Annotated in this window: 52 protein-coding genes and 1 pseudogene (1 of these 53 running past the window's edge); 27 read left to right on the top strand and 26 right to left on the bottom strand. The window is 50.6% G+C overall.

All coding sequences use genetic code 11. From position 1 onward, the window contains the following. Positions 1 to 8: 8 nt before the first annotated feature. Complete coding sequence (locus IPN95_11670; GenBank protein ID MBK9450040.1) at positions 9 to 1,406, bottom strand: hypothetical protein; 1,398 nt, start codon at positions 1,404 to 1,406, stop codon at positions 9 to 11. A 136-nt stretch (positions 1,407 to 1,542) separates the two neighbouring features. On the opposite strand from IPN95_11670, the gene IPN95_11675 reads away from it, so the two are divergent. After that, entirely contained in the window at positions 1,543 to 3,021 is a 1,479-nt protein-coding gene (locus IPN95_11675) for a proline--tRNA ligase (GenBank protein MBK9450041.1), read from the top strand. A gap of 72 nt (positions 3,022 to 3,093) precedes the next feature. Here the strand turns inward: IPN95_11675 and IPN95_11680 are convergent, their stop codons facing one another. Beyond that, the gene (locus tag IPN95_11680) at positions 3,094 to 4,317 is read right to left on the bottom strand and encodes a T9SS type A sorting domain-containing protein (GenBank protein ID MBK9450042.1); all 1,224 of its coding nucleotides are present in this window, start codon (positions 4,315 to 4,317) and stop codon (positions 3,094 to 3,096) included. Then, on the bottom strand, positions 4,277 to 5,371 hold the full coding sequence (locus IPN95_11685; protein MBK9450043.1) for a DUF5060 domain-containing protein: 1,095 nt from the start codon (positions 5,369 to 5,371) through the stop codon (positions 4,277 to 4,279). Before IPN95_11685 ends, IPN95_11680 begins: the two co-directional genes overlap by 41 nt. Before the next feature lie 409 nt (positions 5,372 to 5,780). On the opposite strand from IPN95_11685, the gene IPN95_11690 reads away from it, so the two are divergent. The 6 genes from IPN95_11690 (at position 5,781) to purB (ending at position 12,276) form a co-directional block, all read left to right on the top strand. Further along, entirely contained in the window at positions 5,781 to 6,707 is a 927-nt protein-coding gene (locus tag IPN95_11690) for a hypothetical protein (protein MBK9450044.1), read from the top strand. A 16-nt stretch (positions 6,708 to 6,723) separates the two neighbouring features. Next, the gene (locus IPN95_11695; protein MBK9450045.1) at positions 6,724 to 7,731 is read left to right on the top strand and encodes a Nif3-like dinuclear metal center hexameric protein; all 1,008 of its coding nucleotides are present in this window, start codon (positions 6,724 to 6,726) and stop codon (positions 7,729 to 7,731) included. A 4-nt stretch (positions 7,732 to 7,735) separates the two neighbouring features. After that, positions 7,736 to 8,494 (top strand): hypothetical protein, encoded by a 759-nt coding sequence (locus IPN95_11700; GenBank protein MBK9450046.1) that lies wholly within the window; start codon positions 7,736 to 7,738, stop codon positions 8,492 to 8,494. A 100-nt stretch (positions 8,495 to 8,594) separates the two neighbouring features. After that, the gene (locus IPN95_11705) at positions 8,595 to 10,079 is read left to right on the top strand and encodes a DUF3808 domain-containing protein (GenBank protein ID MBK9450047.1); all 1,485 of its coding nucleotides are present in this window, start codon (positions 8,595 to 8,597) and stop codon (positions 10,077 to 10,079) included. A gap of 143 nt (positions 10,080 to 10,222) precedes the next feature. After that, entirely contained in the window at positions 10,223 to 10,810 is a 588-nt protein-coding gene (locus IPN95_11710) for a hypothetical protein (GenBank protein ID MBK9450048.1), read from the top strand. Between the two features lie 104 nt (positions 10,811 to 10,914). Then, on the top strand, positions 10,915 to 12,276 hold the full coding sequence (purB, locus tag IPN95_11715) for an adenylosuccinate lyase (protein MBK9450049.1): 1,362 nt from the start codon (positions 10,915 to 10,917) through the stop codon (positions 12,274 to 12,276). Between the two features lie 39 nt (positions 12,277 to 12,315). Here purB and IPN95_11720 read toward each other — a convergent pair whose 3' ends face one another. Continuing rightward, entirely contained in the window at positions 12,316 to 13,803 is a 1,488-nt protein-coding gene (locus IPN95_11720; GenBank protein MBK9450050.1) for an O-antigen ligase family protein, read from the bottom strand. A 130-nt stretch (positions 13,804 to 13,933) separates the two neighbouring features. On the opposite strand from IPN95_11720, the gene IPN95_11725 reads away from it, so the two are divergent. From IPN95_11725 to IPN95_11735, 3 genes are read left to right on the top strand one after another with little or no spacing between them, the layout of a single operon-like run. Continuing rightward, positions 13,934 to 15,319 (top strand): polysaccharide biosynthesis C-terminal domain-containing protein, encoded by a 1,386-nt coding sequence (locus IPN95_11725; protein ID MBK9450051.1) that lies wholly within the window; start codon positions 13,934 to 13,936, stop codon positions 15,317 to 15,319. Continuing rightward, the gene (locus tag IPN95_11730; protein ID MBK9450052.1) at positions 15,303 to 16,436 is read left to right on the top strand and encodes a glycosyltransferase family 4 protein; all 1,134 of its coding nucleotides are present in this window, start codon (positions 15,303 to 15,305) and stop codon (positions 16,434 to 16,436) included. Before IPN95_11725 ends, IPN95_11730 begins: the two co-directional genes overlap by 17 nt. A gap of 41 nt (positions 16,437 to 16,477) precedes the next feature. Next, positions 16,478 to 16,936: a hypothetical protein gene (locus IPN95_11735; protein MBK9450053.1), complete on the top strand. Its 459-nt coding sequence runs from the start codon at positions 16,478 to 16,480 to the stop codon at positions 16,934 to 16,936. Positions 16,937 to 16,959: 23 nt separating this feature from the next. On the opposite strand, the gene IPN95_11740 is transcribed toward IPN95_11735, so the two are convergent. Next, the gene (locus IPN95_11740; GenBank protein MBK9450054.1) at positions 16,960 to 17,514 is read right to left on the bottom strand and encodes an NUDIX hydrolase; all 555 of its coding nucleotides are present in this window, start codon (positions 17,512 to 17,514) and stop codon (positions 16,960 to 16,962) included. A 110-nt stretch (positions 17,515 to 17,624) separates the two neighbouring features. Here IPN95_11740 and IPN95_11745 point away from each other — a divergent pair, with 110 nt between their 5' ends. From IPN95_11745 to IPN95_11755, 3 genes are read left to right on the top strand one after another with little or no spacing between them, the layout of a single operon-like run. Beyond that, positions 17,625 to 18,218 (top strand): ribonuclease HII, encoded by a 594-nt coding sequence (locus tag IPN95_11745; GenBank protein MBK9450055.1) that lies wholly within the window; start codon positions 17,625 to 17,627, stop codon positions 18,216 to 18,218. Between the two features lie 9 nt (positions 18,219 to 18,227). Next, positions 18,228 to 19,094 (top strand): hypothetical protein, encoded by an 867-nt coding sequence (locus IPN95_11750; GenBank protein ID MBK9450056.1) that lies wholly within the window; start codon positions 18,228 to 18,230, stop codon positions 19,092 to 19,094. Positions 19,095 to 19,097: 3 nt separating this feature from the next. After that, a complete protein-coding gene (locus IPN95_11755) occupies positions 19,098 to 19,841 on the top strand; it encodes a hypothetical protein (protein ID MBK9450057.1) in 744 nt (247 codons plus the stop codon). Between the two features lie 61 nt (positions 19,842 to 19,902). Here the strand turns inward: IPN95_11755 and IPN95_11760 are convergent, their stop codons facing one another. The 11 genes from IPN95_11760 to lpxK form a co-directional block, all read right to left on the bottom strand. After that, positions 19,903 to 20,697 (bottom strand): hypothetical protein, encoded by a 795-nt coding sequence (locus IPN95_11760; GenBank protein ID MBK9450058.1) that lies wholly within the window; start codon positions 20,695 to 20,697, stop codon positions 19,903 to 19,905. Between the two features lie 179 nt (positions 20,698 to 20,876). Then, positions 20,877 to 21,854 (bottom strand): hypothetical protein, encoded by a 978-nt coding sequence (locus IPN95_11765; GenBank protein ID MBK9450059.1) that lies wholly within the window; start codon positions 21,852 to 21,854, stop codon positions 20,877 to 20,879. 67 nt (positions 21,855 to 21,921) lie between these two features. Then, a complete protein-coding gene (locus IPN95_11770; GenBank protein ID MBK9450060.1) occupies positions 21,922 to 22,563 on the bottom strand; it encodes an acetyltransferase in 642 nt (213 codons plus the stop codon). Positions 22,564 to 22,576: 13 nt separating this feature from the next. After that, complete coding sequence (locus IPN95_11775; protein MBK9450061.1) at positions 22,577 to 24,010, bottom strand: hypothetical protein; 1,434 nt, start codon at positions 24,008 to 24,010, stop codon at positions 22,577 to 22,579. A gap of 9 nt (positions 24,011 to 24,019) precedes the next feature. After that, positions 24,020 to 24,328, bottom strand: a complete 309-nt coding sequence (locus tag IPN95_11780) for a hypothetical protein (GenBank protein ID MBK9450062.1) — start codon at positions 24,326 to 24,328, stop codon at positions 24,020 to 24,022. Between the two features lie 71 nt (positions 24,329 to 24,399). Further along, positions 24,400 to 24,963 (bottom strand): ribosome recycling factor, encoded by a 564-nt coding sequence (gene frr / locus IPN95_11785; GenBank protein MBK9450063.1) that lies wholly within the window; start codon positions 24,961 to 24,963, stop codon positions 24,400 to 24,402. A 13-nt stretch (positions 24,964 to 24,976) separates the two neighbouring features. Next, entirely contained in the window at positions 24,977 to 25,681 is a 705-nt protein-coding gene (locus tag IPN95_11790) for a UMP kinase (GenBank protein MBK9450064.1), read from the bottom strand. A 68-nt stretch (positions 25,682 to 25,749) separates the two neighbouring features. Continuing rightward, complete coding sequence (locus IPN95_11795) at positions 25,750 to 26,580, bottom strand: elongation factor Ts (protein ID MBK9450065.1); 831 nt, start codon at positions 26,578 to 26,580, stop codon at positions 25,750 to 25,752. Positions 26,581 to 26,758: 178 nt separating this feature from the next. Then, positions 26,759 to 28,762, bottom strand: a complete 2,004-nt coding sequence (locus tag IPN95_11800) for a hypothetical protein (protein MBK9450066.1) — start codon at positions 28,760 to 28,762, stop codon at positions 26,759 to 26,761. 180 nt (positions 28,763 to 28,942) lie between these two features. Then, complete coding sequence (locus IPN95_11805) at positions 28,943 to 29,758, bottom strand: purine-nucleoside phosphorylase (GenBank protein ID MBK9450067.1); 816 nt, start codon at positions 29,756 to 29,758, stop codon at positions 28,943 to 28,945. Position 29,759: 1 nt separating this feature from the next. Beyond that, a complete protein-coding gene (gene lpxK, locus IPN95_11810; protein ID MBK9450068.1) occupies positions 29,760 to 30,836 on the bottom strand; it encodes a tetraacyldisaccharide 4'-kinase in 1,077 nt (358 codons plus the stop codon). Positions 30,837 to 31,014: 178 nt separating this feature from the next. On the opposite strand from lpxK, the gene IPN95_11815 reads away from it, so the two are divergent. Next, on the top strand, positions 31,015 to 31,695 hold the full coding sequence (locus IPN95_11815) for a carboxypeptidase-like regulatory domain-containing protein (protein ID MBK9450069.1): 681 nt from the start codon (positions 31,015 to 31,017) through the stop codon (positions 31,693 to 31,695). 588 nt (positions 31,696 to 32,283) lie between these two features. On the opposite strand, the gene IPN95_11820 is transcribed toward IPN95_11815, so the two are convergent. Further along, positions 32,284 to 35,997 (bottom strand): PKD domain-containing protein, encoded by a 3,714-nt coding sequence (locus tag IPN95_11820; protein ID MBK9450070.1) that lies wholly within the window; start codon positions 35,995 to 35,997, stop codon positions 32,284 to 32,286. 454 nt (positions 35,998 to 36,451) lie between these two features. On the opposite strand from IPN95_11820, the gene IPN95_11825 reads away from it, so the two are divergent. Further along, a complete protein-coding gene (locus IPN95_11825; protein ID MBK9450071.1) occupies positions 36,452 to 41,299 on the top strand; it encodes a PKD domain-containing protein in 4,848 nt (1,615 codons plus the stop codon). Between the two features lie 96 nt (positions 41,300 to 41,395). Here the strand turns inward: IPN95_11825 and IPN95_11830 are convergent, their stop codons facing one another. Both IPN95_11830 and IPN95_11835 read right to left on the bottom strand, forming a co-directional pair. Further along, positions 41,396 to 41,701, bottom strand: coding sequence for a DUF2752 domain-containing protein (locus tag IPN95_11830; GenBank protein MBK9450072.1), 306 nt, complete (start codon positions 41,699 to 41,701; stop codon positions 41,396 to 41,398). Positions 41,702 to 41,759: 58 nt separating this feature from the next. Beyond that, positions 41,760 to 42,062 (bottom strand): hypothetical protein, encoded by a 303-nt coding sequence (locus tag IPN95_11835; GenBank protein MBK9450073.1) that lies wholly within the window; start codon positions 42,060 to 42,062, stop codon positions 41,760 to 41,762. Between the two features lie 322 nt (positions 42,063 to 42,384). Between IPN95_11835 and IPN95_11840 the strand changes: the two genes are divergently transcribed. The 4 genes and pseudogenes from IPN95_11840 (at position 42,385) to IPN95_11855 (ending at position 46,022) form a co-directional block, all read left to right on the top strand. Next, entirely contained in the window at positions 42,385 to 43,587 is a 1,203-nt protein-coding gene (locus tag IPN95_11840; protein ID MBK9450074.1) for a glycosyltransferase family 4 protein, read from the top strand. Further along, the gene (locus tag IPN95_11845) at positions 43,584 to 44,369 is read left to right on the top strand and encodes a hypothetical protein (GenBank protein MBK9450075.1); all 786 of its coding nucleotides are present in this window, start codon (positions 43,584 to 43,586) and stop codon (positions 44,367 to 44,369) included. The genes IPN95_11840 and IPN95_11845 overlap by 4 nt, the downstream gene beginning before the upstream one ends. A gap of 3 nt (positions 44,370 to 44,372) precedes the next feature. Then, entirely contained in the window at positions 44,373 to 45,089 is a 717-nt protein-coding gene (locus IPN95_11850; GenBank protein ID MBK9450076.1) for a class I SAM-dependent methyltransferase, read from the top strand. After that, positions 45,089 to 46,022: pseudogene (locus IPN95_11855) on the top strand (UDP-glucose 4-epimerase). The gene IPN95_11850 and the pseudogene IPN95_11855 overlap by 1 nt, the downstream one beginning before the upstream one ends. Positions 46,023 to 46,037: 15 nt before the next feature. Here IPN95_11855 and IPN95_11860 read toward each other — a convergent pair. Both IPN95_11860 and tmk read right to left on the bottom strand, forming a co-directional pair. Next, positions 46,038 to 46,223: a hypothetical protein gene (locus IPN95_11860; protein MBK9450077.1), complete on the bottom strand. Its 186-nt coding sequence runs from the start codon at positions 46,221 to 46,223 to the stop codon at positions 46,038 to 46,040. Between the two features lie 87 nt (positions 46,224 to 46,310). Further along, positions 46,311 to 47,009 (bottom strand): dTMP kinase, encoded by a 699-nt coding sequence (gene tmk, locus IPN95_11865; GenBank protein MBK9450078.1) that lies wholly within the window; start codon positions 47,007 to 47,009, stop codon positions 46,311 to 46,313. A gap of 139 nt (positions 47,010 to 47,148) precedes the next feature. Between tmk and IPN95_11870 the strand changes: the two genes are divergently transcribed. The 7 genes from IPN95_11870 to IPN95_11900 all read left to right on the top strand — a co-directional run bounded on the left by IPN95_11870 (position 47,149) and on the right by IPN95_11900 (position 51,658). Further along, on the top strand, positions 47,149 to 47,613 hold the full coding sequence (locus IPN95_11870; GenBank protein MBK9450079.1) for a hypothetical protein: 465 nt from the start codon (positions 47,149 to 47,151) through the stop codon (positions 47,611 to 47,613). A gap of 177 nt (positions 47,614 to 47,790) precedes the next feature. After that, positions 47,791 to 48,048, top strand: a complete 258-nt coding sequence (locus IPN95_11875) for a hypothetical protein (protein MBK9450080.1) — start codon at positions 47,791 to 47,793, stop codon at positions 48,046 to 48,048. Positions 48,049 to 48,091: 43 nt separating this feature from the next. Continuing rightward, positions 48,092 to 48,451 (top strand): hypothetical protein, encoded by a 360-nt coding sequence (locus tag IPN95_11880; GenBank protein MBK9450081.1) that lies wholly within the window; start codon positions 48,092 to 48,094, stop codon positions 48,449 to 48,451. A 390-nt stretch (positions 48,452 to 48,841) separates the two neighbouring features. Further along, positions 48,842 to 49,204, top strand: a complete 363-nt coding sequence (locus IPN95_11885; protein MBK9450082.1) for a hypothetical protein — start codon at positions 48,842 to 48,844, stop codon at positions 49,202 to 49,204. Positions 49,205 to 49,478: 274 nt separating this feature from the next. Then, on the top strand, positions 49,479 to 50,099 hold the full coding sequence (locus tag IPN95_11890; protein ID MBK9450083.1) for a histidine kinase: 621 nt from the start codon (positions 49,479 to 49,481) through the stop codon (positions 50,097 to 50,099). Beyond that, positions 50,089 to 50,850, top strand: a complete 762-nt coding sequence (locus tag IPN95_11895; protein MBK9450084.1) for a response regulator — start codon at positions 50,089 to 50,091, stop codon at positions 50,848 to 50,850. Before IPN95_11890 ends, IPN95_11895 begins: the two co-directional genes overlap by 11 nt. Positions 50,851 to 50,971: 121 nt before the next feature. After that, a complete protein-coding gene (locus tag IPN95_11900; protein MBK9450085.1) occupies positions 50,972 to 51,658 on the top strand; it encodes a GNAT family N-acetyltransferase in 687 nt (228 codons plus the stop codon). Between the two features lie 32 nt (positions 51,659 to 51,690). Here the strand turns inward: IPN95_11900 and IPN95_11905 are convergent, their stop codons facing one another. The 3 genes from IPN95_11905 to IPN95_11915 all read right to left on the bottom strand — a co-directional run bounded on the left by IPN95_11905 (position 51,691) and on the right by IPN95_11915 (position 55,194). Beyond that, positions 51,691 to 52,305 (bottom strand): hypothetical protein, encoded by a 615-nt coding sequence (locus tag IPN95_11905; GenBank protein MBK9450086.1) that lies wholly within the window; start codon positions 52,303 to 52,305, stop codon positions 51,691 to 51,693. A gap of 483 nt (positions 52,306 to 52,788) precedes the next feature. Continuing rightward, the gene (locus IPN95_11910; protein ID MBK9450087.1) at positions 52,789 to 53,886 is read right to left on the bottom strand and encodes an acyl-CoA desaturase; all 1,098 of its coding nucleotides are present in this window, start codon (positions 53,884 to 53,886) and stop codon (positions 52,789 to 52,791) included. Between the two features lie 213 nt (positions 53,887 to 54,099). Beyond that, the gene (locus tag IPN95_11915) at positions 54,100 to 55,194 is read right to left on the bottom strand and encodes an acyl-CoA desaturase (protein ID MBK9450088.1); all 1,095 of its coding nucleotides are present in this window, start codon (positions 55,192 to 55,194) and stop codon (positions 54,100 to 54,102) included. 321 nt (positions 55,195 to 55,515) lie between these two features. Here IPN95_11915 and IPN95_11920 point away from each other — a divergent pair, with 321 nt between their 5' ends. Then, complete coding sequence (locus IPN95_11920) at positions 55,516 to 56,406, top strand: YihY/virulence factor BrkB family protein (protein MBK9450089.1); 891 nt, start codon at positions 55,516 to 55,518, stop codon at positions 56,404 to 56,406. Between the two features lie 4 nt (positions 56,407 to 56,410). Here the strand turns inward: IPN95_11920 and IPN95_11925 are convergent, their stop codons facing one another. Further along, positions 56,411 to 56,617, bottom strand: a complete 207-nt coding sequence (locus tag IPN95_11925; protein MBK9450090.1) for a PLDc_N domain-containing protein — start codon at positions 56,615 to 56,617, stop codon at positions 56,411 to 56,413. 38 nt (positions 56,618 to 56,655) lie between these two features. Next, positions 56,656 to 57,671 carry the 3' portion of a tetratricopeptide repeat protein gene (locus IPN95_11930; GenBank protein ID MBK9450091.1) on the bottom strand. Its footprint extends 391 nt past the window's final position, so 1,016 of the gene's 1,407 nt are visible here — the last part of the coding sequence; the start codon falls outside the window, past its right edge; its stop codon occupies positions 56,656 to 56,658.

Below are 57,671 nucleotides of genomic sequence, written 5' to 3' on the forward strand. Positions count from 1 at the left end.
ATAGTCGGTTATCTAGGCCTTGAGCTGCCGCCACCACTGTTGCTGGGTCGGCTACTTCCACCATTGGATGGGCTTGGAGCCGAGAATGTTGGTGTTGGCCTTGAAGGTGCTGATTCATAGCTCCTTGAAGGAGTGGAGTACGTGTCATTCCGCGGACGGCTATAGCTGTCATTTGCTGGACGGGAATTGCCGTTGTCGTTGCGAGGCGCACTGTAATTGCCCTCATTTGCAGGACGGGAATTGCCGTTGTCGTTGCGGGGAGTGCTGTAATTGCCATTCGTCGTCGGCCTTGAATTGCCGTTGATGTAACGCGGCGTACTGTTGTTTTCGTTGACTGCCGGACGGGTGGAGCCGTTGTCACGTGGACTGCTGTATTCCTCCGTATTGGTAGGACGGGTCACATTGCCAGTGTTGGGCTGGGAATAGGTTGGGCGATCCACACCCTGCGAATTGCGTCCAGTTTCCGCGTTGCCTGCATTGGCTTTGATGGCTGCCTTGTTGTTCAAATCCCCTACCGGACGGCTAGGGGTGGTGACCACAGGATAATTGCCTTGATAGGGGCGTACCGATCTTGGATTCAAAACCGGCTGATTGCCAGGACGGCCAGAAGTATTCAGGCTGCTTGGATTGTTGCGCGGGCCTACGGAAGTGCTAGCAGTACTCGTTCCGTTGCCAAAATTGGTGCCGCCACCATAGTAACCGGGCGCACCACACCAACCGTTTCCGTAGGCATTGCCTCCGAATCCACCATAACCACCGCCATAATAGTTGCTGTAGCCACCGTAGCCACCGCCATATCCATAGCCGCTATAGCCAAAGTTGGAGTAGGAGCCGTAGCCGATAGACCAACCGTTTCCATACCAAGGTTGGTTGAAATAGTATTGCGAAGGATAAAAGGCATAACCGGGTTGGCCCCAGCCTGATGTCCATGCATAACTTGGACCATTATAATAGTAGGGATCGTACCACCATGGGCTGTTGTTGTAATACGACCAAGTGGGGGTTCCAATGGCGTAGTAGGGGTCATAGGAATAATAGGGATCGTAGTAATTCCAGCTATTGCTGTTGAAGCGACGTACCTGACGTGAGTAATAATAGTCGTCGTCGGCATACGGGTCCCTGTCATAGGCGCCTTCGGTTTCGCCATTTTTGGCAGCGAGACCTTGGTCGTAACTGCCGGATGCGGAACGCGTATTGTCGTTTTCCTCGGCTGATGCGGGCTCATCTGGAATGGCAGCCTCCGCGAGGGCACGCGACCTTTCAGATGCAGCTTGATCTGCACGGCGGTCGTCACGGTTGTAATAAACGTCATCCACCTCGCCACCTGCTGTTGCAATCCTCGTTCCGGTGCAACCTGTAAGTGCCATGAATGCAACGGCAACTGCTGTCAAAATGCGCGTTTTCATAACCCTTCCCTCATTTAATATTTTCACGATTCTACGATTCTCTCTAAATTTGGCGCTCTTCACGCTCCTGTGCCCAAAAATACACAATCGGCACTTAAGAGTAAAAGTAAGCAAAAATTATACCATATATCCTTTTATGTCCCAGAAGCTTCCTACCCGCGCCGAAGACTATTCACAGTGGTACATTGAAATCGTAAAACGTGCCGAATTGGCACAAAATTCGCCCACGAGGGGTTGTATGGTCATCCGGCCGTATGGATACAGCATCTGGGAAAAAATGCAGGCGCAGTTGGACGGAATGTTCAAGGAAACAGGACACGTCAATGCCTACTTTCCTTTGTTGATCCCGAAATCGTTCCTCAGCAAGGAGGCACAGCATGTCGAGGGATTTGCCATGGAATGCGCCGTCGTGACCCACCACCGCCTCCGCCGCAACGCGGCTGGCACGGGTGTCGAAGTCGATCCTGAAGCCAAGCTCGAAGAAGAATACATCATCCGCCCAACCTCGGAAACGATCATTTGGGATACCTACCGCGACTGGATTCAATCCTACCGCGACCTGCCGTTGCTCATCAACCAATGGGCCAACGTCATGCGCTGGGAAATGAAACCACGTCTGTTCCTCCGCACCGCCGAATTTCTCTGGCAAGAAGGCCATACCGCCCATGCCACCGCCGAAGAAGCCGTCGAGGAAACCATGAAGATGCTGGACGTCTATACCAAGTTTGCCGAGGAATTCCTCGCCATTCCGGTCATCCGTGGCCTCAAGCCTGAGCACGAGAAGTTTCCAGGCGCCGTCGACACCTACTGTATCGAGGCGATGATGCAGGATGGCAAGGCTTTGCAAGCCGGTACAAGCCACTTCCTCGGGCAAAACTTTGCCAAGGCATTCGACGTCACCTTCCTCGACCAAGCCAACCAACGCGACCACGTTTGGGCGACCTCTTGGGGCGTTTCCACCCGTTTGGTCGGCGCGTTGATCATGGCGCACAGCGATGACGACGGCCTCGTGCTGCCTCCGACCGTGGCACCTTACCAAGTTGTGATCGTTCCATTGGCCAACAAGCCCGAGGAAAAAGAATTGGTCGCCAAAGCCGTCAAAAATCTGGAGGCACACCTCAAGGATCACGGCATCCGCGTCAAGGTCGACGACGATGACAGCAAACGTCCAGGCTGGAAATTTGCCGAATGGGAGCTCAAGGGCGTGCCCGTGCGCATCGTCTTGGGTGCACGTGACCTCCAAAACAAAGTATTGGAAGTCGCCCGCCGCGACACCAAAACCAAGGAAAGCGTCCCGATGGAAGGTTCGCTCACCTATATCCAGAATCTGCTCGCAGACATCCAAAAGAGCCTTTTCGAACGTGCCAAGGCACATCGCGCAGCCAATATGCACCGCGTCGATGACTTCGCACGTTTCAAGGAGATCATCGACAGTGAGGCTGGCGGATTTGCTTTTGCGCACTGGGATGGCACCCGCGAGACAGCCGAGGCGATCAAAGAGGAAACGAAAGCGACGATTCGCTGCATTCCTTTGGACGGCGACAAGGAGGAAGGGGTTTGTGTCTACTCCGGCAAGCCCTCCACGCAGCGGGTCATTTTTGCAAAGGCGTATTGATTGTATTCTTTCCTAGGTTTGGGCTTGTCGTTTCTTCTGCGGAAGCGATAAGCCCAAGTTTTTTATTGAGAATCAAAGTTTTACGATCAGTTTGGAGTGCTGTTCTTTTCCGGATGCGAGTGTCAGCAGGTAAATGCCCGCAGCAAAGTCTTCAAGATCGATTGAAAAGGTCGGGTTTTCCGGGACCACTTCGATTTCGTTTTCCATGACCTTGCTGCCCAAAATGGAGTAAACCGAATACTTCCAACGGGATTTTGAATCATGCTTGATCGTGACATTGAAGTTGCCATTGCTTGGATTGGGGTGAACGAAGAGGGAGGGCTCGCCGGAAATGAAGGTCGCGGTGAATGCCGCATCTGCCCAAGTTGAGGTTCGGAGCTCGACAGGCATGGTGATTTTAAGTCCATCTTCCCCTGATGCGATCTCAGTCGAAAGATACATTGCCCCCGTCTGCGTGTCATACCAATTGACCCGATAAAGGCCTCTACGTGTGACCGGAAACGTCCCGAAATGTTCATTTGAACTGATTGGCGGGCGATCTTGGCTGGCCCAGGTATTGAGGTAGTTGTGTTGGTAGCCTCTCCACAACCTAAAAAAAGTGAAACTTGTATCCTGAACCCAGCCGTAGATTTGATCATGGACGTTGTCCATCAGGTATTCCCATTTCAGGCCGTTTTCAAACGAACGATGGGGTGCATTGAGGGCGGATAACGGAGGCAATATTTTCGAGTAGGCACTTACGCCAATGTATTGATTCAGCGCATTGTTGCCCAATACCTCGACTTCATGCGCCCAAACCGAATGAAGCCCCATCGAGCCATTGAACAACCCTGCCCAAACTAGATTGTGCATCTCGTAGTAATTTGAGTCGAATGATACATGCGCCGCAGTCCATCCCATCTCCATAATTGCAACCGGTTTGTTGTGCTTCAAGTTTAATTGATAGACAACATCAGCAAATGAGTACTCACCCGGCTGCATCCATTCCGTCGAATTGGGAGGCCCGTAGTCGAAATACCAATGGATATTGACAAAATCCATCTTGTCATTGATCAAATCACCCAGGATCGTGTCTCCCGGATTCCCAAGTCCAACGCTAATGAGATGTTGGTTTGGATCCACACTTTTGAGGTAATCGTACATCGTGGATGCCCAGTTGCTGTAAATCTCTGGAACATTGGAAGGCCGAGGGGCATAATGCGGATGCAAATCGTTCATGTACCGTTCGGGATCGGAAGCCATTTCATCGATCAGCTCAAATGCCATCAAATTCGTGCAGTATCCCCAACGACTCACGATGTACCGGAATAGCTTTTTTTGCTGGCTGATCGACTCTGGATGCGAGAAAAATTCGTATTTGCTCTTGCATGGACCAACCTTGTCGGGGGAAGTTGGCCGATACCTCGCATCCTCGTAGAAATAGTAGGGGTTGTAGAGCGAGAAACATCCATAACCGGTTCCTGAAACTGGAATTCCTTGCGAATTCGTATCTGGAATGTACACCATTGCTTGGGTAACAGGGTCCACATAGTAGTAACTTCCGGGGATCCACGAAGTCAGCTGCAGCCCATAAAGCGAGGTTGATATTCACTCCCTTTTCCTTGGCATAGTCCATCACCTCGTCAAGCTGCCATGCATCGTGCTGATTGTAATAGCTGTAAAAAGTCTTTTGAAGCACAAAATCCCTGCCGGTGAGGCTGAGTCCTTCATAAAAGTTCAATTCGAATCGATTGTAGGTCACGCCATTGGCCGCCATGCCGTCCATGTAGTGTTTGGCAATGTTGGTTCCTTTTTCTGTGCCATTGCTACTGGCGCGCCAGGGTGCGACTAACCACCAAGGGTAGGAATCCCCGATCGGGAAATAGGGATCTCCTGAATCGTATTTCAGATACCGATTGTTCGCAGCAGAAATGAATCCCTTCTCGTCGGTAGGCGTGACCTCAAAGGTGAAGTGGTTGGTCATTGGCTCAGTCGTGGTTCCACTCGAATCCCGAGCAGTCATTGAAAACGTCCAATGACCAGTTTCATGAGGTGAAAAGCGGAATTTCCAATGGTTCCCACCCGTCGGGACCAAGATTTCGTTGGAAGTCGCAGCACCATCGTCGGTTTTCAAGTAGCCTTCGTAGTAGAAACCAAAGACTTTGGACACTTTTCCCGACGGGGAGACAAATTCGGCCCAACAATCAATTTCATCATAGTCATAGGGGTTGTTGTAGGTCCCAAGGTCAAAGCTGATTTCGAATTTCTGGTACTTTCCAATCGTGTTGGGAAAGACGATATTGCTGATACTTGGAGCAGCACAAACGACACTCCAGTTCAGTAGGACGCAAAAAGGCAGTAAGTATCTCATTCTCATGATCTGTGGCGAAGATGTTGTAAATCAAAAATAGGCTATTTCCCGTTGCGCTCGTAGGGGTCCTCGGGAATTGGATCGATTTCGACTTCTCCCGTTTGAAGTTCATGATTAACTTTGCAGCCTGAAATCCAATTGGAAAAGTTTAGTGAGAGGGGGGGGGGGGAGAGGAGGGGGGGCTAAGGGAGCAGGGGGGCAGAGGGGGGGGGGGGGCGCAGTTCCGAGAGAACGAAGCCGCCGGCAAGGCGGAAGGCTTGACGGCGCCGAAGAACAGAGACGAAGAAAGGGAGAAATCCAATTGGAAATTCATGATTTGTTGGCATTTGCAAAGCAGAGCGAATTTATTTCTGGCTTTCCGTCGGATTTTGGGTGTCAATCATTCGTAAAACTGAAGTTAAAGTATAAGATGAAACTTACATTTCTTTGTAGCTCGGCCCTGTTGATGTTGCTGCTATTCTCTTGTGAATCCGGGAAGTCTGGCAACACAAACGATGGAACAGATTCAGTCAAAACCGACACCGTGGTGGTTGCACCTGAGCCGGTAGCACCCATCTACAACTCCCCGGAAGGTGCCGTGAGCGATGGCGAATTCCTCTACGTCTCCAACCTCGGTGTCGAACGCGCACCCTCCGTCAAAGACGGTGACGGCCGCATCATGAAACTGAACATGGAGGCCAATGACTGGCTCGACAAAGACAAGTGGGCAGCCCTTAAACTCGATGCACCCAAAGGAATGGGCGTGATCGGTCGCACACTGTATGTGACGGATATTGATCGCGTTGTAGCGATTGATCTGGACAAGGTCGAGCAAAAAGGCGTTGTCGATTTTTCGAGCGTCAAGACCTCCTTCCTCAATGACATTGCCGTCATGAACGACAGCACGCTGTTGGTCAGCGGCACGGACGTGAATGCGATCTTCAAGGTGAATGTGAACACCATGGCATTCGAAAAGATGAAAACCGGCAAGCTCAATGGCCCCAATGGTCTGGTCTATTCCAGCGAAGACGGCAAGATCTACTGTGTCGAATACGGTTCCAAGGCCAATGCAGCAGGACGCATCCTCGCCATTGATGCCAACTCGGGTGCGATCAAGCAAATCGGCGAACATACCGGCGGGCTCGACGGTCTCGCCATGAATTCCGACGGCGGGTTGCTGTTCACCGACTGGAACATCGCCCACCTTGCCAAAGTCGGCATGGACAATGGCAGCAAAGTGACCGAGCTGAGTGACAGCATCCAAGGACCTGCCGATTTTTACTTCGACCTGAAAACGAAGCGCAAGTATGTTCCCGCCATGCTCGAGGATACCTTGCACATCGTCACCGTCGAATAATCCGATTCGTAGGCAAATGAAAATCAAAGACATCGCGCGGGCTATCGAGGAATTCGCCCCGGCATCGTTGGCGGAATCTTACGACAATGTGGGCCTGCTTGTCGGCGATCCAAATGCCGAGGCGACCGGCGTGCTCATCAACCTTGATGTCACGGAGGAGCTGATCGACGAGGCTGTCGAAGCGGGTATCAATATCATCGTCACGCACCATCCGATTTGGTTCACGGGAATCAAGCGGCTGATCGGAGACAATTATGTGAGCCGGATCATCCTCAAAGCCATTCGTGAAAACGTGGCCTTGTATGCTTGCCATACCAATCTTGACAATGTGCAAGACGGCGTCAACCGCATGATCGGTGAGCGAATGGGCATTGAAAACATGCGCATTCTCAGCACCAAACGCGAGCAATTGCTCAAATTGGTGTTTTATGGCCATGCCGAGGAACTTGCGATCCTCTCCGATGCGGTGTTTGCAGCAGGTGCACGCGACCTTCGCACCACGGATGTGGGTCGGCAAGGACGTGTCGAATGCATCATGCCAAGCTATCGGAAAGGGGCAATTTTGAACGCCTTGCGCGCTGCACATCTTGGCCAAGAGCTTGTTTATCACGTCTTGCCCACCTTGGATACTGACAGTGAAACGGGTTCCGGAATGATCGGAATGCTCCCTGAGCCCATCTCCAAGCCGGATTTTCTGGCAATGGTCAAGGAGCGGTTTGGCTGCGGCGCGATCCGATACGCAGATGCAGGCATCGAAAAGGTACAACGTGTTGCTTGGTGCGGCGGCGCGGGCAGTTTCTTGATTTCGAATGCGATTTCAGCTGGCGCGGACGCTTTTATCACCGGCGACATTACTTATCACAAGTTTTTTGACAGTGAGGGCCGGATTTTGCTGCTCGACATCGGGCATTTCGAATCCGAACAGTTTACTTCAAATCTTTTGCATAGCTATTTGTCAGAAACTTTTCCTACTTTTGCGGTTCGTTTGTCTAGAATAGTCACCAATCCAGTTAAGTACTGCTGAGCCTATGGACGGTATTGTTGAAAAATTGAGAGCATTGGCAAAGCTCCAATGGGTGGATTCCCAGCTTGATAAGATCATCGTTTTGCGTGGCTCCTTGCCAGAGGAAGTCGATGACTTGGAATTTGAAATCCAAGGTTTGGAAGGCAAAAAGGGCAAAATTGAAGAAGACATTGCCGAGTTGCAGGTAGAAATCCTGAAGCGCAATGGCAACATCAAAGATTTTGGTGCCCAGATTCGCAAGTATGAGGAGCAACTCAACACGGTCAAAAACAGCCGTGAGTACGAGGCGCTTACCAAAGAGGTGGAATACGCCAATTTGGAGATCTTGACTTCTGAAAAGAAGATCAACCAACTCAAGGATCAAATCGAGCAGAAGAATACGTTGTTGTCTGACACACAGGCGCAAGTAGATGAGCGCAGCAACGACCTTCGTGAGAAGCAAAAGGAGCTGGAAATCATCATCAAGGAAACTGAGATGGAAGAAGCCCGTCTCCGTGACGAAAGTGATGAAGCGAGCAAGCTCGTCGACAAGCGTATCCACGATGCCTACGGCAAAATTCGCCGCAACATGCGCAACGGTTTGGCGATCGTATCGACCGACCGCGACGCTTGCGGGGGTTGCTTTGCGATCATTCCTCCACAGACACAGTTGGAGATTCGCCAGAAAAAGAAATTGCTCTTCTGCGAAAACTGTGGCCGCATGTTGGTGGACCAGAGCTTTTTCTCAGAATTTGAAGAAGCACATACCGTTGAGCACGTTTAATGTGCTTGAGGCGTGATGCTGATCAAGAAAATACAAGGCGTTCCTTTTCGGGAACGTCTTTTTTTTCATCCATGGCAGGGTTTTTGAACGTGTGAGGGAAATGCGGAAATGCTTTTCATTGCTGCTGTTGTTGCTGTCGACTTCGCTTTCCTTGTGGTCGCAGTCCGCGCGTAGCCTTGAAATTGAAACCGCCATCGGAAATTTGGAGCTTGACAAAGCGACCGCGCTCACGTTTCAAGAACCAACCGACAAACTGCGGCTATATTATCAGACCCGCATCCTGTTTATCCGCTATTTGGTCAATGAGGATGCTGCCCGTTTGAATGCTTTTTTGGAGCAAAGCAAACGCGCCTTGGATGTTACCCAAAAGTTATCCAACACCGATCCGGAGCGGGATATGATCGCTGCCGAATTGTTTTTCCTACGTGGTGCGGTCAAGGCCATGGACAAGAAAAACGTTGGTGCCGCCTTGGAACTCAAGAATGCTTGCACACTGATTTATCGCAACAGTCAGCGATTTCCTGAAAACCGCGAACAACTCAAGCTTTTGGGCATTTTTAATGTCGCCATGAGCGCCATTCCCAAGAAACTCAAGTGGCTGGGCAGCGTACTTTGCTTTTCCGGGAATCTGAATTTGGGGATTCGCCAACTGGAAATTGCCGCCAAGGAAAGCAAATTGTTACCGCAGGAGGCCGTGGTGATGCTCTTCTATTTCGAAAAGAACATGCTCGGCAAGTCAGTGGAGGCAGTCGCCCGCGCCAAAAGAATGGTGGAATCAAGCCCCAATAGTATGATTGCCAACTACTTGTTGCTTTCCGGTTACCTCGAAACCCGGCAAAGTGATGCAGCTGTGAATTTGATCCAGACCAAGGAGCCCGTTTTGATGGGAAATCCGGAGGTGGAAAAACTCCCGATTTGGTACTATTCGCGCGCTAAAGTCCATTTTTTCAGGCTGGAATATGACGAATGCATCCGTCAGATGGACAAGTTTCTGGGCATATACCACGGAAAAACGCTTTATGCCGACGCCCTGTATAAAAAAGCCATGTCGCTCGCATTGAGTGGAAGGTACGAGGCTGCACGCCCGGTTTTTCACAAGCTCACGCAAGCCGAAGGTTCAAGCTTCGATGTCGATGAATATGCACTTTCCCAGGCGGCGATTTATTTGTTGCGACAGCCCACCGATACCGAGAAACAGTTGTATTCCGCAAGAAATCTCTTTGACGGCGGTTATTATTTGCGTTCGATAAAATTGTTGATGCCCATCGAGGAACGTGAGGAGACCTGTTCAGAAAACGACCGTTGCGAACTTTGGTACCGTCTTGGCCGAAATTGGCAGGAATTGGATTCTACACGCCTTGCCCGTGGGTGTTACCTCACATGTTGCGCAACAAATCCAGGACGCAGCCTTTGGATGAAAGCTTACGCCCATTACTACCTTGGCAAGCTCGAGGAGGAAGCCAAAGACTTTGCTGGAGCAAGACGGGAATATCAAATCGCGCTGAGTTATGACAACTATGACTATCAGGCGGGGCTCGAACAAAAGTGCAAGGCTGCACTCGAACAGCTCAAAGGGAAAAAGTAGACCTTGGTCATTTCCCCTATATCACTGATAGCCATCCATCTATAAAATAACGAAACGTCTTGGATTAACCATTTACCCATTTGGCTAATTCAAAACTACCTGCCTTGGTGGTGTTTCCGTAAATTTGCATTCGGAATTAGTGTATGAGAAAAGTTGTTTACCTATTTGCGCTCGCGTTGCTTGTACTGTTAAGTGCTTGTTCCCGCGATCAAATGCTTCCGCCGCGCACAGTGGAAGTCGAAGGTAGCTATTCCATTTCCATTCCAGCGAATTTCAAACCTTGTAATGATCTCCATGACTTTGCAACCTTGCAATACGCCGACGAACGTGAAGGCTATTTTTTGATCGGCATTGAGGAACCCAAGTCCAGCATGGAGACGCTTAAAGTCGAATATTCACTGGCCGATTATTCCGATTTCGTGGAAACGACCGTTGGTGGAGTTTATGATTCGATGTTGGTGACGGCGCGTGATACCTTGATGGTCAATGGAATTCGTTGCCAAACGGCTGATTTGCTCACATACATCCAATCAGACGAGGCCCCATTGGAGGTATATTACCGCCTTGCCGTTTTTGAGTCCGAAAATCGATTTTATCAACTCATCGGTTGGACGCAAGCTGATCAGCGCCCCACCTTGATGGCAGCTTCGCAAGCCATCGAACAATCCTTTCAGGAGTGCTCCGATTCCAAGGTCGAATCCCAGACCGCTTCAGCAGCCAAGTTGCGCTGAGTTTTTTCCTGAATTCATGTTTCCATCCGCCAAAATGGCTTCTTAAATGATGCCGCTTTGCCCTCAATTGTTATCTTTGCCCTTTCCCTAAAATGGCGATTCCCATGCAATTGGAAGCACTCACAGCAATTTCCCCGATCGACGGCCGGTACCACCACAAGACCCGCGAACTCGCAGCTTATTTCTCCGAAATGGGCTTCATTCGATACAAGGTCAAAGTGGAGGTCGAATACTTCATTGCGCTCTGTGAGGCAGGTATTCCAGCGCTTGCTGCGATTACCGAAGACGATTATGATGCCATGCGGATCCTGTACAGGGAATTCAGCTTGGACGATGCGCGCCGTGTCAAAGAAATTGAAGTGGTGACCAACCACGACGTGAAGGCCGTCGAATACTTCTTGAAGGAAAAATTTGCGACGATTTCTCCCGTTTTGGATCAAGCCAAGGAATACCTTCATTTTGGCCTGACTTCGCAAGACATCAACAATACCGCGATTCCGATGATGTTGCGGGATGCGATGTACGACCAAATGTTGCCCGGATTTCGGGATGTGCTGAAGCGTTTGGAGGCCTTGGCGGAGGAATGGAAGGACATTCCGATGCTCGCGCGCACGCATGGACAGCCCGCATCGCCAACCTTGCTCGCCAAGGAAATCATGGTTTTCCATGCGCGCCTCAGCGACCACGTCAACGAACTCGCGCAGCAAAATTATCCTGGCAAATTCGGCGGGGCGACGGGCAACTTCAATGCGCACTTTGTCGCTTTTCCTGAAACCGATTGGCACGACTTTGCGGGCAAATTCCTAGCCAAGACCTTGGGATTGCGCCGGAGCCGCCCCACGACACAAATCGATCATTATGACGGCATCAGCCGCATCTTCGACAACCTGAAGCGCATCAATACCATCCTGATCGACCTTTCGCAGGATGCTTGGCTGTATGTGAGCCTCGATTATTTCAAGCAGAAGGTCGTCGCGACCGAGGTTGGCAGCAGCGCCATGCCCCACAAGGTCAATCCGATTGATTTTGAAAATGCCGAAGGCAATCTCGGCGTTTCCTCGACCTTGCTCGAATTCATGAGCCGCAAATTGCCCGTTTCACGCCTGCAACGCGACCTCACGGACAGCACGGTGTTGCGCAATGCCGGCACCGCCTTGGCGCATACTTGGCTGGCCCTGCAATCCCTGCTCAAGGGGCTGAGCAAGCTCGAGGTGAACCGCGCCATGATCGCTTCAGACCTGGAGGCTAATTGGGCTGTGGTCGCTGAAGCCATCCAAACCATTCTTCGTCGCGAAAATTATCCCAATCCCTACGAAGCCCTCAAAGCCCTCACCCGCGGCAAAGGCAAGCTCGATGAATCCGCTATAGCTGCGTTTATCGAAGGCTTGGAAGTCAGCGATGCGATCAAAGCCGAGTTGCGGGCAATCAGGCCGGAGAATTATTTTGGTCGGGGGGATTGGCGGTAAGGGATTCGCGCCAAGCATTGTCTTGAGAAATGCCGCGGATCAGGCGCTCTTGAAACCAACACCTTCCTGAATCATTCCCTTTTCCTTGGGAAGATAATGGACATCCAAGGCGGTGATCATGGCCATCAGCGCCAAAAAGGTGCCGCCGACTTTGTCTTGATCCATGAAGTTGTTCACGAAGGCATGAATGATGTACGTGAGTAGCCCGAAGGTGCAGGCGAGGTAAAGCAATCGTGTATTGCGCTTCGCGGCAAGGTTATAGCCTCTCAGGCCACGGAAAAAGGGAATTGCAAAGAAGAATGTGAGAATGACGGCACTTGGCCATCCGTTTTCGGAGAGGGCAAGGAGGAATTCATTGTGGGCCGTACCATTGTCGCCGCGGTTGGTGCTCACCATCGTGCGGGAGCGTGCCTTTTGAAAGTTTCCGTACTGAAACGAGTAGGTTCCAGGGCCAAATCCGAAATTGGGGCGTTCCAGAAACATTTGCCAAGCACAGTACCAACGGTTGATGCGCTCGCGGTTGCTGTCGTCCGTGCGGAAGTTGGTGACCGAGGCAATGTGTTCGGTGAAATTTTTGCGGGAAACTGCCTTGTTCCGCCCGCTGCTTGTGCCTTGATTGGCGTACCAGACAAAAGTGCCGACCAACATGCCGAGCATCATGACGGGCAAGAGGAAACGACGCGCCCATTTTCCAAGAAGTACGACGCCCAGCATCAGCAAGGCCGCGACACAACTTGCCCAAGCTCCGCGGGAGTAGGAAAAAAACAAGGCAAGCGCGAATACAAGCAATCCTGCACGTGCCACCCAACGTTCACGGTTTTTAAATTCGCCGCCAAACGCCAGCAACACCAAGATCGGAACCCACATCGCGGTAAACGCTCCAAATACCGTATGGTCCACAAAAAATGGCCCCGGATTGAAGCGAAGGCCGAAAGGATTGCGTCCGGTGGACAAAAACAGCATCATGATCGTGCCAAATGCCAGCGTAAAGGCCACAACAATCAATTGCAGAAAACGAAAAATCGTCTTCGAATCCTTGAAAAGCAGCAACGGCATCATGAAAAAGCAGCCGATCATCCACACACTCGCTACCACATATTTCCAGGAAACAACAGGCATTGACGAGGGAACCGCCGCAAAGACAAGCCAAAGCAATTGAAGGCCCACCACGATCGGGATCGGATGTCCGCGGTAGGCAGCGAAAATTCCAGGCTCCGAAATCATTTTGATCAACAGCAAACCGAGCAGGATGATGGCCAAAAAGTCAGTCGGAAAGGTGACACCGGCGATTTTTCCAAAAAACTCCGCATCCGTGATGGAAAGCGGCATCAGGAAGATCGTCAAGTACCAGAGCCATTTGTAGTTGACAAATGAAAAGTAGGCGAATATGACGGCGAGGGGAACCCCAAAAAGGAGGAAGTTGTAGGTCTTGGTCGCATACCAGATCACGAACATGAAAAGCACGGAAAACACGAAAAAGTAAATTCTCGCTTTGTGCTGTTGTACCAATTGAACCAGTGCTGCCATCTTCGGGGCGCTAAGTTATCAAAAAAACGCAGTAGATTTGGCCCTTTGGCGGTGTTAAAAATCTTACACCCCAACCTGCAAGGCCATTCGAAGTCTGTTTCAAAATATCAGCCTGGCTGTATTGCTCAACTTGCTGATCAAGACGGCTTGGATCTTGACCAACAATTTGGTCCAAGACCGCATCGGCCATGCCGAATTCGGCCTCTATTTGGCACTTTACTCCTTTGGATTCCTGTTTTTGGCGGTTGCCGACATGGGCATCAACCAATACACGACCAAAACACTCGCCGCACAACCCGACCTGCTCAAAAAGCTTTTTCCCAGCCTGATCAGCCTCAAAGTCGTGCTTTCCGCGGTCTATCCGTTTTTTATGATCGGTGCCGGATGGCTGATCGGTTACCGCGGTCACGAATTGTTCCTCCTTTTCGTGCTGTGTTTGGTACACGGCATGTTGCAGCTCAATTTCTTCTTCCGGGCCAATTTTCAAGCTTTCCAGAAGTTTAAATTCGATGCATTTGCCTCGGTTTTGGACCGAATCGTGATGTTGGGCATTGTGTTGGCCTTGTTGGCGACGAAAATCGACTTGCAAGGATACATTTACGCCTACTTGGCTTCGGCGGCGGTCACCATGGTCGTGCTGTTTGGCTTTATGGTGCGCATCTTCGGGTGGATGCGCCCGCGTTGGGAGGCAGCTTCCATCCGGGAATTGCTCAAACTGAGCTTTCCATTCGCTTTGATCACGATTCTGTATTCGATCAATGACAAAGTCGATCAGGTGCTCATCGAACGTTTGATCGGCGGCGATGCGGGCAAGCATGAAACGGGCCTTTACGGCGGTGCCTACCGCTGGGTGGATACGACGATGATGTACCTCTGGACGGTCTTGCCGATCTTCTTCGCGAAGTTTGCCCACCATGTCCACGACCAAAAGGCTTTGAGTCGATTGCTGGCTTTCGGGCAGCCGATTGCCGCGATTCCGATGCTGTTTGCAGGCGTTTTCGGGCTGATTTACGGCGAAAAGCTGCTTTTTCAGTTTACCCACAGCACACCTGAGGACATTGCCACGATGACCACCTGCTTGCGAATTCTCTTCGTGGCTGTCTTGGTCAATGGCATTTTCGCCATTTACAGCACCCTTCTCACGAGTACCAACCATGAGAAGTTTGTCAGCAGGATGATCGCCGTGAGCATCGTCTTCAACATCACCCTCAACTGCATTTTTATCCCCGAATATGGTGCAATTGCCGCAGCTTGGAACACGGTGTTGAGTTTTTCATTCCTCTCCGTGAGTTATGTCTGGTATATCCACTTCAAAATGCCGATTCGCTTCCCCATCGAAATGTTGGTGAAATTGATCGTCGTAGGGGGCATTTTTGGTGGCGCCTTCTGGGGAATGACCTTCACACCGCTGCCTTGGTGGCTCAATTCCGGGTTGGCGGGCTTGTTTTTGCTCGCTTTGGCCTATTTTGCAGGATTGTTCAAGACGAAAACGGAAGACGATGCCCAAGCCGCTTAAACATGTCGCGGTCAATACCCGCCTGCTGCTCAACAAAAATCTGGAAGGTATCGGCCGGTTCAGTGACGAAATCCTGAAGCGCCTCGTGCGCAGCCATCCCGATGTGCAGTTTTCCTTTTTCTTTGACCGCGACTTTGATCCGCAGTTTGTCTATGGGCCCAATGTGACGGCCTACAAGCTGTTTCCGCCTGCGCGGCATCCGTTTTTGTTCATTGCTTTCTTCGAATACGCCGTCGCCCGCAAGCTTGCCCAACTCAAGCCGGACGTGTTTTTCAGCCCCGATGGCTACCTTTCCCTGCGTAGCAACGTGCCGCAAGTTCCTGTTTTCCATGACCTTGCATTCGAGCATTTTCCGCAGGATGTCAAACCCTTGGAAGCGTGGCATTACCGCAAATATTTCCCGAAATACGCCCACAAAGCCCGCCGCATCCTGACCGTGAGCGAAGCCTCCAAGCAAGACATCATCGATTGCTACAAGGTTCCCGCATCCAAAATCGAGGTCGTGAGCAATGCCTGTGACGAACGCTTTCGACCAAGTTCGCCCGCCGAAATCAAGGAAACCCGCGATCGCTACGCAGACGGACACGCTTACTTCCATTGTGTGGGTGCGATTCAGCCAAGGAAAAATCTCGATCGCCTCATCGCAGCCTTTGACCTGTTCAAGCAGGAGTCCGGTTCGACCATGAAATTGTTGGTCGTCGGCCGCAAAGCCTGGAACTTCGAGAAAGTTATCCACAGCTATTCACAGGCAAAATTCAAGGACGATATCGTCTTCACGGGCTTCATTTCTGACGAGGAATTGGTGCGCGTGCACGGTGCAAGCACCGGACTTTGTTATGTGCCTTATTTTGAGGGATTTGGAATTCCTTTGGTGGAGGCGATGGCCTGTGAGACGCCGATCATCTGCAGCAATGTCAGTGCAATGCCCGGTGTAGTCGGTGATGCGGCATTGATGGTCGATCCTTTGGATGTCAAATCCATTGCAAATGGCCTTGCGACGCTGGCAAATTCGCCGCAATTGGCGTCCGAACTTGTGGACAAGGGGCGGGTCAGAAAGCCACTTTATACATGGGAAGGCTCTGCGGAGCGGGTTTGGAATGTCTTGAGTGATCTTTAATTTTCCAGAAATGCGGCTCTCGGCGGGTTGCATTCGAAGGCATGAGGGATCAGAATCCAGTATTTTCAACATCGATCGAATTGGCGGGTAGCAAGGTTTATTACCGTGTCGAAGACCAGTGGATCAACTTCAACGTTTCCCAAATTCAGCTGATTGGCGAATTTTCAGCCCCTCCCGGAGTCTTGGCTGCGGATTATTTTTTCAGTTTCAAACTCCGCGAAGCCGGCGGTCCCATCGATGTCCCAGCCTATACCGACGGCCTCTTTCAAGTTTTGGCAGGATTGAAAAAAATGCTCCCAGGACTTGGAAGCCCTGTTTTGCAGATGGAAACCGACTTTAACAGCAATGTCCTCTATCCCGCCCACGTAGCAGGCCAACGCTTGTACAATTTCCGCTCGGAGGTCAGTCCAGTGTTTGATTTTCCCGTGCTGCGCAATTGGGCCAAAAAGCAAGTCGTCGTCAAGCACATCCGGCAAGAGGTGTTGGATTTGGTGTATTGAGGCCCTCGAGCCCGCCGCTTCCGCTACAGCTTCCCCTCCAATTCCAAAATCCTGAGCTTGTAAATCGCTGCCACGGTCAACGAATCGCGGATCACGCGTTGCTCGACGAGCGTGTAGGCCTCCGAGAGCGTCATTTTCCGCAGATGCAGCTCCTCGGTTTCCTCAGGCGAAGCCTCGCCTTCGACCAATCCCGTCGCCAAGTACACAATGGCACGTTCGTCGCTCACGCTGTTGCTGAGGTCCATTTCCAGCAAAACCTCATAATGATGTGCCGTGAGGCCGGTCTCTTCTTTCAATTCGCGTTTGGCGCTGTCGAGCGGATCGATGCCGATGGTCCCGCCGCCTTCCGGAATTTCCCAGGAAAAGGCCTCCAAAGGAAACCGGTATTGGCCGACCATCCAGATTTTGCCGTCTTGGTAGGGCACAACCCCGATCGCAAGGTTGTGAAAATGCACCACCCCATAGATGCCCGGTCCACCCGCCGGATTGAGCACTTGATGCTCCGTGACGCGAATCCACGGGTTGTTGTAAACCTCTTTGGAAGCCAGAATCTTCCAAGGATTTTTCATTTCGTTCATATTGACCTATTGGGTTTTGGGGCAGAGGTGCTTAGATTAACCGTCCCAAATCTACGGCTTGCCCGCGAATCTGCGAAGGCTATGAGAGGAGGACTTATTCGCACGGCATAATGGCCCTTCAAAATCAACATACACCCGGCATTCTGGAAGCTGGCCTCGATGAGGCTGGTCGCGGTTGCTTGGCCGGGCCTGTCGTTGCCGCCGCAGTCATTTTGCCCGAGGATTTTTTCCATCCCGTGCTCAATGACAGCAAGCAACTCAGCCACAAGCAGCGCCTTGAATTGCGGGATGTGATTTTGGAGCAGGCGATTGACTGGGCGATCGGGATTTATTCGCATGCGCAAATTGATCAGGTTAATATTCTGAAAGCCAGCCATCTGGCGATGCACCAAGCAGTAGATGCGCTGAATGTGAAACCGGAAGCCTTGTTGGTGGATGGGAATCGGTTTATTCAGCATGCCATCCCGCATACCTGCATGGTCAAGGGGGATGCGCGGTTTCGGAACATTGCCGCGGCCTCGATTCTTGCGAAAACCTACCGCGACGACATCATGGAGATGCTGCATCAGGAGCATCCGCAGTACGGTTGGCTGCAAAACAAAGGTTATCCAACAGAGGTCCATCGCCTCGCTGTGGCGGAATTCGGGCTTTCGCCTTACCATCGCCGCAGTTTCAATTCGTCGATACAATTGCAATTATTTTAAGATAGCTACATGCGCGACTTCGAAGCTTTTTATACAGAAATGCATGCCGAGGACATCGAACCTCATGTTGTAGAATTGGAATCCAAAGTGGGTTCCAAACCGTACCAAGCCGATTCGTCAGCGGAAATCGAGCAGTTGTTTGAATACCTCCAAGGTTTGATCATGCTCAACCGTCACGCAGAGGCGAGCACCGTTTTTACGGCCTTGCGTCCGATTATTGATGAATTCCGGGAAAAGCATCCCGATGATGAAGGTGCGCTGGACTATTTTTTTGAATGGAGCATGTTGGCCTTGCGGTTGACGGTCGAATCGCGCTCCTCTTTTGTGAGTCTCCCGCTGTATCATGAATTGTTGGAGACCTTTGACGAAGGGCCTGTAAAATTGCGTTACCGAGGCGTTCAAGCACGTTCGCAATTGGTGCGCCACCTCGATTTTTGGATCGGCAAAGGCGGTAACCCGGACAATCTACCCGAGGAGGACATGGCCTTCATCGTGCAGGCCAAAGACGAATATGAGGCGCGCAGCGAAGCCGCCATCGAGGAAGTGTTGGAACGCGAGGACTACGTTGCAGCCGTGCGCCTGCTACGCAATGCCGCGCAGTTCTACATGATGATGAACCGGCCCAACGACGTGATCGCCTCCTACAAAGAGGCCTTGGAATATGTGCCGCTCACGCCCAATTACCATGAATCCGATATGGCAGACATCTACATGCAGCTCGGACAGGTCTTTTTGGGCTATAAAAAGTTCGAGGTGGCCAAGCGCTACTTCGTGCAAGCCCGTGACATCTACGAAGCAGGCGGTGAGGATTTGGAAATGTTGGCTTTTCAGGCCGACGGCTGGGTGGAGGAGGTTTCTCGGAAGATTAAGGCGTAGAAGATGGTGAACGGGCTTTCATTTTTTATCGGAGAATGTCGAAAATGGAAGTCAGCGTTTGCCTTGATCGTTCTGATTCAGTTTTTTACGCTTTCAGCATGTGACTCGCTCGATTCTACTGAAACCCTAAATGTTCAGGACTTTCAATGGCCGACGTTGGTCGATAGGACCCATGCGGATTCCATCCTTTGGTATCCCCAAGATCTTCCTTACGACGGTGGTTTTAGAATTGGCTACCTAGGTGAATTGCGACCGGAGATTGTTCTAGAAGGGTGGTTTTTTGATCTTGAGCCCTTTGAGGACGAGGGGGAAAGAGGCGAATTTCAGCATTGGGGAGCATCGCGCCTCGTCCTTTTTGTAGATACCTCGCAATCCTTATTGGAGCCAATTTTGGAATTCCATATGCCAGGACAGCCATTTAAGTCCCAAGCGCTGCACGTCCTTCCCATTTTTGTTTGGAATCCGACCAATGATACCGTAGGTATCGGATATGGTCATTTCCTGCGCGGTGATTTGATGCGATGGAACCGCGAAGGCCAATGGCAGAAGATCAGTAAACCCTATTTTTTCGGTTGTGGGACAGGGATTTTCGATATACTGTTACCTCCGCAGCATATCGCCGTGGCTTTGCTTCCTTCCTATCGAGGAAGGCTGAAATCTCGTCTGAGATTTCAGCTTAATGATCAGTTTTCCAATGAATTTTTTGGTGGATTTGATAGTCTCCCAACTTCATTGGATGATCGATAGCCGATTAGAATTGAGGTACTGAGTCGAATGGAATGTGTTGCTCCAAGTAGCTTGTGAAACTTCACCCCCAATTCCAGATGCGAAGGTCGTCCCAAAATATGATTGCCCCAGTTCCGGATGCGTTGGAGAGGATGCCGAATGAGACCCTGCTGAAATAGTTGTTGCCGCTGTCGGATAAGTGGAAACTGACCTTGGGCAGTGTTTCCGTGCTCAAGGCTTCAAGTACAAGTGCATCGTCTTGCCAAACTTTCACGTAGCCGCGTGAGCGGCTCTCGGCGAGGTAGGCAATGTCGAGGTGAACCCATTGGTCCGTTGGAACGGCTGTTTTTTGCGCTTGCGGCTGGAGAAGGTCGCTCAAGCCCATTTCGCTGCGATCCAATGCCAATGCGCCATCTGCGTCCAAATAAAAGCTCACCGAAGATCGTTTGTCCTCGGTTTGAGCGTCTTCCAAGCGCAAGATTTCAAGTTCGGTATTGCCTGAATAGGAGGGGATGAAAATCCAACAGTTAATGGAAAAGATGCTTTGATCACGTAAAAAGAGGTTCTCATTCGAAATCAGGCAACTGGTCGAAATACTTCGGGTTTGATCACCGTCGGCGGCAAAACGTATCGCTGCATCCGCGGAATGTACCGTATCGCGCACGACCATCGCCGTATTCCCGGACCGCGAAATGCCAAAGGAAGCCCAATTTTGACCGCCGTTAAGCAGATCATCTGCTTCGTCAATCCCCTCGAAATCGCATTCGATGCCGCTAATCCGATCGATGTATTCCTCTTTTTTGCAGGCATTCATTCCGAGAATACAACCGAGGAGGACCAATGCCAACGATTTTGCTGTAATTCTTTTATTGCACATGTTCATTCAAAATGCGGGCAATCCATTGTTTGTCAGGATGCTATCCGTAGGATAAAGCTAGTCGAGATTTTTGTTGCTTGCAAGGCAATTGAAGCATCTCAACGGTGCAAAAGTTTTTGCACAAAAAAAGGCAGCCTCGCTGAACGAGGCTGCCGTCTTATTCTTTGCAAAGGAAACGATTAGTCCTCGTCTTCCTCGTCGTCGTTTTTCTTCTTTTTGGGAGCCTTTTCCTTGGCGGGTTTGGGTTCCTTGCCAGCCTTTGCAGGTTTCTCCTCCTCTTCCCCCTCGTCTTTGTCGGCCTTTGCAGGCTTTGACTTGGCTGGCTTGTCAGCTTTTTCCTCATCGTCTCCGTCGGCTTCCTCCTTTTTCTTCTTCTCTTCGTCCTTTTTCAGGTCGAAGTAGTAAGCAGCACGGACGGAAACATTGCTGCCACGCAGCGCCCATTCGAAGTAATTGTCGGGAAACTCTTCAGGATCAGCAGTTGCCGTTGAAGGATCGTAGTTTTGATGCAAAACCCGCCATTCTTGAACCGAACCTTTAAACAGCGTCCTCGTGCTGATGCCCCAAACAAGGGAAACATTGAACAGGTTGCCTTTTGCGGTTTTCATGTCCACGCCAACGCCAAGAAGCACGGAAGTCAGCGGGAATTTTTGCTTTGGAATTTCATACACGTGGTGAATGAATGCGCCCCCGGAATCAATGGGGGTCATTGGGCTTTTGATCACAGTGCTGTCGGCAAAGCTGAAGTCGAAGCTGTGGCCTGCCATGACATTGAAAAAGCGGTTGCCGCCATCGCCCATAGGGATGCGGTAGTTGATGCTCAAGGGTAGGCTGACCAATACAGCATTTTTCTTGATGCTCGTAAAGGAAACGCCTTCGCCACGTTCGGGCTCCCGCAAATTAAAAGAGCGAATTTGTCCTTGCACGCCCAACTGCAAGCGCACTTTTTCGTCGAATTGATAAGCGAGATCCACTCCACCTGCTGCAAAAAGACCTGGCGCATTGCGGATATAATACTGGCTCGTATCCTCAATGACAAAGTTCTTGGCATAGGTCATCCCAAGCTGCACACCAGGCCCGATAAAAAGCTGCGCAGATAAGCCGTAGGAGGCCATCATCAGCAAGCCCAAGATGACTATTGAAAGTCGTTGCTTCATATTTAATTTCGCGAAATACAGTGCAATATACAACTTTTTCAGGATGCAGGACCGAATTCGAAGTGACCTACTTGGATTCCCGTGCAGGGATTCCCATATAGGTGGCATTGCCTTCAAGGTCTTCCGTGACGACTGCGCCGGCTCCCACGATGCTGTGATCGCCGATTTTGATGCCCGGTAAAACCACCGCGCCGGTTCCCAAGATGGATAAGTCGCCGACTTCAGCGCCACCGCTCAGGTGCACGCCCGGATGCAGGGTCACAAAATCGCCCAAACGGCAATCGTGGCCAATGGTCGAATTCAAATTCACCACGCAGAATGCACCGATTTGAATATTCACTGTCAGCACGGCCCCGGCACAGACGATCGCCCCGCCACCGAGCTGCACCTCATCGCTCATGACGACAGATGGATGGACAAGCCGCAAGGGATGCAAGCCATGCTGCTGATAATCCAAGGCGAGCTTAGCACGCAGCGTCGAATCCCCGACTGCGAGGACAAAACGCACGCTCGGATCCAAGTTTTCAAATGCCCAGGCATCATCTCCCAAAACAGGCAACCCTTGGATATGAGAGACCGCATCCGTCGAAATGAATCCCAAAACGGAATAAGGCATGTCACTACCGCCGGCGGATTTGTTGATGTCTTCGATGAGCCAAAGGACCTCACGCGCAAAACCGCCGCTACCGACGATCACTAATTTTTTCATGGGGGAAAATTACTCAAATCTTCTCATAGACATAGATGCCGTTCTTCGTATTTACCTCCTCACCCTCCAGGAATTGCAAAAGCCGGTACTCGGATGTTCGGGATTCAAAAAACGCCCGGTCGTAGCCGCTTTCCACTTTGGCAAACCAAGTGTCCAGCACAATCAGGCATCCGGCCGCCGGATTGTCGGCGTTGTAGCGATTCAAGGAGCGGTATTGGGTGGGGTCAAAGGGATCGATTCCGCAGAAGTATGCAGCAGAAGGGTGGGCACTGTATATTTTTCGATTCAGCAGGCCTTTTTCCCGCATTGCTGCAGCCGTTTCCTTTAATAATTGTTGATCCACCGCCAGGCTCAATTCCTTGATATCGATCGACGCCGGATTGGGAATAAAAGGAAAGGCAAGTATATAGGCCGCGATTCCACCCAGCAACCCAATCCGAATTTTTGAAAGCTGGGCTGGGATCCATTCTAGCAACCGTGCGATGCCCGAATGGGCTATCAAGGCACCGAGCGGTAAAATCGCAATCATCACACGCAGCAGGCCCATGCTATGCCCGGTTCCGGAAACCCAAAAATAGCAGTGGGCCCCAAAGTAGATACAAAACGGGCCGAAAATGAGCGCGAGTTCATCCATGGGCCTCACCATACGTTGGATCGCCATTCGAAGGGGAAGCATCAAAAAGCCCAGCAAAGTGAGAACGTAAATGGGGATTCCGACGACATAGAGATACATTTTCGGGAAATGCAGAAAATCGCCCAATCCGTAGTTGAGCGGCTTTCCGGCGTAAGGATTGTCCGTCCAAATCCAGAGAAAATCCCCCATGAAGATCCCTCCCAAAATGGCATATACGACAGTGCCGGATGCGAGAAAGGGCATAGATTTCCATTCTCTTCGCCAGCCAAGCCACAATCCGAATACCGGAAGCAGCAAAAATCCTTCGGTCCTGACAAATGGCAGCATCGAAAGTAGGAGGGCACCCGCAATGGATTTGCCGCTCAAGAGCCAAAAGACCCCAAGTATGAGGACAAACGCGAAAAGTGGTTCGGTAAGACCCGAAAGTTGAGAAAGAAAAAATTCTGGAGCGGCTAAGACGAGGATCGGCGCCATCCAAGCCCATTTGAAGCCCAGTTGCTTGGCATTCTGGTAAGTGAACCAGCCCGTCCCAAGCGCGAGCAGGCATTGGAACAGTTTCATACCCCCGAATCCCAAGGCTGCGAATGGCGCAGCCACCAAAGTGAAAAACGGTTTGCCCCAGTGACTCAGAAGATTTTCCGGATGTTGAAACGCGTAGTGGGCGATTTGGTAATGCATCACGCTGTCGCCAGCGTCGTAAGTGCCCGATGAGGAGAGGGAAATGCAGAGAGAAAGGATGAAATAAACAAGCAATCCGAGCGCCACAAGCCGCTTTTCAAAGGAAGATGGCTGCAGAGAGCCGATTGCTGTCATCGGGGAAATTTAGAAAATGTCGGGTCCCAAATCGATGTTTGCGGGATCTTGGTAGTTCTGGATCGCAGTCTCCAAGCGCGCAAAAATGAATGCACAGGGGATGAAAAACGGCTTTGCATGCACCTTGAGCCATAACTCCTCGGTATGTGCAGTATAGCGGTATTCCGCCTCCACGCCAATATCGGCACTGTGGATGCGCCCTTCATGCTCATCGGGAAATTCAAGGCCCATAGCGCGCAATTCGTTGCGGATATAAGCCAATTTTTTATCACAGATGCCTTGGTAGGCTTTGGGATCACATGCCATTTCCGAATCCATAGAGGGCTATAGTAAAAACAAAAACGCAGAACCTTGGGCAAAGTTCTGCATTTTCTATCATTTTTGGCAGATTAGATCGTCATGATCTCTGCTTCTTTTTTCTTGAGGACTTCTTCGACCTTTGCGATGGAGCCATTTGTGATCTCCTGCATTTTTGCCTCGCCGTTTTTGATCTCGTCTTCGGAGACTTTTTCGTCCTTGAGTTTCTTGATCATATCATTGTGATCGCGGCGGATGTTGCGCATTGCAATTTTGGCGTTTTCGCCTTCGTCGCGGGCCTGTTTGACCAAATTCCGACGACGTTCCTCGCTCGCAATCGGCACCGGAATGCGGATGACATTGCCGTCATTTTGAGGATTGAAGCCCAAATTGGCCTCTTTGATGCTCCTCTCAATGGTTGCAATGCTCTTCCTGTCAAAGGGTTGGATCACCAACATTCTTGCGTCTTGGGCAGAAATGCTTGCGAGCTGGTTGAGTGGCGTTAGGGCGCCATAGTATTCGGCACGAAGGCCATCCAACATTGCAGGATTGGCTTTGCCTGCACGAATCTTGTTCAACTCAGTATCCAAGTGAACCAAGGTTTTCCGCATCATTTCCTCGGCTTCATCGAGGATCATTTTTACATTTTCGTCCATAAATTGAAGAAAATCAGCTTACTAAAGTTCCTACTGCTTCGCCGAGAACAATCCTCTTCAGGTTCCCCGGCTCGTTGATGTTGAAGACAATAATAGGCAATTTATTCTCTTGGCACAAAGTGAAGGCGGTCATGTCCATGACATTGAGGCGCTTGGAAAGCACGTCGTGGAAGCTCACCGCATCAAATTTGAGCGCAGTCGGATCCTTTTCCGGGTCGGCGCTATAAACACCGTCGACTTTGGTACCCTTGAGAACGACATCGGCCTCGATCTCGATGCTGCGGAGTGCTGCAGCGGTATCGGTTGTGAAATAGGGGTTGCCAGTTCCGGCACCGAGGATCACAATCCGGTGTTTTTCAAGGTGGCGCATGGCGCGGCGACGAATGTAGGGTTCGCAGACGGCCTTGATTTCAAGCGCACTCATGACCCTTGTTTTTGCACCAAGGTTTTCCAATGCATCCTGCAATGCCATGGCATTGATCACCGTGGCCAACATACCCATGTAATCACCTTGGGCGCGGTCCATGCCACCTTCTTCGAGTTGGATGCCCCTGAAAATGTTGCCCCCACCGATCACGACGGCAACTTCAATGCCGAGGTCACTCACCTCTTTGATTTGGCGCGCATAAGTGAGCAGCGTTTCAGTGTTGATCCCGAAACTTTTGTCGCCCATCAGGGCTTCTCCGCTCAGTTTGAGCAATATCCTCTTGTATTTCACAGGCGATGGATTAGCAAACAGGGAATATAAAAAGGGAGAGACTTTCGTCTCTCCCTGTATCGTAAGCCTTAGGCGCCAAGCTGTACCCGGGCAAAAGCTTTCACTTTCAAATTCGGGTTGGCCTCCTTGAGGTATTGAGCAACAGTTTTGGAAGTGTCCTTGACAAAGTCTTGGGCAAGCAGGGTATTTTCTTTGAAATACTTCTGCAACACGCCTTGTGCGATTTTGTCGACAATGGCTTCCGGCTTGCCTTCGGCAAGTGCGCGCTCGCGGCCGAATTCAAGTTCTTTAGCGACAATTTCAGCTGGAACCTCTGCTTGATCCACAGCAACAGGCTTCATCGCGGCAATTTGCATTGCGACGTCCTTGCCGATGGCTTCGATGTCTTCGCTGCCGACACCAACGAATGCCACTGCTACGCCAACGCGTGCTCCTGGGTGGATGTATGTGATCACACGCTCACCTTCGACGCGCACGAATGAGCGAATCTGGATTTTCTCGGCGATTTTGCTCATCGCTTCCAACAAGTGGTCGGCAATCGATTGGCCATCCAAGTGCATCGGCAACAATGCCTCGACATTGGCAGGATGGTTTTCAAATGCAACACGGGCAATGCCCTGACCCAAACCTTGGAAATACTCATTGCGGGCAACAAAGTCGGTCTCGCAGTTGAGTTCAATCAAAGTGGCGGCAGTGTGGCTGTGCTGCACGAAGACAGAACCTTCGTTTGCGTCGCGGTCTTGGCGATTGTCAGCAATTTTTTGGCCTTTCTTGCGCAAGATGGTGATCGCTGCTTCGCGGTCGCCTTCGGCTTGCTCAAGTGCCTTTTTGCAGTCCATCATTCCCGCACCAGTGGCCTGGCGCAGCTCATTTATTTCTTTCGCTGTAATCGTTGCCATTTTTGTACTAAATGTAATCTCTAATTCAGGCTTTTAGAATTCGGGTGCAAATATAGGGAAAGCAAAGGACAATTGACAATGGAAAATTGACTTTTGATCTTGCGATTGGTGGGTTGTGAGATAGATTCCACTCAATGAAGTGAATTTGCCATCTTTATCCGAGGTTTTTGCCGTTTTCTCAGTCAAAAAAGGTCCAATTCAAGCCCAGTGTCAATTGCCTGACGGGCATTGGATAACCCATGGTGGTGAAATACCCTTCTTGCGGCAAGTTTTCCAAAAGGTTGATCATCTTGACATACAGGTAGGCGCGTTTGATTTGCGTAGCAAAGTAGCCATCCAGTCTCGGGTACCCCACCTGAACATAGTCGTCTTGCCTGTAAAAAGCCTGTGAAGCCGGATCGAAATAGGGCGCTGAAAACGAGCTGAAATACCAGCAATCAACCCCTAGACGAAGAATTCCAGCAAATTTGAGATCCTTGTTTTCGTAAAACAGGCTTGTTTTGGTGTAGAATTTGGGCTGCGATGCGCGGAAAAGTGTATCCAACTTTTTTCCTGCGGAAGAGAATCCTTGCAATACCGTTTCTGTTTCCAGGAAAAATTTGCCTGCATGCACCCTCAGCTTGAATTCTGCACCTGCAAAAACAGCTGATTCCTTGAGACTCACGCGATCCCAACCTTTCGGGGTAAAATAGATCATACCCGATTGTCTCGTCGTAAAAGCAGCGATTCGGATCGAATTTCCACGCAATTCGCCCGTAGTGGTCCATTGATCCTTGCCACGCAATTCAAGACCGAGACTGAAATGGTTGATGCGCCGATTGCTCAAGTTCGTGAGCGTCGCCATGTTATTCCCCGGACGCGGATCACCAAAAGCCTGTTGCAGGGTCGGATTGCGGCCATAGCTCAAAAGATGCAATTGCAGGGCCAAGGGCCTGTGCGTTTTTGTGATGGTGGCCGAGTCTTCGGGCTTCAGCGGCGGCCCGGGCACGCGGTGACTATAGTCGAGCTGCCATTTTGGAAATCGATAGGCCAAGTCCAATTCGGCATACGACTCTGGATTGAATACATTTGAAAAGGTCTGTCTATAAGTCCAGTTTGCTTCCAATTCACGGGGATTGGGATTGCTTTTCAGCTGCCCTTTCCAGAGAAAGGAAAACCGAAGAATGTCCATGGATTGGAGGTTTTTCTCAAATTTCCCAAATTCCTGCTCCAATTCGATGCGTTGCCTAGCCTGAAAGTTGGGCGCCATGTAACGATAGGTGATGCCCGCGTCGACCTTTTTGCGGGTATATTCCGATTTCTCGTAAAAGTAGGTGGAATCAAGCCCGATGGTCGGATAGACGGGATATAGACCAAGATTCAATTCCGGTGCAACCTCGTTGTCGATGAACTGATTGATCAGATAATCCGCCAGAAATCCATTGTAAACTTGGAGATAATGGCGGGTGCCCGTGGTGTCTTTGGTGATGCGATAAAAGTGCCTGAAGGACCCTGCCCTGGAAAGCCTGCGATAATTGGCTGACTCGAGCAACACCGGTTGCGTGCCTTTTTCAAACTGTGCCGAATCCGGTAGCAGCAATAAAACACCGCCATTGATCGCATCGTCATGCTTTTGAAGCAGAAAGTGTCCGTAGGCTTGGTAGCGTTCGTTCAGCGTATGGAAATTACTTGTTGCGCCGAGCGTGTTGTGGTCGGTCACGAAGTTGCTGTACACGCCGTTGCATTGGCGCCTGTAGTACAGAAGGCTTACATTGACCAAGGGATGCACGTTTTGGGCTACATCGATGCGTAATTGGGCGGCGTCTGCCCGGCCTTGGGCGTAATAGGCATTGACGTAGGGCGTGCGGGTGTCGTAGTAGCGCATCCCATGTTGTGGATCAAGAAAATAGACATTCTCTGAGCCGTTAATGGGATGGACATAGTTTCCGAGTTCAAAATTGCTGGCTTCGGTCCCGTATTTAAAGCGTTGGTAAGGTTTTCCCCATTGTCCAAGTGTCGTTGCGAAGCCGCCCACACGGTCAATGAAGTCGGGATACATCAGTTCCTCAAGCTTGAAATTGGCGTCTTGGCGCAGCGTGTGGCCATTCATCTGAGCCAATGGCGTAAGCCAGTCGGTTTTTACCTTGATTTTTTTTACGCGCTGCGAATCAGGAAGCAAGTGTATCATCCTGATAGTCTTCATCATCTACGCTGAGCGAGTCATTGCGTGTATTTTGTGCAGACAGTTGGACTGGACCGCAGCAATGGAAAAGAAAGAAAAAAACAGCGGAAATGAAGCCCATCAACACCCTCCCCGAACGCGTTTTGACCGGGTTCGGGAAGGGTAGATGGATGTGGGACTGCTTCATTGCCAATTGTTTTCTCAGGAATTGTCTTCCTGAATCATGCGGCTGAGGATACGTGTGAGCTTGGGCTCAGCCTTGATGGCGGTGTCAATGATGTCAGGCACGTTGGCGGGCTCAAGGTGATCGGGATCACAGAGGTCAGTCACGACCGAGATCGCAAATGTGCGAAGGCCCATGTGGTTGGCGACGATGACTTCCGGAACGGTACTCATGCCGACCACGTCGGCACCGATCATGCGCAGGAAGCGGTATTCTGCACGGGTTTCCAAGTTGGGACCCGAAACGCTCACGTACACGCCCACATGCGCACGAATGCCTTCTTCCTTGGCGATCGCGACTGCACGGGCCACGAGCCCTGGATCATACGGACGGCTCATATCTGGGAATCGCGGTCCAAATTCATTAACATTCGGTCCTGCAAGCGGATTCTCGGCTTGCATGTTGATATGGTCATCGATGATCATCAGGTCACCTTTTTGGTAGCTCAGGTTCATGCCCCCTGCCGCATTGCTGATGTACAACGACTGAATTCCAAGCAAGCGCATGACACGAATCGGGAATGTGATTTCGGCCATATCATAGCCTTCGTAGTAGTGAAGGCGACCCTGCATGGCCACCACTTGCTTTTCGCCGATGGTGCCAAAAATCAATTTGCCGAAGTGGCTTTCTACTGTGCTGACCGGGAAATGCGGAATAAAATTGTAGGCAATTTCCTTTTCGATTTTGATTTCATTGACCAGACCGCCAAGGCCCGTGCCCAAGACGATGCCTACTTGTGGTTGACCGGTGTAATGCTGGCGGATGTATTGAACCGCTTCTTTGTAACGCTCCATTTTAAATCTTTGGTGTGATATTTTTGATTTTCCGTTCCACTTCTTCCCAACCATTCGATGGCGACATGCCGACCTCCAAGTAGAAAAGGGGAAGCGCTGCATGGTTTTTTATCCAAGGCAACGCTTTCAACCGAAAAAAGTCCTTTTCCGTGGTCAGGATCAAAGCGGGGGCCAATTTACCCTTAATTTCTGTTTGCGCCTCAAAGCCCTTGAATAAATTCTCCAGCTCATGCTCCGAATAGTCGTGGTGGTCAGGGAAGGCGGCAAAGTCATTTAGGTTCATTCCCAGGGACAAAATCGTTTGTTGAAAATGTGCATTGTTGCCAAGCCCCGAAAATGCGTTTACCTGCATTCCTTTTAGCTCTTCAAGTGGGATCGCTCCTGATTTTTCGGGGAAGAATGGATGCAAGCTGATCGGTCTCATGGCCATTTGGGCGATCGAAAGGGATGGAAAAGCTTCTTGCAGGATGTTTTTTGCAGCATTTGCCGTTGAGTCATCAGCAAACTTCGTGAGCACGAGTGCATGTGCCCGTTTCAATCCACCGAGGGGTTCGCGCAATCGACCTGCAGGTAGAAGGCCATCGGCTGTCGGCATGCGGGTCACGTCGATCATCACAAGGTCGAGGTCACGCCTGATACGGCGGTGTTGAAAGGCATCATCCAAAACCAAGACATCAATCGCGCGAATAGCTCGAAGCCGGTTGGCGCCTTCGACGCGGTCTTCACAGACTGCTACGGAAACGTTGGGAAACTTGGATGCAACTTGAAAGGCTTCGTCTCCATATAAATCGGCAGATCCTCCCGGAAACGGCTCCACCAAGGCAAAGCCTTTGGATTTGCGACCATAACCGCGCGAGAGATATGCAGGACGAAGACCCATTTCGAGGAGTTTTGCAAGCAAAAACTCGGCCATGGGTGTCTTTCCGGTGCCGCCGACGGTAATGTTTCCGATAGAAATGACAGGAATGCCAGCTGAATACGTTTTTTTCCAGCCCCAATCAAAGGCCAAGTTGCGAAGGGATAGAATTCCGCCGTACAACCAAGAAAACGGTAACATCAGGATTTTTCCTGCCTTCATTCGCGAAAATTAAGGAAAACATAGCTTACAGCGTAGTTTGGAATGCAGGCAAAGAGGAATCCTGAACCAATCAAACTATCTGTATGACTTTTTCGTTTGTATTCAATGAGCGATTCAGGCAATCATGGTGATGATTGTCAGGCGCGCAAATTGCGCACGATTTAATATCTTTGGAGCGATGGTTCGCAAAATCGGCATTCTCTGTTTGTTATCGGTCTGTTTGGTCGCGGGTTCTGCCCACGCACAGCTGAAACGTGTCTATCAACTTTCAGGGTTGATCGTTAACCGGGCCACCCATGAGGCGGTCCCCTACGTGCAAGTGCGCATCAACAACAGCCGGCGCGGCACCGTGGCCAATGGGGACGGCTTTTACAGCATCCCTGTGGTTGAAAACGATACCATTTATTTCTCTTCGCTGGGTTTCCTTACCACCCAATTTGTCTTTGCGGACTATATGAAGGAATACCAAGGTGATGCAAACTCCGCCTACGTATATGCGATCAACTACCTTGAAGAGGATTCGATCCTGATTTCCGGAATTACCATTTTTCCCTACAATACCCCTGGCAAGCTGCGTACTGCGATTATTGAAACGGAGGTTCCTGAAGATGTCGAAAGTGCCAATGCCCGCCATAACCTGAGTCCAAAGACCATGGATGTCCTGATCGGTGGTCTCAAGGTCGATGAAGGAGAGCGAATCATGGTCGCAAGACAACTTTATTATAACCAGCAGATGCACAAGCATGTGGCCCCTACGATGCCCTTGTTTGATCCGATTGCCGTCTATCAACTGCTCCGCTACATCAACGACAAAACCAAGGCCCGCAAGGAAAAGGATCTCAACTACTGGAACGACTAAAGCTCCCTTTTTTCTTCGAATCCCATTGATTGGAAGCTTTTCCAGCGCAGTGCGCAGCCTTTTTCCAGAAGTTCTGCTGGTTCAAAATGTTGCTTGATCTCCAAATTGAGTATATCGAAACCGATATGTTTGCTTTTTGGGTTTCGAAGCATTCGTCATCTTGAACAAGATTGCCTGAATCAAGATCAAAATACCGCCTTGAGTCGTCATTTCTCAGCAAGCCCGTTGGAATAATTGCCAATGCGTCCCTTGCTGTGTTTTTGATTTGAAATCGGCCTTCCGGGCCAACCAAATGTGCAAATAGGATTTGTTGGTCGTAACCTTCCCTGCATGTCCATTCCGCAGCAGGCAACTTCCATTCTGAGCGTGCGTGTTGCTTTAGGCCTTGGCCGAATAGGCTTCTGCTTGGAATTGAACCCCAAAATTCTGGCTTCGCTTGAAGGTTCGTTTTGAGGCTTTCTACTCCAGGTGAATGGATTCTCGAAGCCCAGTTGCACTTGTTGAGAAGGTTTCATCCCAAGTAACCAAGCCTGTACAAAATCAAAAAAGCGGACCGAAGCCCGCTTTTTTGAAATTTTTGCCAATCGATTAACGAATGATCGTCACCGTGCCTGACTTGCGCACTTTGGTTCCGCTCCACTCAACCGCATTGATCACGTAGGTGTAGGCATCTTCGGGCATGTCTTTACCATCCCATTTGAAGCTCAAGTCATCACTTGAGAAGACCAATTTGCCCCAGCGATCAAAGATGTCGATGTGGAAGGTCGTAATCAAGGTGGTAAATACTTCAAAGTAATCGTTGAGTCCGTCTCCGTTGGGCGTGAAAGCCGTTGGGACGAAGATGTGGACGATTTTGTTGACTTTGATGTACATCGGCAAGGAGATGACGCGCATACATCCATCTGCATTGTAGATGGTCAATGTCACGTCGTAGGTACCTTCTTCGCTGTATTGATGCACGGGATTGACGTCGGTAGAAGTGGACCCATCGCCAAAGTCCCAGAGGTAGGAAGTGATCGGGCCGAAAACCTCGCGGTCAACCGTGAATTCGACGACAGCATTGGGAAGGTCAACAACCTGTGAGTTCACATGGAAGTCAACATTTGGGAGGCCACGGACAATCGCAAACACTGGAACCTTGGGTGAAAGGCAGCCGTCAATGTCACGTAGGCCAACAAAATAGACCGTTGTTGCTTCAAGGGGTGGCGTGGTAAAGTATTGGTTACCTACCCAGAATGGGTCTTCGGTAGCGTCAATGCTGTAAAACCACTCCAAAGTGCCAAGACTTGGGTCAGGATTTCCTGCGTACAGTGTTGCCTGCTCGCCGTAGCAAACTGTGTCATTCACCGTAATCGGCAGTGTAATCTGCGGTACGTTTACCGGGATCACAATGGTGGTTACACACCCGCGGCTCGTGGTTACGGTCAAAGTGACCGCATAACTGCCCGGTTGGGTGAAGCTGTGAATGGGATTTACAAGTGTCGACGTGTTGTTGACTCCTGAAGCTGGATCACCGAAATTCCAGTTGTGGAGATCCAATGTTGTGCCATTTGGATCTGTCAGGCTCGCTTGTGATGTAAACGTGGTAATGGTATTCCAGCAGCTGTGATCCCATGTGAAATCGGCAACGGCGTTGGGGAATACGATGACCGTTTTGGTGCGGCTATTGGTGCATCCATTGGCATTGGTCACGGTCAAGGTCACGTTGTAGAGACCTGGGCCTGGGAACAAATTGGTAGGATTCTGCGCGTTGGACGTTTGGCCAGAACCAAAGTTCCACTGCCAAGAAGTGATCGGCGACTGCGATGTAGATGCATCGGTAAACACCATGGTGGTACCGTCACAAACATCGTCGAAATTGAAATCTACCTGTGGCAGTGGGTTCACAATCACGCTTTCGGTGACAGTGTCGCGGCAGCCGTTGGCACTTTCAATGATCAGTTGCACATTATAGGTACCGGCTGCGGTGAAAGCATGGGTGGGGTTTTGAACCTGTGAGATGTTATTCCCTTGGCTCAATGGGTCATTGAAGTTCCAATTCCATGCTGTGATTCCACTTGGGCCTGATCCAGCGATGGTGCTCAGGTCTTGGAAGGTGGTGGTATTCCCGATACAAACCGTGGTATTGCCAAAGTCTGCGACCGGTTTGTTGTGCAAGTTCACAACATAAGTTGCAGCAGGACCAGGGCAGCCGTTTTGGCTAGCTACGACGCTGACCGTGGTGCTGTTCATTACGTTGTTGACGGTGATCGACTGCGTACTTGCACCGGTGCTCCAGAGCCAGCTTGAGCCACCTGCTGCTGTCAGCACGGTCGAACCGCCTGGGCAGACACTGTCAACACCTGTAATGATTGCCGTTGGGCCAAAGGATACGTTGACCGTTGCAGAGGCTGGGGGGCTTGCGCAACCGTTGCCATTGACGATAACCGTGTACGTCGTTGTGGAGTTGGGGCTCACCGTGATGCTCGGTGTTGTTGCGCCTGTGCTCCAAAGGAACGTGGTGCCGCCACCCGCTGTGAGGGTTGTGCTTTGACCGTTACAGATGTTCAAGTTACCTGCAATCGTAGCCGTTGGCACAGGATAAACGACGACGGTAACATAGTCGATCGAGGTACAGAATCCAGAGGTAGCCGTCACTGTGTAGTTAAACGTCTGAGGAACGTTACCAGGCAGCGTGAACTGGAAAGTAGGCGTTGCGATTGCTGGATTGCTCAGGCCTGTCGAAGGGAACCATGAGTAGGTCTGACCCAGCGGCAGGTTGGCATTCCCCAATTGAATAGGCAAGCCAGAGCAAATCGAAATGTCAGGGCCACCGTCAGAGGTTGGACCGTTAGGGATAATCACGACGGTGGTCAGGTTGCTCACGCAACCAAAGGCGTCGGTGATTTGCACATTGACGTTGTAGGTGCCCGGACCTGGGTAGGTGTGATTAAATGTCTGCGTTGTATTGTTGGGGTTGACGTTCAAGTTGCCGTCTCCCGACCATACATATTGGTATGGGCCGGTGCTACCTGTACCAGGGTTGGCCGAGAGGGAAACGTTGGTACAACCCGTCGGAGTCGCTGTAATTCCCGCACCCGGTAATCCGCCGACCACGTTAATGGTGATGGTAAACTGATTTTGACCAGGAATTGGGCAAGCATTGTCGCGAATGGTCACCAAGAAGGTGTAAACGCCCGTGGTGGTTGGCTGCCAGTTGAAGTAGGCAGTTGGCAAGGCACCTGTAAGGGTATCAATCTGCGTGGCGTTGCTGTTGGTAAATGTAGCGCCAGGGATGTTTTGGTTCCAGAACACGGTATGTGTTTGACCAACGTTGGGGTCTACGGTCGGAATCTGGAAGCTCACTGTTGTCCCTGCACACATGGTGACGGAGAATGGGCTTGTTGCAGCGCCACCGGTCACGTTGGAGATACCCGGAGTCGTAGGGACCGTATTGTTGGGGCAAGGAATCACCGTCATCTGAATATCGCGAACGATCGTGTTGATGAGGACACCGTTTCGCCATTCTCCAACATACACGCAAAGCACGGCAGTCAATATGTTGCCTGGTTGCGGCACAACCGTGATGTCACCCGTAGTTGGGTTGATGGAAACGTTCCAACTGCTGCCAAGTGGCGCATTTTGGGAAAAGCCTGCAGCGTAGGTGACGAGTGTATTGGGAAGCGTATTGTAACATGGGCCAAGGCTGTAGGAAAGCGAGTCATTTTCAGGGTCAAATGCACCTTGATTGAAGGTGTAGGGTTGGCCTTGGCAAATATAAGGCACTGGAGGATTGGAGAATTGTGGGGAGCTGTTACACGGTGTGATGTTCGTGTTCAGTGTGGTCGCATTTGTTGCAATCTGCTGCCCACCAGGGTTGTTGAGGGAAGTAATTGTCGGATTTCGGCAACACTCTGTCCACGTGATCGTGAAGATACAGTTGGGAACGTTGCATATATTATAATCTCGATACCAGAAAAATTCCTCAACACCGTTGATCGCTGCACCTGGGTTGGTGCAACGTGTGGGCGCACCCGGGCAAACCGGTGTCACCTCTGTTGTCACCTGAGCAGACCATCCGCCAAGCGCTTGCGGTTGGCCGCAGCCTGGAGTCTGAGCGACAAAGTTCACGTTGGTACCAATGAAGTTGGAGCCCGTACAGTCCCGGTATGCCCGCAAAAGCACGCGAATGGTGCAGTTGTTGAGACACTGGTAGACCAAGTCCACCCCCATCAAGTGGGTGGCTTTTGCTTGCTGTGGCGCCACAAATGTGCTTGCAATGAGCGCGAAACAAGCGATGAAAAATACTGATATCCTCTTCATGCCAAATTAATTTCAAGTGTTGGGGGCGGCAAAGCCCGAATCAAACTTAGAAAACTGAAAGCAAAAATTGCTGAGAAGAAATTGTCCGATACAAAAATTGATAAAAAAACTAAGAAGCTAACTGCTATGTGCTTGAGCAGCTAAAATTCTCGCTCGATTGGTAAATATACCGAATGAGCAGTCTCTTTCGGCGGTGAATCTCCTTTTTCCAATTCCCAACGGTAACACATCCTCAACCTGATCGGCCGATGACTTCGGCCGGAAAATCTCCCAAAATTGCCTTTTTTTATGGAAATTTCAACGTTCCGACCAGATGTAAGTGGATTTTGGAGTCCCTGTCGAATTTGCCTCGGCTGAACTTGAAGTGTGAACGGCACAATTCGGCGAATTTTCAGACATCGACTTGTCGGCTGCAAGACATCGTGGTTGGTATTCTAAGTCAGGAAGGTTAAATTTGAGAGAGGTAGCCATTGAGTACCCCGACTTGACCTCCATGCTTGGATCCAATTATATGCACCTTCAATGCAGAGTGGCGATTTGCAGCCTACTCATTGGATTCCTTTGCCTTTTTTCCGGAAATGTGAGGGCAGGCCATATTTCTGGGGTCGATGTTGGATATGAATGCATCAACGGTTGCACCATCAGGGTTCATTTTCGAGCCTATCGGGATTGCAGTTCTCCCATCACAAATGTCTCACCGATCGGGACACTTTCCATCGTTGCCGACAGTGGTTGTCCCATTCCCCCGCGCATGGGGCCATGGGTCAATGCTTCCAACTTGGAAGTAACTCCAGTCTGCCCTGGCACCCCGACCCGATGCAATACCCCCAATGCCGCGATCAATGGCATCATGGAGCATTACTGGTATGCAGATTTTGACTTTTGCTCGGCCACCTGCTCCACCTATACCATTCAATGGCAGACATGCTGCCGCAACGGGAACATTTCGACCCTCTTTCTCCCCAATTCGGTGGGTTTGTATGCTTCAACCACCGTCAATCCCTTCTTGTCTCCTTGCAATAGCGCGCCGACCTTCAACAGCCCTCCCGTGTTGTTCATTTGCCAAGGGCAAAGCTATTTCTTCTCCCAAGGCGCGACGGACCCAGACAACGATTCGCTTTCTTATTCCCTGGGCCCATGTTTGGGCAGTGCCAATACTTCCGTGCCTTACCTTCCATTTGCAAATCCATCGCAGCCGCTTACCGGCGATTGGGAGGTGATTTTGGATTCTCTTACCGGCGACTTGGTCATTCGCCCCGACCTCAATGGTCCTTTCCCGGGTAGCCTTCAGACAGGTGTGCTCTGCGTGTATGTCCAAGAATGGCGCGCCGGCCAACTCATCAATACGATTGTGCGGGATTTGCAAATCACAGTCATTCCCTGTGCCGCTAATGACCCGCCGGTGACACTGGGCGTGGTGAACTTGTCTGGAGGGTTACAGCTCAACCATTTCGCGGTGAGCACCTGTGTCGGCGCGACGGTTTGCTTTGATATGCGTATTACGGATTCAGATCTGCTTCAGACACAGACAGTTTGGTGGAACCAAAGTCTTGCTGCGATGGGAGCCACCTTTACCCTCGCTTCCAATCCTACCATCACCGACACAGTGATTGGCCTCATGCCTACGGTGAGATTTTGTTGGACGCCTCCCATTGCGGGCAATTTTAATTTTGGTGTGATCATGCGGGACGATGCTTGCCCTACCTATGGGATCAGCCAATACAATTTTCAGATTGAGGTAAGCCAAATGCAGGTGCAGGCGCAGGATTCTGTGACGGGATGCAAGGTCGTCTCGCTTTGTGCGATTCCTCAAGGCGGCAATTTTCCCTATCATTATCTTTGGACCGGCGTCGGTGGGCTATCCACCAATGCGGGTTACCAAGACAGTTGCTTGGCGCATTCCTATCCGAGTTCAGGTTCATTTCCCTACACCTTGCTACTTGAGGACGCCATTGGATGTACAGCTGTTTGGCAAGATACCGTGGTGATTCCCAACAATGTGCTTGCCGACGCTGGGCCTGACATGGCGACGTGTGCCAATCAGCCGACGGTGATCGGAAATCCGCCGCAGCCAAGCCAACTGCTCACTTACAATTGGTCACCCTTGATCGGCCTTACCAATGCCAATGCGGCGCAGCCGACGGTTACCTTGTCCAACAATACATTGCTCCCGCAACAGCAGGCCTATATTTTGGCCATTACCGACACGGTAACCTTCTGCGTCGATGAAGATACGATGGTGATGACGGTCTATCCGATTCCGTCTTCGCCCTTCAACTTGATAGACAGTGTTTGCCAGGCCGAGGTTGTCGGTATTCCTTATTTGGGAACGAGCGGACCTGGCGCAAACTATGCCTGGACGTTTGCAGGTGGCATTCCTGCCTTGGCGGGGGGGCAAGGACCACACCAAGTGTCTTGGGCGCAACCCGGCCCGCACGAGGTCACGCTAACGGTGACGGAAAACGGCTGCGTTTCCCCGACTGAGCGTGACACCGTTTTTGTAAGAACCAACCCGACGGCTGTGATCGGTCCCGTGTTGAACCAATGTTTGGTTGGAAACAGCTTCAATTTCCAGAATTTAGGCAATTTTGGAATGGGGGCCACGCATGCATGGTCATTTTGGCCCAATGCGACACCCTCGGTAAGTGCGCTTCAAAATCCAACGGGAATCGTATTTGGAACAGCAGGTCCTAAATTGATTACCCTGCTTACAAGTGACCAAAGCTGTTCCAGCGAGCTGGATAGTCTGTATTTGGAGGTTTACCCCGATCCCGACGCCTTGTGGGCCGTTTTGGGAGGCGTGCAATGTTTTAATGGAAACAGCCACCAATTCGTCGCAAATGCCGGGAATGGCGCCCTCGCAACCTATCAATGGACTTTTCAGGATGGAAGTCCGGCGACAAGCACCGATACTTTGCCGATCGTTTCCTTTCTCAGTCCCGGACCGAAACTTGTGACCTTGACGGTTACTGCTTTTGGATGTACCGCCTCGCATTCCAGCACGGTCATGGTCTATCCGGAACCAACCGTCGCTGCGGGGCCAGATATGTCGTTTTGCGAAGGTGACGGAGGTGTTGATGTCTTTGCGACGACATCTGGCGGTACCGCACCCTTTTATTACACTTGGACTTGCAATGCGCTCAGTGGATTCTGTGGGATCGACAGTGTTTTCGACGATGATCCGCATGTAAATCCCAGTAATTCAGCTGTTTATTTTGTGCAAGTGGTGGATGCCAATGGTTGTACCAGCAATTTGGATTCGCTGATGGTGACTGTTTTGGACAAGCCATCGGTCAATGCCGGACCAGATTTGAGGCTATGTGGCTTGAATGCTCCCTGTCAGGTGCTGTTGCCGACCGTGATGGGGCAGGGTCCTTTCTCCTTCGAATGGTTTCCCGCTACCGGCCTCAACGATTCCAGTTTGTTCAATCCATGTTCAAGACCTGATACCACGACCATATATGTGTTGGTCGCGACGGACCTTTCCAATGGATGCAGCAGCGATTACAATACCTTGGATACACTCAGCTCGGTTGTGGTGCATGTCAATCCCGTACCTGTTGCAGATGCTGGGCCCAACGTCGCGTTATGCCCGGGTGATACGGCGATTCTGCAAGGGACAGGAAGCGGCGCGGGGCCGGCCTACCAATATCAATGGACGCCTTCCAATTCGATGGTTTTGGCAAATGTGCCTAGCCCTCAAGCCTTTCCTGCCATGACGACGACCTATACGTTGGTCGTTTGGAGCAATGGTTGCCCTAGCGCGGCCGACACCGTGCAGGTACGCGTGCATACGACCCCATCGGTCGATGCAGGTTGGGACAGGGACATTTGTCTTGGCGAAAGCGTGATCCTTGATGCCATGGCTGGGGGTGACAGCACTGCGCAATACACGTATCAGTGGTCCACGGCTATCGGCTTGAATGACCCCAATATCGAGGATCCCATTGCCACACCACCGCGAAGCACCACTTATTTTGTAGTTGCGACCTCCAATTGGGGCTGCAGCAGCTCAGCGGACTCAGTGACGATTTCGCTGAGGCCAACGCCAGTGGCCAACGCGGGTGCAGACACGACGGTTTGTTTTGGAAGGCGCTTGAATTTGAACGGCAGCTATTTTTATGGAGAGACGGATTCGGTCGCGGATCCTTCCGAAATTCAATTTGATTGGACTCCGGGGGTTTTGTTGAGCGATTCAGGGATTGCCACACCGTTGCTTGCGCCGGTTGTATCCGGCATGTATTATCTCACGGTCACGCACCAGGATTGTCAAACAATTGATTCCGTGTTGGTTTTGGTGATACCTGAGCTCAATGCCGGAATTGCAGCAGATACCGCGGTGATTTGCCGAGGAGATTCCCTTCAATTCACAGGTTTGGGTGGCTTGGGTAATCCGACGTATCAGTGGTCTCCCGCAAATGGGTTGGACGATCCGAATGTTGCGGCTCCTTGGGCCTTCCTTTCAGATAGCACGGAGATCCAACTGATTTTGTCAGAAGCGGGCTGCAGTGACACTGCTTATTTGGACATTTCAGTGATTCCAAGCCCCGTGGCGGCCTTTTTGCATTCTTCGGAAACCGGATGCGCGCCGCTGGAATTGAATGTGCAACAGACAAGCAGTGACGCCCAAGGTTTCATTTGGGATTTTGGGGATGGAGCAGCCGTATCCAATCTCCCGACAACCACACATATATATGATGTGCCAGGCACTTATTCGCTGCAATTCACTGCCTTGCACCAAGGTGCCTGCAGTTCACAAGCCTCCAATCTTACGGTCACGGTTTTTCCAGCTCCCTCGGCCGAGGTGCAGGCCGTTCCGGATTTTCCAGCGCTGCTTTACCTGCCGGAAGCCATCCTTTCCCTGCAAGAATTCAACTCCGATGTTGTTTCGAGCACCTGGGATTTCGGGGACGGGATTCAGCTACAAGGCCAATCAGTGACCCATGAATACCTCGCCGCAGGATTTTACAACGTCGTCGTGCATTCAACCAATGCGCAGGGTTGCATGGCGCATGACACATTGGGCCCTTTTGAGGTCCGAGCCCCGGATTTGTTCATTCCCAATGTCTTCAGCCCCAATGGAGACGGGGTCAACGATGCGTTTCTTGTGAATTATTCAGGCGATCAACCGTTTACGCTCACCATTTTGGATCGATGGGGTTCATCGGTTTACCAGAACTTGCAAAAAAACGACGGTTGGGATGGCACGGTCAACGGACAAGCCGCACCTGCGGGAGTTTACTATTACAGCTTACGAATCGGAGGCAAAAGCTATTCTGGAGAACTAACGCTAATGCATTAGTGGCAAGAATTCATGCTGCACCAATGAAATCATACAAACGTACGTAGCCTAGAAATGGCTTTCACTGTTAAAAAGCAAAATTCCAATCAATCAAAGTCAGGCGTTGGAGATGTATACTTTTACCCCAAAGGCGATCAGGACAATCGCTGCTGTGCAAAAAAAGGAATACTTAATGACATTGGCACCGTTGCGAAATTTAAAAATGAGATGAGTGGCGGTGCAAGTGAAGGTGAAAATCATTGGGAGGAGCGCAGGGTACAGGGCCAAGCTTTCGGCAAGATTACCTTGCAATAAAGCCACAAAAGATCGCTGCATGCCGCATCCAAAGCATTCAATTCCTAAAAAGGACTTGTATGGGCAAGCCAAATAATGATTTTTGAACCAATCTACAATTGGATCCATCTTCAAGTACGCAACCCACAAATTGGAGAGAACCAAGTCATTGTGGCACGATAATTAACTATCTATACAAAGCGCCACTACTCGCCAAAGTGGCACCCATGATAGCAACGTAAACGATCAGGAAAATGATATAGGCGATTGACAATCCCAATCCTACAAAGGCACAAATCCTTCCTGCATTCAGGTTCTTGTAGGAACCAGCCGAGTAGTTGCTTGGATTATTCACATATTCCGAATTCGCTTTTCCGTACAAAACCAAAGCAATGACGGCACAGATGATACCCAGAACTCCGTAGCAAAAGCACCCGACAATTGACACGATACCAAGAACCAAGACTGCTGTTGAATTTGGGATCGGGATCGAGGATTGTCCACCACCGCCAAAACTTTGATTTGGATTTCCACCGTAAGGATTACCTTGATTTTCCATTTTTTGTTGGCTAAGAGGGTTTAATAATTAGTTGCTAGATTCTTAGCAAAACAAACCTAATCAGGAATTTCATACAAAAAAAATTTTCCGTCCGCTAGGCCACCAAAATTCCTCGGGGAGTGACTTTGTTTCTCTTTTGGATGCTGAATTCTTGGAAGATCGACCTTCACCGATAAAGGCAAAATCGCATTTCACTCCTTATTTTGCTTGTTTTTTTTCTTCCCTATCTTTACATGCGAAATGCATGGTTTGAATGAAAATTCTGTACTACTCACCCAACCCCAACCTGAATTTGAGTGATCCCGCCGGATACGGGACGCATATGCGGGAAATGATCAAAGCATTTCGCGCCTTGGGCCATGAGGTGGAGGTGCATATCATGGGCGGCACCGAGCCCAAGCCGAGTGTCGCAGCCAAACCCTCCCTGATGAAACGGTTAGCTAAGGTGGTCATTCCGGCGCGCCGTTGGCAGACCCTCAAGGACCAACGTCTGGAAGAATTTGACAACGATGCCTATGACCGTTTGCTCTTGAAAATGAGGGAATTCAAGCCCGACTTTGTCTATGAACGCGCCAATTATTTTCAAACCTCCGGTGTGAACGCGGCACGTAGATTGAAGGTGATGCATTTCCTTGAAGTCAATTCGCCGTATGTCGAGGAAAAAGTCGAATTGGAAGGTGATAGCGGCATGCTGGAAAAAGCACGCGAAAAAGAGGGCTGGCAACTGACCAAAACCGACCATGTTTTGGTGGTTTCATCCTCTTTGCGGGAGTATTTTCTGCATCAACACCGCGTGTACGCTGCCAAATTTTCCGTCGTCCCCAATGCAATTGACCCTGAAAAGGGAAAAGTGAATCCGCAGGATGTCGCTGCTGTCAAGTCCCAATACAATTTGGAAGGCAAAACCGTCGTCGGATGGGTGGGCTCGATACAGCCGTGGCACGGCGTAGAGACCTTGATTTCCAGCTTCGCAGTGGTCGCAAAGCAACGTGCCGACATTGCTTTGCTCGTCGTCGGAAGTGGCGAAACTATCGCCACCATGCAGAAACTCGCCGCCGAAAGCGGCGTAGCCGACCGCATTCATTTCACAGGATCCATACCGCATGCGCAGGTGTTTGCCCACATCGCTGCGATGGACATCGCCGTGTTGCCCGACACCAAATGGTATTGCTCGCCGATCAAAATCTTTGAATATGGCCTTCTGGGTAAGGCCATTGTGGCGACCCACCATGCAGCGGTTTTGGATGTAATGGTGCCCGATCAGGACGGCATCATCATCGAGCCGGGCGCCGAGCGCCTCCAAGCCGCCTTGTTGAAATTGATCGCAGATCCTGCCTTGCGCAGCCAACTCGGGGCGCATTGGCAGCAAAAAGTGTTGCGCTCCCATACCTGGGAAGCCAATGCCCGGCGGGTATTGGAACTCTTCGAATTTGCCCAAACCAGCGTCGCAAGGTGAAAATGCAGGTCGACGTGGTGATGCTCGCCTACACCGGCAGCAGCGACATTTTCGAAATGAATGCCAAGGCGATTTCCTCCTTGCGTGCATCCGAGCCTGAAATCGAATTCAACGTTTTTCTCCTCGAAAGCAATGCGAATTTCATCCACATGGGCTGGCGTTACGATGCTGCGACACAGGTGATTTACCCCAAGGAGCAATTCAATTTTAACAGGTTCAACAACATCGGCTTGGCACTTGGCAAAGCCGAATGGGTGGTTTTCAGCAACAATGACGTTGTTTTTCATCCCGGTTGGTTTTCTGCGATGATGACCGTGCAGCAGGAGCAGCCGCAGATTCGTTGCTTTTGTCCCGTGGATGTCGCGTCCAAACATACGCCTGAAGGTACATTTGAAAAGGGAGAGCGCTTCAGGATCGGCCATTTGGTCAGGGTGACCTTCACAGGATGGTGTTTTGTCGTGCAGCGTTCGGTTTTTGAGGAGACCGGACCGTTTGACGAACGCTTTGACTACTACTTTGCCGACGACGATTTTACGATGCAACTGCGGAAACAGGACATTTTGAATGCCGCCGTGCCCGATTCCTTCGTCACCCACCTTGCCCACGTAACGAGCCGAAAAAACGCATTGGACATATCCGAGAAGTTCAGAAGCGACCAAAAAGCCTTCCAAAACAAGTGGGGTTCCCAACGATTCATCGCTTGGAAGAACCGCCTGACCGAAAAAGTGCTGCGACCTTTGGGATTGAAGGCATTAATTCGGCAACTTTACCGCCACAATTAGGGCATGTCGACAGTAGAGACTTTATACAAGGAAAAAGGGAAGGTAGAAAAATACTATACCCTGTGTCGCGACGATGTCGTTCGGTTTCTGACCAAGTTCTTGAAAAAGAATGACCGGAAGCTTGTTCGCGTTTTGGAAATCGGCTGCTCGGGCGGTGGTACCGGCAGGCTGATGAAGGAGAAGTTCGGCGTAGAATTTTACGCTGGGGTCGAACTGATGCCTGATGCTGCGAAACAAGCGGCGACAAATATCGATTGGGTCAAATGCGACAACATCGAGGAAATGATCGACCAAGGTCGCCTCGGTGAATTGCCCGAAGGGAAATTTGATGCGATTCTGTTTTTGGACGTCCTCGAGCACCTTTACAATCCTTGGGAAGTCGTCGATGCGCTGCCAAAGTTGCTGAATCCGAATGGGATTTTGGTCGGCAGTATCCCCAATGCCGGCAATCTCTACATTCTCTGGAAACTGATGCGCGATCAGTTTGAATATGAAGACGAAGGGCTGCTGGATCGCACGCACCTTCGGTTTTTTACGCTGCAAACGATCAAAAACATGCTGCGCAAGCATTTTGACCTGATCTTCTTGGACAGCAACCATGACACTTGGAAGACCATGAACTGGCAGCAAAAATTCTTCTACATCCCGACATTGGGGCTGTGGAAGCGGCTGTTCATCCGGCAATACCTCTTCATCGGGCAAGTCAAAAAAGCTGAATGATGGGGAAAGTTGGCGGCAATATTCAGAAAATCCTGGTGACAGGCGGGGCCGGATTTATCGGTTCGGCCGTGATCAAGGCATTGCAAACCTTCCCTGTGGAATTGCTGGTCATTGATGACCTGAGTTTTGGCAACCGTGCCTTTGTGAATTTGCCGGATTCGCATTTTCGGGTGCTGAATATTCTGGACAAAGGAGGGGGTAAATGCCGTTTTTGACGAATTCAAGCCTGATTGGGTGATTCATCTGGCAGCTGTGCATTTTATTCCTTGGTGCAATGCCCATCCCTACGAGGCGGCTGACATCAACATTCGCGGAACGATGCATGTCTTGGATGCTGCCAAGCGGGTAGGGGTGAAGGGTGTTTTGTTTGCTTCGACGGCAGCGGTTTATCCGATTGCAGATGAGGCGGTTGGCGAGACGCATCCGACGGGGCCGCTCGATATCTATGGATTGACCAAGCTCACCGGGGAGCGGCTTTGCCATGAATTTCACCTCGAATCGGGGATTGCGACGGTGGTTTGCCGGTTTTTTAATGCATTTGGCCCGAATGAAACCAATCCGCATTTGATTCCGGAGATTGCAGCACAAATCAACGCCGGTGCTCGCGTGCTAATGCTGGGCAATCAGGCGCCCAAGCGCGACTTCATCCATACGAGCGACATGGCGCGTGCTGTGATTTCGCTTTTGGAAACCTTTGAATCCGGATTCGACACATTTAACCTCGGCCGCGGCATCGAATACAGTGTTTTGGAAATTGCAGCGGCCTTTGGCAACGCTTTGGGCGAAGCAGTGCGCGTAGAAATCGATCCTGCCAAAGTGCGTAAAACGGATCGCCTGCACCTGTTGGCGGATATTTCGAAACTCAAAGCCTTCACGGGCTGGGAACCTTTGGTCGGAATTGACGACGGAATTGCGACGCTGATTGAGCGTTGACAATTCGGCAGGGACCTAGATGCCCTTTTCCTTTTCCTCCAGCAAAACCTCTTCTTCCTCTTCACGTTTTTTGCGGGGCACGTCCGTGGACGCGTCCAAAGCAAATGGCGGCGGTGCCATGATGCGTCCGGGCAAATCATGCTCAGGCGTCTGCACCTTGACAGGGTTGCGCTTTCGGTCTTTGTCGGCGGAGGATTTCATGGAATTTTCGCACTATTTCGTGAGAACCAATTTAGACAGAAATTGGGCGTTTTGCAATGCAAATTCCTGTAAATCAGAATCCATGACTCAGCCCGCAATCGCCTTCAAAATCCGTTGATGGATTTCCGCGATGGAGAGCATGGCGTCGTTGGCATCGTGGCAGACCACGTTGACGATGCTGTCATCGGTGGCGACCAAGTTCTCATACTCTTGTTTCACAGCACGTTGCAGCGAAAAGTCCTTTTCATGGATGTCGTGTGCGCCAGCGAGGTAGTCGCGGGCTTGCGCGGCCATTCGGGCATTCAAGGCCTTCTCAGTAAAGGAAAACGGAACGGATAGATGGATGCTGAAATCGGGCTTGGGAATGCGGTTATAGTTGAATTCGAAGTCGAGGATCCACTTTCTGAGTTCGGCTTTTGCCTCGGGATCGCTGAGTTTGGCGCATTGGAAGGCGATGTTGCTGAAGACATAACGGTCACATAGGACGGAATAGCCCTCGGCAAGCCATCCTTCGATCGTCGCGGCAAATTCCTTGCGGTCCTCGGCAAAGAGCAGGGCGACAAATTGCGGATGCACCTCGGTGACGGCGCCAAATTCGCCACGCAGGAACCTTGCAATAAGCTGCCCAAACACGCCTTCGTTGTGCCGCGGGAAGTGAATAAACCGCGTTTCTATGCCCTGCTCCTTAAAATGAGCGATCAACAATTCGATTTGTGTTGACTTTCCGGAGCCGTCGAGCCCTTCGATCACAATGAATTTCCGCCCTTGGTGCAGTGTCTCTTGCATACGCTGGCGAATATCGGGATTTTTTGGATGGTTCAAGAATTGCATTCGATAGCAACGCAGAGCTAGGATTGGCTAACTGAAACTAGCTTTTCACTAACTGAGAGCTGTATTTCGCTGCTTCAAGGCTATATTAGACGCTGTGAACCGAAGGACCGGGAATGCTGGACTGACTTTTGAGCTTTGTTTTGGGGAAGTGCGCCTGCTATTTCTCCTTCTGCTCTTTTGTTTGCCGCTTGCCGGATTAGCGCAAGATCCTTATTACCGACTGATCAATGACGCGGACGGCCTGCCCAACAACTCCATTTACGGGCTGTTTCAGGACTCCAAAGGATTTATCTGGATCACGACCGATGATGGACTTTGTCGCTACGACGGCCATTCCTTCAAGAGTTTTTTCTCGACCTCACAATCATCCAAGGCGGGATCCAACATCTTCGAAGATCCGCTGCACCGGATTTGGTATGAAAACTTTGACGGTCAACTTTACCATGTTTCCGGCGATACTTTGGTCACCCTCCCACAGGATTCCTTGCGCGGGTACATGCGGGCGGGACATCTGGGAACTGGCTCTTGCTTCCCTCCGAATCGAAATTGGTCGCTTTGATCTTCGAAGCCTTCAAAAAGCCAAAGGGTTTGAGAGCGACCCAACAGGATACGGAGTCTCCGGAATTTACGGACAAGGAAAATACTGGATTTGGGGGGGCATGCACAAAAGTGTGGATTACACTTCTCATCATGAGACAATTCCGTCGCTGACGGAAACGGAGATCCATTGATCGGAATGGCTTTCGACTACCTGGGCCAAAGATTGTCTTCTGCTACCAACAGCCAAGGAAAGGGAATTTGGAATGTTGATGGCCCGGTTTTACGAAAATTTGCGGGTCTGAGCGGCATCGCGGATATTCAAACCCATGCCTTTGCCAATGGAAAGATCTGGATCTGCTATGTCCGCGGCATGGAGGTGATCAACGCTGAAACTGGTAAACAGGAGGGCGGTCATCTTTATTTTCGACAAAAGCATATCGGCATTTTTAATTGACAATGAAGGGAACCATTGGTTTGGGACACAGAATGAAGGGCTGATGATGGTTCCTGACTTTGACTCAAGACGTATTTTATCGCCATCCGGCTCGGGCTTGAAGCGATTGGTATTGACAGCCAATGGTTTGGTTGCCGGTAGCCAAGATGGCCAATTGTTACGCCTTGATACCGCAACGGGGAAATTTGAGGAGTTGTACCGCCATCCAAGTGGGCATGCGATCGATTTTTTGATGAATGATGGGAATTGTCTTATCGACGGGGCGCCCACCGCTAATTTTTATCAATTTGGTCTTGTGAAGCCCGCCGCGGATCACGCCTTTGCGTTGAAGGATGCCATTCGCGTTTCCAAACGTTACCTTGCGGTGTGCACACCAAATTCGGGTGGCCTTGTACCGGCTTGAAGGGGGATGCGTCTGAATCTGATCCATGGGATATCATGGCAAAAAGTATTCGAATTCAATGAATCAGTCTTACGGAGTGTTTTTAGACGGGACGTGGCCCTGTTGCTAGCCGATCAAGGCGCCATCTATTTTGCAACGAGCAATGGCTATGATGTTGAAGCCCAAATGATCGAAATCGGAGCTCGAAATTAAATGAGGGTACCCATTCTACGCAAGCCAATTGCAGGTCTGCCGGGGATCGGATTTATGCACTAAGCACGCAAGGTTCCTGTTTGTAATCGACGAAAAGGGTCAGCTTTTCCCCATCGACGACCTCCCCTTCAAAGGCCCCTATCTCAAACTCAGGAACCTGATGGAGGCAAAATGTACCTTCTGGGGCGAAAAATGTTGATGGTTCTGACTGAGGATGGCAATCAACTTCAATTTGAAAACGTGATTACGGGGCTGCATTCCGGCAGTGTGAATGACATGGCGATCTTCGACGGCAGTTTGGTGCTCGCCGCCGAGGAAGGGCTGATTTTGCTCAACCCAAATGAAAAGGCGGTCTCCGTGCAGCCACAAGTGTGCATCACAAAGCTGGAAATTTCCGGCAAATCCTATGCTCCTGACGCGCTCGTTGAAGTCGATTACTTGGAAAATGACGTCAAAATCGATTATTCTATCTTGAATTTTCGAACCGGAGGAGATTATCCCTTTTTTACCGGATCAACGGCGGGGTGTGGAACACCACAAATGCCGATTCGCGCCAATTGATGTTGGTGCAACTGGCCCCGCCAGGGACTACCACATCGAATTTTGCCTCGGGGTTCCCGGAAATCCGGTTGCAGCCAAGGCGCAAGGTCGTCATCCAAGGACCATTTTGGCGCCAAACATGGTTTTATCTCTTGGTTTTTTTCATTTAGACTGCATGGAGCTTCTGGGTTTGGCGACGTTCCAAGGCGATTCAACGGCAACATGACGCAACGTCGAGAAGCTGGAGTTAGAAAACAGCCTTCGGCAAAGCACGCTCACGGCCATTCGTTCGCAGATGAATCCCCACTTCTTTTTCAATGCCTTGAACACCATTCAGGCATTCATTTTCAGCGACGACAAACGCAATGCCAGCAACTACCTCGGCAAATTCTCCAAGCTCACACGCATGGTCCTTGAAATGTCGGAAAAGGAATTTGTGAGCCTTTCCGATGAAATTCAGGCAATTACACTCTATCTAGAGTTAGAAAAGTCCCGTTTTGGGGACGAATTCCAGTTTCAAATCGAGCTGGGTCCCGGTTTGTCCACCACTTCGATTTACCTGCCATCGATGATCATTCAGCCTTTTGTAGAGAATGCAGTCAAGCATGGACTTTTGCACCTTACAGGTCTGAAGCAATTGCGGGTGACTTTTAGGGAGGAAGGCGAATTGCTGGTGATCGAGGTAGATGACAATGGCATTGGGCGGCGGAGGTCAGAGGAGCTGAACCGTCAGCGGCAGGAGCGCCACCAATCGTTTAGTGTTCAAGCCAATAAAAAGCGCATCGATATCCTGAATGCAGGTTACAACCATATTGGCGTCGCTTATACCGATAAATGCGATGCATCAGGGGCCTCCCTTGGCACACTTGTCAAAATCACATTGGTCAAAATCTACAAAACGCCCCATGAGCAATAATACCATCACCGCGGTGATCATCGATGATGAAGCCAATGCACGTATTTTGTTGCGTGAGATGCTGAAACTGGCCTGTCCACAGGTTGAAGTTCTTGCGGAATGCCCGGATTTGCCCAACGGCGTCAAGGCCTTGCGTAAACTCAAACCCAATTTGGTATTCCTCGACATCGAAATGCCAGGCCACAGCGGACTCGAATTGATGGATTTTTTTGATGAAGAGGAGGTCGGCTTTTCCATCATTTTCACGACTGCCTACCATGAACATGCAATCCAAGCTTTTAAGCTGAATGCAGTGGATTATTTGCTCAAGCCAATGGAAATCAGTGACTTGGAGGATGCGATTGCGCGTTATGTCAAGCGCCAAGGCGCGAGTAACCTGCCGCAGGTGCGGCAGCTAGGGCAGGCGCAGCCCACCCAACGCAGAATCGCTGTCCCCTCAGGAACGACCCTCAAATTCATTGAACCCGATCAAATCATCTACCTGAAAGCAGACAATACCTATACCGAAATCATGCTGCTTGATGGTTCCAAATTGGTGGTGAGCAGGACCTTGAAAAATTTTGAGGAGGCCTTGTCAGAGGACAAAACCTTCTTCCGCTGCCACAAATCCTATATCGTCAATGTTGCCTTCGTCTCCCAATACAACAAATCGGATGGCGGTAGTTTGGTGTTGCAAGGGAAAATCGAAGTTCCGATCACGCCGGATCGGGTTCAGGATTTTTTGGAAACCGTGAGTTTCATCAAGCGATAACAGGGCTTCGCAGGCCTAAATTTGGGTTTCACTAACCGAAATAGCCCTTTCACTGCTTGGTCCGCCTCCAAGATTCCGGCATGCTTCATCTTTGAACCAATCAAAGATCAAAAGAAGAATCATGGAAAACCCCAATCTTTCCTTCGAATTGTGCAAGCCCGAGCACTACCCATCCTTGAACGCGCTCATGGAGCTCTGCTTTTCTGACCTCAAAGGCGGATATGCGCCTGAGGAGGAAATTGAAGCGCTTTCGCGTTTGTATCCTCGCGGACAAATCGTCTGTGTCCTTGACGGGAAGGTAATCGGCGCAAATCTTTCCCGTATCGTGCCGTTTGCGGCTTTCCGCAAGCCGCATACCCAGGAAGACTGCATTGATCAGAGCCGTTTTGAGTTCGATGCAGCCATTGGCGACAGTGTTTACGGCTTGGACGTGTTTGTGCATCCCGACTATCAAAACCTCAAAGTCGGAAAGCAAATCGTCGAACTTTTTGTGAAAAATGTCTTCGAAGACAACTTCTATTGCATGATGGGCATCTGCCGCGTGGTCAATTATCCGGCACACATGCACGAAATGGACTGCGAAACCTATGCCCTGAAGGTCAAAAACAAGGAATTGTATGATCCCTGCTTGAGTTTCCACGTACGCAACGGCATGGAATATGTCAATGTAAGCCCAGGCTTTTGCGAGGATGACGTCGCCTCAGCTGGTTATGGAGTCATCATGGCAAGTTACAACCCCGCGTACGATCCTTCTAAACCTGCGAAAAAGCCAGTGGAATTGGAGTTGAGTGGGGTTATGGTGGCTTAAGGTCGCCTCGAATGGATTCTCGGGGAAGAAGGTTAATTACCGCTTTTATCTGTCGGTAACTTCCATGACCCCGGATGCTCCATGTTTGGATAGTCTGCGCCATAAAATCTCCAATCCAACTCACTGCTGTCTTCAGAATTGGATGCGCTCAGATCGTATCCATTTTCTGGAGAAGCGATCTGCGATTCTTGAATTGTGCCATCATAGGGCTCGGACAGGTAGATCACATTGTTGTTTTGCAGACGCAAGCGAAGCTGGGTTTTGAAGGAACCTTGATATTTGGGAACAATAAAGCAGAAAAATTCATTCGGATGCATCCGTGTAGCCCCACGCCCATTTCCGCAGAAGTCGTGGCACCTGCCTTCAATCGGATACCATTTCCCATCCCTCGCCTTGGCTTCTTGCAGGGCAAAAACGTGACCATCCTTGCCATGCATGTATTTGATTTCGTTCGTTGCGTTTACGACAAACGCAGGAAATCCCATGAGGGTATCGTAAAAAGGGCGGCCTTCCAAAACATCTTGCCGGTAGTCGCAAATCAATTGCAATCCGCTGGCGTCTAGTTCGTTGTGCTCTAGTGTTTTGTAATTCCGAATGCAATCTATCCGAGCCGTGCTGTCTTTGAAGTCCGTCAAACCAAGAAACAAAGAATCACAAAACGGAAATTTCCCAATCGCCCTTGGGCAGAAAAAGTGGAGCGAATCGACTTGGAGGAATGGATTTGAATTGGGTCGGAAAGTTTGGACAATAATAGGGGGCCTGAACCCCTCGTCGGGATCACTTGGGAGGCGAAGATCGCCGCAGCCCCAAAAAAGGGTGACGATAAGGCAGGAAAGGATTGTAAGGTTTCGCATTTTCATTCAATTCTTCGACGCAAGTCCGGACTTTTTCACGCTCCAGATCAGTAATGATGGCAAACGGCGCAATGGATCGTAAATTTTGATAATGAACACTTCCAATGCCCATCAATCAAAAATAACGATTTTCCAGATTGGATATGCGCACCAATTTTTCATGCTCAGTTGACCTGTGTAATCGCATTCCATCAGGCAAAATCTAGCGTCATCGGCGCTCACACCGCACTTTGGGTAGTGCCAACGACGCCTAGCACAAAATCTCGAACTGCTTCCTCAAACTCCCACAGGCGCAACGCTGCCCAATTCCTTGAGTTTCCTTGCATGTGACATCAAGGCTTGCCACAAGGTCGGCTTCAACACGTAAGGAACGCCGTAGGCTTTCGCCGTCGCTGCTACAATCGGCGCGATCTTGGGGTAGTGTACGTGGCAGATGTTGGGGAACAAATGGTGCTCGATCTGGAAATTTAAGCCGCCGATGTACCAGTTGAGGAGGCGGTTTCTTGGGGCAAAATCGGCCGTGGTGTGCATTTCGTGTACAACCCAGTCGTTGTGGATCGTCCCTTCTGCAGTAGGAACGGGCTGTTCGAGACCTTCGACAATGTGTGCTAGCTGAAATACAACGCCCATGATGAATCCGCCGGTGAAGTGCATGACCATCCATGCAAGCACCACTTGCCACCAAGCGTAGTCGCTCAGCCAAATTGGCAAGCCGATGATCACGGCAGCGTACAACACTTTGATCAGAATGACCTTCGCCAACATCATCCCGTAGCCGACATTTTGCTTCTCGAGAATGCCCTTTTTCCGGAAATCCCGCAACCAAGTGAATTCATTGACCAGCATCGTGATCGTAAGGAGGCAATAGAGGAAAAATCCATGGATGTATTGAAACCGGTGAATCTTGTGGAGCGGCGTATGTTCGCTGAGGCGCAAGGGGCCGCCAAGGGTGAGGTCGTCGTCCATGCCGGTGATGTTGGTATAGGTATGGTGGAGCATGTTGTGCTTGACTTTCCAAGTGTACATGCTGTTGCCGAGGATGTTCATGGTGCCGCCAAGCGCCGCATTGAGCCATTTATGCTTGCTGATCGCCTCGTGTGCGCCACCGTGCATGACGCACATGCCGATGCCTGCGAGCCCGATGCCGGCAATGATCGGCAGGAAAATCGCAATCCACCAAGGCAGCGGTAGTACGACCAATACCACGAAGGGCGCGATGTACAACGCCAACATGCTCAGCGTCTGGAAAACAACGGCGCCATTGGCCTTTTGGGAAATGCCATTCGCCTTGAAATATTCATAGACATTCTTCCTGACAGCCGCTGCAAAGCTTTGCTGTTGAGGGTCTTGGGCAACGAATCTCGTTTTTTTCATTTCTTTGGAAGTAAGCACCATACGGCTGAAAATCCTGTTGTTGGCGGTCAAAAGTGTAGCGTCATTGGCGCTCACACCGCGTTTTGGGTAGCGCCAACGACGCTTTGAATTGCGAGGTTAAGCGTCATCTGCGCTCACACCGCGTTTTGGGTAGCGCAAACGACGCGGAAACCCTGACGCACTCGACCTCGAACTGCGATCTCGTACGCCAACTCAAGCTACCGCCGGGACGTGCCCGAGTTCCTTTAGTTTGCGCGCATGGGACACAATCGCGTCCCACAAAGTCGGCTTCAAAATGTAGGGAATGCCATATTCCTTGGCTGTTGCCTCGACAATCGGGGCAATTTTAGGATAATGAATATGGCAAATATTGGGAAACAAGTGGTGCTCAATCTGGAAATTGAGTCCGCCGATATACCAATTGAGCAAGTGGTTGTTGCGGGCGAAATTGGCCGTTGTATGCAACTCATGCACCACCCAGTCGTTTTCGATAAGCCCCTCGGCACTTGGAACGGGTTGATCCACGCCTTCGACGACGTGGGCCAATTGGAAGATCACACTCAGGATAAATCCACCGGTCCAGTGCATGGTAAACCAGCCAATGAGGACCTGCCACCAGGCAAAATCCGTGAACATCAGCGGCAAACCGATGAAAATCGCGAAGTGTACAATTTTGATCAGGATCATTTTGGTCAATGCAAGACCGAAATTCACCTTCTGCTTTTCAAGAATTCCCTGTTTGTGGTAATCAAAGAGCTGCGAAAAGTCCTTGATCATCATCGACAACGTCATCATGCCATAAAAGAAGAAGGCATGAATGTATTGAAAGCGGTTGATGGCTTTCAGTTGCGTGTGTTCACTCAACCGGATCGGACCTTTGGTGGCAATGTCGCGGTCAAGTCCGCTGATATTGGTAAAGGTATGGTGCAGCATGTTGTGTTGCACTTTCCAGGTCAATACACTGTTTCCCAGCAGGTTCATGGTCCCGCCCAACAAGGCATTGATCCATTTTTTGCCGCTGATGGCATCGTGTGCGCCGCCGTGCATCACGCACATTCCAATGCCAGCAAGGCCGACCCCGGCTAGAATTGACATCAGCCAAGCCAACCAACCGGCCATCGGAACGGTCAAAACAAGTACAAATGGAGCAATGTAAAGGGCCAACATGTTGAGCGTCTGAAATACCACGGCGCTGTTGGCTTTTGGCGAAATGCCGTTTTCCTTGAAGTATTGGTTGACATTCTTGCGCAAAGCCGCCGCAAATTGCTGTTCGGCCTTGTCAGAAGCGATAAAACGTGTTTTTTTCATCAAAAGAAACTCAAATCCGCGGCGATACCTGAAGAGGGTTCACCCAAAATCTCCACAAAGGTCGGAAATCTTTCCTAGACCGTTGTAAATAAAGTGTTAACGGGCCGTGATGGTTTGGATGACGGATGCTCAGCGGATCAGAAATCTTCCATTTTGAGCCATTATCCGTGAATGATGTAACTTTTTGCCCTGCATTCGCAACAGCCCTTTTGCTGGAACTTCCCTATTTTGAACGTGTCGAAGAGGAAAACTATCCATCCCAAAAAGAACCCCAAGGTTCGTCCTGAAAATGTCGCCACGCTTGCGCGTGATCTTTGGGAAATTCTCAAAAATGCCTCCAAGGCATGGTACGACAAGGATCCCTTCCGAGAAAGTGCTGTCATTGCTTACTACGCGATCTTTTCCTTGCCGGGTCTGATGGTCGTGATTGTCACGCTTGCAGGATACATTTTCGGGAAAGAAGTGGTAAGCAGCCATGTTGCGGATCAGATTGCGGCTTCTTTGGGGAGCGATACTGCGGCACAGATTCAGGAAATGATACTCAAGGCAGGCAAAAAAGGAACGTCATTCTGGGCTACGGTGCTCGGAATCGTGACGATTTTGATTGGCGCTACCGGGGTTTTTGCCCAATTTCAACATTCCCTGAACCTGATTTGGGGCGTTACGGCTTCGAGTTCGAAATCCGGGCTTTGGAAATTGCTGCGGGTGCGCCTGTTTTCCTTTGGTTTGATTGCATCGATTACGTTCATTCTCATCGTTTCCTTGGTGGTCTCGGCCTTGTTGGCAGCCTTTGGGATCTGGCTCACAGCACATTTTTCGGCATCCTTCCATGTCTTTTTACAGTTGGTGAATGTCCTTTTTTCGCTCGTCATCCTCGCCGGATTGTTTGCGTTGATGTTCAAATTCCTGCCGGATGCGAAGGTGAAATGGCGCCATGTTTGGATTGGGTCCATGGTCACAGCAGTCTTGTTTCACTTCGGAAAATGGGCTTTGGGATTGTATTTCGGAAAGGCGAGTCCGGGAATCGGTTACGGCGCTGCCGGATCGGTGATTTTGATCTTGCTCTGGGTTTCCTATACCTCGATGATCGTATTTTTTGGCGCCGAATTCACACGAGCCTACGCCGATAAATTCTCAGGTGAGGTCAAGCCGACCGCGGTCGCAGTCGTCGACAAGGAGGCTGAAGAACAAAGAGCCCAAAAGGTCGACTGAACCATCAGAGAATCCTGTGCTTTCGGCCGACGATAAAGTAGGCGATGGTGCCGATCAAAGGCACAAACAGCACCGCAATCAGCCAGATGAGTTTCTGGTTTTCAATGAACTCATGCCGCAGAACGTCGATCAAGGCGATCAATGTTGGCAACATCAGCAGGATGAAGATGAGCAACAGCTCGATCATTCCAAGTCCAAAGGCGAAAGTCATATTCGATGGATTGAGTATGTGAAGTATAAGGAATTCGACTACCGAGGACGAGTTTCGGTCTTTTTGGCCAAGAATTGACCGATATTAAAGTTGTAGTTGCCTGAATCGTGGGCATCGAGCATTTCTTTTTTGCCCAAATAGAACTGCCCTTTGTATTCGGGGCCCCGCAAGATGCGGTATTCGGCCATTGCGCCGCCCTTGTTGTCGCCTTTGATGCGGTCAGCAACAAAGGAAGCGAGGTTTCTGGTATATTCCTTCAACTTTGCACCTTCCTGCATTTTTTCCATGGCGTTCAAAGACAGGGGTTTGCCTTCGAGCACCATGTCAAGTACTGATCTGTCTTTCAGGGCATTGAGCAATGGAAGCACGGTTGTTGCAAACGGCACGGGATCTCCCGGATTGACCCAAACGACCACGCGGGCAACTTTGCCGGAGGTGATCAGTTCATTCCATCCGCCAAAATTGACGAAGGAGCGATCACCTCCCATGACATTCAGCTCATTGACAGTAATGATGCCCCGCCTGATCAAAGCCTCTGCAACCGTCGCACCATTGCTATGCGCAACCAGCCGGTCAAAATGCGTCCCGCGGATGCGCTCGATCAATTGTTGGCCCCAAGGTGTGCTCAGGGTGTATTCGCCAAGATAATTGTTGTCGAGGAAGCCACGCAGCAGTTCTTCGTTGCTCAAGTCGTCGGTGGTGGCAAAAATCTCCTCCGCCGCATAGGGCTTCTTGCTCCAAGGACTCGCCAAACCGTTGATGGAATTGTCGGCTTGGGTGTTTTTGATGCCGAGCATCACACCTTCATGGATCACGCGCGTGGGCTTGGGCGTAAGCGAAGGCACGTAGCTGACCTCGTTTTCAAGCTTTCTGAGTTGTGCATTGTAGGTGCCAAGGTCGCTGTTGAGTTTCTCCAGAAACAGCTTGTCGGCTTCCTTTTTGGCCTCCATCGCGAGATTGTAGGCTGCAAGTTCGCGTTGATATTGGGCACGGGCCGCTGCGGCGGCCTCGGCACGTTGGGCAGCGTTGGCAGCATAGTCGCGCTGTGCAATGG

The organism is Bacteroidota bacterium (assembly GCA_016718825.1).
Classification (GTDB): Bacteria; Bacteroidota; Bacteroidia; order J057; family JADKCL01; genus JADKCL01.

Coding starts and splice junctions, on each gene's coding strand:
- IPN95_11720 (MBK9450050.1), bottom strand. CDS start 13,803: ATGGCAGCACTGGTTCAATTGGTACAACAGCACAAAGCGAGAATTTAC.
- IPN95_11830 (MBK9450072.1), bottom strand. CDS start 41,701: ATGGATCCAATTGTAGATTGGTTCAAAAATCATTATTTGGCTTGCCCA.
- IPN95_11850 (MBK9450076.1), top strand. CDS start 44,373: ATGTCGACAGTAGAGACTTTATACAAGGAAAAAGGGAAGGTAGAAAAA.
- IPN95_11860 (MBK9450077.1), bottom strand. CDS start 46,223: ATGAAATCCTCCGCCGACAAAGACCGAAAGCGCAACCCTGTCAAGGTG.
- IPN95_11760 (MBK9450058.1), bottom strand. CDS start 20,697: ATGTGCAATAAAAGAATTACAGCAAAATCGTTGGCATTGGTCCTCCTC.
- IPN95_11795 (MBK9450065.1), bottom strand. CDS start 26,580: ATGGCAACGATTACAGCGAAAGAAATAAATGAGCTGCGCCAGGCCACT.
- tmk (MBK9450078.1), bottom strand. CDS start 47,009: ATGCAAGAGACACTGCACCAAGGGCGGAAATTCATTGTGATCGAAGGG.
- lpxK (MBK9450068.1), bottom strand. CDS start 30,836: ATGAAGGCAGGAAAAATCCTGATGTTACCGTTTTCTTGGTTGTACGGC.
- IPN95_11875 (MBK9450080.1), top strand. CDS start 47,791: ATGGCTTTCGACTACCTGGGCCAAAGATTGTCTTCTGCTACCAACAGC.
- IPN95_11820 (MBK9450070.1), bottom strand. CDS start 35,997: ATGAAGAGGATATCAGTATTTTTCATCGCTTGTTTCGCGCTCATTGCA.
- IPN95_11735 (MBK9450053.1), top strand. CDS start 16,478: ATGAGGGATCAGAATCCAGTATTTTCAACATCGATCGAATTGGCGGGT.
- IPN95_11840 (MBK9450074.1), top strand. CDS start 42,385: ATGAAAATTCTGTACTACTCACCCAACCCCAACCTGAATTTGAGTGAT.
- IPN95_11770 (MBK9450060.1), bottom strand. CDS start 22,563: ATGAAAAAATTAGTGATCGTCGGTAGCGGCGGTTTTGCGCGTGAGGTC.
- IPN95_11670 (MBK9450040.1), bottom strand. CDS start 1,406: ATGAAAACGCGCATTTTGACAGCAGTTGCCGTTGCATTCATGGCACTT.
- IPN95_11675 (MBK9450041.1), top strand. CDS start 1,543: ATGTCCCAGAAGCTTCCTACCCGCGCCGAAGACTATTCACAGTGGTAC.
- IPN95_11900 (MBK9450085.1), top strand. CDS start 50,972: ATGGAAAACCCCAATCTTTCCTTCGAATTGTGCAAGCCCGAGCACTAC.
- IPN95_11765 (MBK9450059.1), bottom strand. CDS start 21,854: ATGAAGCAACGACTTTCAATAGTCATCTTGGGCTTGCTGATGATGGCC.
- IPN95_11745 (MBK9450055.1), top strand. CDS start 17,625: ATGGCCCTTCAAAATCAACATACACCCGGCATTCTGGAAGCTGGCCTC.
- IPN95_11915 (MBK9450088.1), bottom strand. CDS start 55,194: ATGAAAAAAACACGTTTTATCGCTTCTGACAAGGCCGAACAGCAATTT.
- purB (MBK9450049.1), top strand. CDS start 10,915: ATGCAATTGGAAGCACTCACAGCAATTTCCCCGATCGACGGCCGGTAC.
- IPN95_11750 (MBK9450056.1), top strand. CDS start 18,228: ATGCGCGACTTCGAAGCTTTTTATACAGAAATGCATGCCGAGGACATC.
- IPN95_11815 (MBK9450069.1), top strand. CDS start 31,015: ATGGTTCGCAAAATCGGCATTCTCTGTTTGTTATCGGTCTGTTTGGTC.
- IPN95_11695 (MBK9450045.1), top strand. CDS start 6,724: ATGAAAATCAAAGACATCGCGCGGGCTATCGAGGAATTCGCCCCGGCA.
- IPN95_11740 (MBK9450054.1), bottom strand. CDS start 17,514: ATGAACGAAATGAAAAATCCTTGGAAGATTCTGGCTTCCAAAGAGGTT.
- IPN95_11775 (MBK9450061.1), bottom strand. CDS start 24,010: ATGACAGCAATCGGCTCTCTGCAGCCATCTTCCTTTGAAAAGCGGCTT.
- IPN95_11755 (MBK9450057.1), top strand. CDS start 19,098: ATGGTGAACGGGCTTTCATTTTTTATCGGAGAATGTCGAAAATGGAAG.
- IPN95_11685 (MBK9450043.1), bottom strand. CDS start 5,371: ATGAGATACTTACTGCCTTTTTGCGTCCTACTGAACTGGAGTGTCGTT.
- IPN95_11880 (MBK9450081.1), top strand. CDS start 48,092: ATGATGGTTCCTGACTTTGACTCAAGACGTATTTTATCGCCATCCGGC.
- IPN95_11800 (MBK9450066.1), bottom strand. CDS start 28,762: ATGAAGACTATCAGGATGATACACTTGCTTCCTGATTCGCAGCGCGTA.
- IPN95_11730 (MBK9450052.1), top strand. CDS start 15,303: ATGCCCAAGCCGCTTAAACATGTCGCGGTCAATACCCGCCTGCTGCTC.
- IPN95_11895 (MBK9450084.1), top strand. CDS start 50,089: ATGAGCAATAATACCATCACCGCGGTGATCATCGATGATGAAGCCAAT.
- IPN95_11925 (MBK9450090.1), bottom strand. CDS start 56,617: ATGACTTTCGCCTTTGGACTTGGAATGATCGAGCTGTTGCTCATCTTC.
- IPN95_11910 (MBK9450087.1), bottom strand. CDS start 53,886: ATGAAAAAAACGAGATTCGTTGCCCAAGACCCTCAACAGCAAAGCTTT.
- frr (MBK9450063.1), bottom strand. CDS start 24,963: ATGGACGAAAATGTAAAAATGATCCTCGATGAAGCCGAGGAAATGATG.
- IPN95_11710 (MBK9450048.1), top strand. CDS start 10,223: ATGAGAAAAGTTGTTTACCTATTTGCGCTCGCGTTGCTTGTACTGTTA.
- IPN95_11885 (MBK9450082.1), top strand. CDS start 48,842: ATGGTTCTGACTGAGGATGGCAATCAACTTCAATTTGAAAACGTGATT.
- IPN95_11890 (MBK9450083.1), top strand. CDS start 49,479: ATGAATCCCCACTTCTTTTTCAATGCCTTGAACACCATTCAGGCATTC.
- IPN95_11805 (MBK9450067.1), bottom strand. CDS start 29,758: ATGGAGCGTTACAAAGAAGCGGTTCAATACATCCGCCAGCATTACACC.
- IPN95_11705 (MBK9450047.1), top strand. CDS start 8,595: ATGCGGAAATGCTTTTCATTGCTGCTGTTGTTGCTGTCGACTTCGCTT.
- IPN95_11700 (MBK9450046.1), top strand. CDS start 7,736: ATGGACGGTATTGTTGAAAAATTGAGAGCATTGGCAAAGCTCCAATGG.
- IPN95_11690 (MBK9450044.1), top strand. CDS start 5,781: ATGAAACTTACATTTCTTTGTAGCTCGGCCCTGTTGATGTTGCTGCTA.
- IPN95_11780 (MBK9450062.1), bottom strand. CDS start 24,328: ATGGATTCGGAAATGGCATGTGATCCCAAAGCCTACCAAGGCATCTGT.